This is a genomic window from Corynebacterium pollutisoli (assembly GCF_900177745.1).
Taxonomy (GTDB): Bacteria; Actinomycetota; Actinomycetes; order Mycobacteriales; family Mycobacteriaceae; genus Corynebacterium; species Corynebacterium pollutisoli.
On the sequence record NZ_FXAR01000012.1, the window covers coordinates 1 to 57,671 of the forward strand.

General features: G+C 67.4%; 49 protein-coding genes and 1 pseudogene (1 of these 50 running past the window's edge). 28 read left to right on the top strand and 22 right to left on the bottom strand.

The genetic code is table 11. The features are described 5' to 3' along the window. From B9Y70_RS12185 to B9Y70_RS12200, 4 genes are all read right to left on the bottom strand, one after another. On the bottom strand, nucleotides 1-813 hold an 813-nt coding region (locus B9Y70_RS12185), incomplete at its 3' end, for a hypothetical protein (RefSeq protein ID WP_085550537.1). Nucleotides 814-928: 115 nt separating this feature from the next. Continuing rightward, complete coding sequence (gene dapD, locus B9Y70_RS12190; protein ID WP_085550538.1) at nucleotides 929-1,900, bottom strand: 2,3,4,5-tetrahydropyridine-2,6-dicarboxylate N-succinyltransferase; 972 nt, start codon at nucleotides 1,898-1,900, stop codon at nucleotides 929-931. Further along, nucleotides 1,897-3,285: an amino acid permease gene (locus B9Y70_RS12195; protein ID WP_085550539.1), complete on the bottom strand. Its 1,389-nt coding sequence runs from the start codon at nucleotides 3,283-3,285 to the stop codon at nucleotides 1,897-1,899. Before B9Y70_RS12195 ends, dapD begins: the two co-directional genes overlap by 4 nt. Before the next feature lie 47 nt (nucleotides 3,286-3,332). Then, on the bottom strand, nucleotides 3,333-4,262 hold the full coding sequence (locus tag B9Y70_RS12200) for a DapH/DapD/GlmU-related protein (RefSeq protein WP_085550540.1): 930 nt from the start codon (nucleotides 4,260-4,262) through the stop codon (nucleotides 3,333-3,335). Between the two features lie 66 nt (nucleotides 4,263-4,328). Here B9Y70_RS12200 and dapE point away from each other — a divergent pair, with 66 nt between their 5' ends. From dapE to B9Y70_RS12235, 7 genes are read left to right on the top strand one after another with little or no spacing between them, the layout of a single operon-like run. Further along, nucleotides 4,329-5,417: a succinyl-diaminopimelate desuccinylase gene (gene dapE / locus B9Y70_RS12205; protein WP_085550583.1), complete on the top strand. Its 1,089-nt coding sequence runs from the start codon at nucleotides 4,329-4,331 to the stop codon at nucleotides 5,415-5,417. Nucleotides 5,418-5,428: 11 nt separating this feature from the next. Next, a complete protein-coding gene (locus tag B9Y70_RS12210) occupies nucleotides 5,429-6,268 on the top strand; it encodes an LOG family protein (RefSeq protein WP_085550541.1) in 840 nt (279 codons plus the stop codon). Nucleotides 6,269-6,297: 29 nt separating this feature from the next. Then, nucleotides 6,298-7,110, top strand: coding sequence for a dihydropteroate synthase (folP, locus tag B9Y70_RS12215; protein ID WP_085550542.1), 813 nt, complete (start codon nucleotides 6,298-6,300; stop codon nucleotides 7,108-7,110). After that, on the top strand, nucleotides 7,107-7,832 hold the full coding sequence (locus B9Y70_RS12220; RefSeq protein WP_085550543.1) for a glucosyl-3-phosphoglycerate synthase: 726 nt from the start codon (nucleotides 7,107-7,109) through the stop codon (nucleotides 7,830-7,832). The genes folP and B9Y70_RS12220 overlap by 4 nt, the downstream gene beginning before the upstream one ends. After that, nucleotides 7,829-8,092: a DivIVA domain-containing protein gene (locus B9Y70_RS12225; RefSeq protein ID WP_085550544.1), complete on the top strand. Its 264-nt coding sequence runs from the start codon at nucleotides 7,829-7,831 to the stop codon at nucleotides 8,090-8,092. Before B9Y70_RS12220 ends, B9Y70_RS12225 begins: the two co-directional genes overlap by 4 nt. Nucleotides 8,093-8,135: 43 nt before the next feature. Then, on the top strand, nucleotides 8,136-8,306 hold the full coding sequence (locus B9Y70_RS12230; RefSeq protein ID WP_085550545.1) for a DUF3117 domain-containing protein: 171 nt from the start codon (nucleotides 8,136-8,138) through the stop codon (nucleotides 8,304-8,306). 27 nt (nucleotides 8,307-8,333) lie between these two features. Continuing rightward, the gene (locus B9Y70_RS12235) at nucleotides 8,334-9,200 is read left to right on the top strand and encodes a methyltransferase domain-containing protein (RefSeq protein WP_085550546.1); all 867 of its coding nucleotides are present in this window, start codon (nucleotides 8,334-8,336) and stop codon (nucleotides 9,198-9,200) included. A gap of 8 nt (nucleotides 9,201-9,208) precedes the next feature. Here the strand turns inward: B9Y70_RS12235 and B9Y70_RS12240 are convergent, their stop codons facing one another. Then, nucleotides 9,209-10,618 carry a GH32 C-terminal domain-containing protein gene (locus B9Y70_RS12240; protein ID WP_085550547.1) on the bottom strand — a complete coding sequence of 470 codons (1,410 nt, stop codon included), beginning with the start codon at nucleotides 10,616-10,618 and terminating at the stop codon, nucleotides 9,209-9,211. Between the two features lie 7 nt (nucleotides 10,619-10,625). Further along, entirely contained in the window at nucleotides 10,626-11,798 is a 1,173-nt protein-coding gene (gene glgA, locus B9Y70_RS12245; RefSeq protein WP_085550548.1) for a glycogen synthase, read from the bottom strand. A 135-nt stretch (nucleotides 11,799-11,933) separates the two neighbouring features. On the opposite strand from glgA, the gene glgC reads away from it, so the two are divergent. After that, nucleotides 11,934-13,151 (top strand): glucose-1-phosphate adenylyltransferase, encoded by a 1,218-nt coding sequence (gene glgC / locus B9Y70_RS12250; RefSeq protein ID WP_085550549.1) that lies wholly within the window; start codon nucleotides 11,934-11,936, stop codon nucleotides 13,149-13,151. 59 nt (nucleotides 13,152-13,210) lie between these two features. On the opposite strand, the gene B9Y70_RS12255 is transcribed toward glgC, so the two are convergent. Further along, the gene (locus B9Y70_RS12255) at nucleotides 13,211-13,855 is read right to left on the bottom strand and encodes an O-methyltransferase (RefSeq protein WP_085550550.1); all 645 of its coding nucleotides are present in this window, start codon (nucleotides 13,853-13,855) and stop codon (nucleotides 13,211-13,213) included. A 150-nt stretch (nucleotides 13,856-14,005) separates the two neighbouring features. On the opposite strand from B9Y70_RS12255, the gene sigE reads away from it, so the two are divergent. From sigE to tatB, 3 genes are read left to right on the top strand one after another with little or no spacing between them, the layout of a single operon-like run. Then, nucleotides 14,006-14,638 (top strand): RNA polymerase sigma factor SigE, encoded by a 633-nt coding sequence (gene sigE, locus B9Y70_RS12260; protein WP_085550551.1) that lies wholly within the window; start codon nucleotides 14,006-14,008, stop codon nucleotides 14,636-14,638. A 54-nt stretch (nucleotides 14,639-14,692) separates the two neighbouring features. Beyond that, on the top strand, nucleotides 14,693-15,106 hold the full coding sequence (locus B9Y70_RS12265; RefSeq protein WP_085550552.1) for an anti-sigma factor family protein: 414 nt from the start codon (nucleotides 14,693-14,695) through the stop codon (nucleotides 15,104-15,106). A 37-nt stretch (nucleotides 15,107-15,143) separates the two neighbouring features. Next, complete coding sequence (tatB, locus tag B9Y70_RS12270; protein WP_085550553.1) at nucleotides 15,144-15,602, top strand: Sec-independent protein translocase protein TatB; 459 nt, start codon at nucleotides 15,144-15,146, stop codon at nucleotides 15,600-15,602. A 72-nt stretch (nucleotides 15,603-15,674) separates the two neighbouring features. Here the strand turns inward: tatB and B9Y70_RS12275 are convergent, their stop codons facing one another. Genes B9Y70_RS12275 through B9Y70_RS12285 form a run of 3 tightly spaced genes read right to left on the bottom strand, consistent with a single transcriptional unit; the run spans nucleotide 15,675 to nucleotide 18,678 of the window. Beyond that, nucleotides 15,675-16,802 (bottom strand): Mrp/NBP35 family ATP-binding protein, encoded by a 1,128-nt coding sequence (locus tag B9Y70_RS12275; protein WP_085550584.1) that lies wholly within the window; start codon nucleotides 16,800-16,802, stop codon nucleotides 15,675-15,677. 21 nt (nucleotides 16,803-16,823) lie between these two features. Beyond that, nucleotides 16,824-17,381, bottom strand: a complete 558-nt coding sequence (locus B9Y70_RS12280) for a DUF1003 domain-containing protein (protein ID WP_085550554.1) — start codon at nucleotides 17,379-17,381, stop codon at nucleotides 16,824-16,826. Beyond that, a complete protein-coding gene (locus tag B9Y70_RS12285; RefSeq protein WP_085550555.1) occupies nucleotides 17,374-18,678 on the bottom strand; it encodes a magnesium transporter MgtE N-terminal domain-containing protein in 1,305 nt (434 codons plus the stop codon). The genes B9Y70_RS12280 and B9Y70_RS12285 overlap by 8 nt, the downstream gene beginning before the upstream one ends. 51 nt (nucleotides 18,679-18,729) lie before the next feature. Here B9Y70_RS12285 and B9Y70_RS12290 point away from each other — a divergent pair, with 51 nt between their 5' ends. Both B9Y70_RS12290 and B9Y70_RS12295 read left to right on the top strand, forming a co-directional pair. Continuing rightward, entirely contained in the window at nucleotides 18,730-19,212 is a 483-nt protein-coding gene (locus B9Y70_RS12290) for a YflT domain-containing protein (protein ID WP_085550556.1), read from the top strand. Between the two features lie 11 nt (nucleotides 19,213-19,223). Continuing rightward, a complete protein-coding gene (locus B9Y70_RS12295) occupies nucleotides 19,224-19,889 on the top strand; it encodes a hypothetical protein (RefSeq protein ID WP_085550557.1) in 666 nt (221 codons plus the stop codon). A gap of 82 nt (nucleotides 19,890-19,971) precedes the next feature. On the opposite strand, the gene B9Y70_RS12300 is transcribed toward B9Y70_RS12295, so the two are convergent. The 4 genes from B9Y70_RS12300 to B9Y70_RS12315 form a co-directional block, all read right to left on the bottom strand. Beyond that, complete coding sequence (locus tag B9Y70_RS12300) at nucleotides 19,972-23,727, bottom strand: multifunctional oxoglutarate decarboxylase/oxoglutarate dehydrogenase thiamine pyrophosphate-binding subunit/dihydrolipoyllysine-residue succinyltransferase subunit (RefSeq protein ID WP_085550558.1); 3,756 nt, start codon at nucleotides 23,725-23,727, stop codon at nucleotides 19,972-19,974. Nucleotides 23,728-23,851: 124 nt separating this feature from the next. Further along, entirely contained in the window at nucleotides 23,852-27,562 is a 3,711-nt protein-coding gene (locus tag B9Y70_RS12305; protein WP_085550559.1) for an ABC transporter ATP-binding protein, read from the bottom strand. Further along, nucleotides 27,563-28,327, bottom strand: coding sequence for a hypothetical protein (locus B9Y70_RS12310; protein WP_085550560.1), 765 nt, complete (start codon nucleotides 28,325-28,327; stop codon nucleotides 27,563-27,565). Between the two features lie 111 nt (nucleotides 28,328-28,438). After that, nucleotides 28,439-29,251: a shikimate 5-dehydrogenase gene (locus tag B9Y70_RS12315; protein ID WP_085550561.1), complete on the bottom strand. Its 813-nt coding sequence runs from the start codon at nucleotides 29,249-29,251 to the stop codon at nucleotides 28,439-28,441. 19 nt (nucleotides 29,252-29,270) lie between these two features. Here B9Y70_RS12315 and B9Y70_RS12320 point away from each other — a divergent pair, with 19 nt between their 5' ends. The 3 genes from B9Y70_RS12320 (at nucleotide 29,271) to B9Y70_RS12330 (ending at nucleotide 33,243) form a co-directional block, all read left to right on the top strand. Beyond that, nucleotides 29,271-30,857: a carboxylesterase/lipase family protein gene (locus B9Y70_RS12320; RefSeq protein ID WP_240309261.1), complete on the top strand. Its 1,587-nt coding sequence runs from the start codon at nucleotides 29,271-29,273 to the stop codon at nucleotides 30,855-30,857. Between the two features lie 312 nt (nucleotides 30,858-31,169). Next, the gene (locus tag B9Y70_RS12325; protein ID WP_085550563.1) at nucleotides 31,170-32,027 is read left to right on the top strand and encodes a hypothetical protein; all 858 of its coding nucleotides are present in this window, start codon (nucleotides 31,170-31,172) and stop codon (nucleotides 32,025-32,027) included. A 145-nt stretch (nucleotides 32,028-32,172) separates the two neighbouring features. Next, a complete protein-coding gene (locus B9Y70_RS12330; protein WP_143337649.1) occupies nucleotides 32,173-33,243 on the top strand; it encodes a serine hydrolase domain-containing protein in 1,071 nt (356 codons plus the stop codon). Nucleotides 33,244-33,249: 6 nt separating this feature from the next. Here B9Y70_RS12330 and B9Y70_RS12335 read toward each other — a convergent pair whose 3' ends face one another. Beyond that, on the bottom strand, nucleotides 33,250-33,714 hold the full coding sequence (locus B9Y70_RS12335; RefSeq protein WP_085550565.1) for a hypothetical protein: 465 nt from the start codon (nucleotides 33,712-33,714) through the stop codon (nucleotides 33,250-33,252). A gap of 100 nt (nucleotides 33,715-33,814) precedes the next feature. On the opposite strand from B9Y70_RS12335, the gene B9Y70_RS12340 reads away from it, so the two are divergent. The 8 genes from B9Y70_RS12340 to B9Y70_RS12375 all read left to right on the top strand — a co-directional run bounded on the left by B9Y70_RS12340 (nucleotide 33,815) and on the right by B9Y70_RS12375 (nucleotide 42,046). Then, nucleotides 33,815-35,035 (top strand): MFS transporter, encoded by a 1,221-nt coding sequence (locus tag B9Y70_RS12340; RefSeq protein WP_085550566.1) that lies wholly within the window; start codon nucleotides 33,815-33,817, stop codon nucleotides 35,033-35,035. Further along, nucleotides 35,036-36,409, top strand: coding sequence for a DHA2 family efflux MFS transporter permease subunit (locus B9Y70_RS12345; RefSeq protein ID WP_085550567.1), 1,374 nt, complete (start codon nucleotides 35,036-35,038; stop codon nucleotides 36,407-36,409). Nucleotides 36,410-36,420: 11 nt separating this feature from the next. Next, nucleotides 36,421-37,377: a nucleoside hydrolase gene (locus B9Y70_RS12350; protein WP_085550568.1), complete on the top strand. Its 957-nt coding sequence runs from the start codon at nucleotides 36,421-36,423 to the stop codon at nucleotides 37,375-37,377. A gap of 77 nt (nucleotides 37,378-37,454) precedes the next feature. Further along, entirely contained in the window at nucleotides 37,455-38,240 is a 786-nt protein-coding gene (locus B9Y70_RS12355) for a glycosyl transferase family 9 (protein WP_085550569.1), read from the top strand. Nucleotides 38,241-38,269: 29 nt separating this feature from the next. Next, nucleotides 38,270-38,962, top strand: coding sequence for an energy-coupling factor transporter transmembrane component T family protein (locus B9Y70_RS12360; protein ID WP_240309262.1), 693 nt, complete (start codon nucleotides 38,270-38,272; stop codon nucleotides 38,960-38,962). Continuing rightward, nucleotides 38,947-40,044, top strand: a complete 1,098-nt coding sequence (locus B9Y70_RS12365; protein WP_085550570.1) for an ATP-binding cassette domain-containing protein — start codon at nucleotides 38,947-38,949, stop codon at nucleotides 40,042-40,044. Before B9Y70_RS12360 ends, B9Y70_RS12365 begins: the two co-directional genes overlap by 16 nt. Continuing rightward, complete coding sequence (locus tag B9Y70_RS12370) at nucleotides 40,041-41,063, top strand: DUF418 domain-containing protein (RefSeq protein ID WP_085550571.1); 1,023 nt, start codon at nucleotides 40,041-40,043, stop codon at nucleotides 41,061-41,063. Before B9Y70_RS12365 ends, B9Y70_RS12370 begins: the two co-directional genes overlap by 4 nt. A 98-nt stretch (nucleotides 41,064-41,161) precedes the next feature. Next, the gene (locus B9Y70_RS12375; protein ID WP_085550572.1) at nucleotides 41,162-42,046 is read left to right on the top strand and encodes a hypothetical protein; all 885 of its coding nucleotides are present in this window, start codon (nucleotides 41,162-41,164) and stop codon (nucleotides 42,044-42,046) included. Here the strand turns inward: B9Y70_RS12375 and B9Y70_RS12380 are convergent. After that, nucleotides 42,037-43,144, bottom strand: a pseudogene (locus tag B9Y70_RS12380) (GTP-binding protein). The gene B9Y70_RS12375 and the pseudogene B9Y70_RS12380 sit on opposite strands and share 10 nt — an antisense overlap. A 342-nt stretch (nucleotides 43,145-43,486) precedes the next feature. On the opposite strand from B9Y70_RS12380, the gene B9Y70_RS12385 reads away from it, so the two are divergent. The 4 genes from B9Y70_RS12385 (at nucleotide 43,487) to B9Y70_RS12400 (ending at nucleotide 49,428) form a co-directional block, all read left to right on the top strand. Next, entirely contained in the window at nucleotides 43,487-45,004 is a 1,518-nt protein-coding gene (locus tag B9Y70_RS12385) for an SLC13 family permease (protein ID WP_085550573.1), read from the top strand. Nucleotides 45,005-45,393: 389 nt separating this feature from the next. Continuing rightward, on the top strand, nucleotides 45,394-46,845 hold the full coding sequence (locus B9Y70_RS12390) for an NAD(P)-binding domain-containing protein (RefSeq protein WP_085550574.1): 1,452 nt from the start codon (nucleotides 45,394-45,396) through the stop codon (nucleotides 46,843-46,845). 118 nt (nucleotides 46,846-46,963) lie between these two features. Next, nucleotides 46,964-47,413 carry a very short patch repair endonuclease gene (locus B9Y70_RS12395; RefSeq protein ID WP_205410453.1) on the top strand — a complete coding sequence of 150 codons (450 nt, stop codon included), beginning with the start codon at nucleotides 46,964-46,966 and terminating at the stop codon, nucleotides 47,411-47,413. 53 nt (nucleotides 47,414-47,466) lie between these two features. Then, nucleotides 47,467-49,428, top strand: a complete 1,962-nt coding sequence (locus B9Y70_RS12400; protein WP_143337650.1) for a DNA cytosine methyltransferase — start codon at nucleotides 47,467-47,469, stop codon at nucleotides 49,426-49,428. Here the strand turns inward: B9Y70_RS12400 and B9Y70_RS12405 are convergent. The 6 genes in view from B9Y70_RS12405 to B9Y70_RS12430 are tightly spaced (at most 59 nt apart) and all read right to left on the bottom strand, a layout consistent with a single transcriptional unit that may run on beyond the window. Then, nucleotides 49,425-50,711 carry an ATP-binding protein gene (locus B9Y70_RS12405; protein ID WP_085550575.1) on the bottom strand — a complete coding sequence of 429 codons (1,287 nt, stop codon included), beginning with the start codon at nucleotides 50,709-50,711 and terminating at the stop codon, nucleotides 49,425-49,427. The genes B9Y70_RS12400 and B9Y70_RS12405 overlap by 4 nt on opposite strands. Nucleotides 50,712-50,770: 59 nt before the next feature. Further along, a complete protein-coding gene (locus B9Y70_RS12410) occupies nucleotides 50,771-51,487 on the bottom strand; it encodes a DUF6339 family protein (RefSeq protein WP_143337651.1) in 717 nt (238 codons plus the stop codon). Between the two features lie 44 nt (nucleotides 51,488-51,531). Beyond that, nucleotides 51,532-52,452, bottom strand: a complete 921-nt coding sequence (locus B9Y70_RS12415) for a hypothetical protein (protein ID WP_085550577.1) — start codon at nucleotides 52,450-52,452, stop codon at nucleotides 51,532-51,534. Next, on the bottom strand, nucleotides 52,452-54,422 hold the full coding sequence (locus tag B9Y70_RS12420) for a hypothetical protein (protein WP_085550578.1): 1,971 nt from the start codon (nucleotides 54,420-54,422) through the stop codon (nucleotides 52,452-52,454). Before B9Y70_RS12420 ends, B9Y70_RS12415 begins: the two co-directional genes overlap by 1 nt. Then, a complete protein-coding gene (locus tag B9Y70_RS12425) occupies nucleotides 54,422-55,393 on the bottom strand; it encodes a PD-(D/E)XK motif protein (protein WP_085550579.1) in 972 nt (323 codons plus the stop codon). The genes B9Y70_RS12420 and B9Y70_RS12425 overlap by 1 nt, the downstream gene beginning before the upstream one ends. After that, nucleotides 55,377-57,671, bottom strand: partial view of a Z1 domain-containing protein gene (locus B9Y70_RS12430; protein ID WP_159449819.1) — the 3' portion only. 450 nt of this gene lie beyond the right edge of the window; only the last 2,295 of its 2,745 coding nucleotides appear in the window; its start codon lies beyond the right edge, outside the window — the gene reads right to left on this strand; its stop codon occupies nucleotides 55,377-55,379. Before B9Y70_RS12430 ends, B9Y70_RS12425 begins: the two co-directional genes overlap by 17 nt.

The window sequence follows — 57,671 nt, forward strand, 5'->3', positions numbered from 1 at the left end:
CAGGCTCGCGGTGCGCTGCGACCGGTAGAGATCCACCGGCCCCTCCACCGGGTGATACAACCCCACGTAGTAGTAGTCCGCGGTGACCTGCTCCAACATCTGCGCACCGGTCATCGTCGTGCCGTCGGTCAACCCCAGCACGGTGTCGGAGCCCTCCCCGCGCAGGATCTGCACCCAGTCCGGCAGATGTACGACCACCTGCGGCACCGGGGCGACCGGGCCTCCACCCACCGGGCCGGCCTGCATCAACGCGTCATACAGCGCCTGCTCGTAGCCGAGCTTCGGGTTCTCCCGCCGCAACCTGCTAGCGGTGGGACGCAGCCGGCCGAGGAAACCGGTGATATGGCGTTCCGGGCCGGTGATGGTGATCGTGCGCAACCCTTGTGAGTCGGTGTTCTTCCCGCCCTTGATGGAACGTCGCCCGTAGGCCTGCTGCTCGACATCATCGACCGTGCGGTTGTAGGCGCGCACCCGGGCGGCAGCCGCCCGGTCGATCTCCCCCACCGTGCCCCGCAGGCCACACAACTCGACACGTAGTTCCCATTCGGTGACTGCGGCACCCTTGAGCAGTTTGCGGGTGTGCTTTTCCACCACACCCAACGCATCCAACGACAGCCCGTCGGCTGCCACCCTCGCGGCGGCCTGCAGTCGCTTGTGCCGGGTGGGGCCGAAGTACACCCCCGCCAACCGCTCCCACGCCCCCGCATCCTTGAAACCGAGTGTTTCGATGCGCGACGTCGACAGGCGACCGGAGGAAAGCTCCTCCAGCACCCGCATGCCCCGCAGGGCCTGCAACGCCGCATCGATGTCCATGCCCCGGACGATAAACCGGAATCACGCGGGCGTCGACAAGCAACCAACCCGACCTGTGGACAACCCCCACCTATCCACAGACACCCGACTTCCTGTCGGGCTACCAGTTGACAACCTAGTTGTTGTGCAGTGTGTGATTGAGGTCCACGGGGCGGGAGTCGCTCGGTGTGGCCTCGACGGCGCCGGACAGGGAGTTGCGGCGGTAGAGGACGCCGCTGACGCCGGAGAGCTCGGCGGCCTTGATGCGGTGGCCGTTGTCGGTGCCGGCCTTCTGGGCGACCGTGCCCCAGACGGTGACCTTGGTGCCGGAGGTGACGTAGAGGCCGGCCTCGACGACGCAGTCGTCACCCAGGGAGATGCCGATGCCGGAGTTGGCGCCGAGGAGGCAGCGCTCGCCGATGGAGATGACCTCCTTGCCGCCACCGGACAGGGTGCCCATGACGGAGGCGCCGCCGCCGATGTCGGTGCCGTCGCCGATGACGACGCCGGCGGACAGGCGGCCCTCGACCATCGAGGTGCCCAGGGTGCCGGCGTTGAAGTTGACGAAGCCCTCGTGCATGACGGTGGTGCCCTCCGCGAGGTGGGCACCGAGGCGGACGCGGTCGGCGTCGGCGATGCGCACACCGGAGGGGACGACGTAGTCGACCATGCGCGGGAACTTGTCGACGGAGAACACGGTGACGGGGCCGCGGGCGGTGAGGCGGCCGCGGACCATCTGGAAGTCGGCGACGGCACAGGGCCCGTAGTTGGTCCACACGACGTTGGCCAGCAGGTCGTAGACGCCGTCGAGGTTGAGGTGGTTCGGGACGACGAGGCGGTGGGAGAGGAGGTGGAGACGCAGGTAGACGTCGTAGGCGTCGACGGGGGCGTCCTCGAGGGAGGCGATGGAGGTGGTCACGGCGACGCGGGCGACACCGCGGTCCTCGTCGGGGCCGGCCAGGGCGGCGAACTGCTGCGGGGTGTCCTCCAGGCGCCGGGTGCCGGCCTCGAGGGGATCATCCGTCAACTTCGGGGCAGGGAACCAGACGTCGAGTACGGTTCCGTCGTGCGTGATGGTCGCAAGTCCGCGCGCGGTGGCTGAAGTCATGGCCGAGACGATACCCGACCCTGTCCCCATTTCGTGAGATTGGCGAGGCCCACGAGCACGGCCACGACGACCACGACGGCGATGACCTGAGAGCGGGCGGCGGCGTCGAAAAGCATGAGGGCGACGAGCGACCACAGGGCGATCATGGTCGCCCACCCGAGCCACGGCCACCCCCACATGCGTACCGTGGAGATCTCGCCGAGATCCTCCAGCTGCGGGTGAAGGCGCAGGTAGGAAGCGGTGATCATGATCCAGATGACGATGAGGCAACCGCCGACGGCGTTGAGCAGGAAGGTGAGCAGCCCCTCCGGGTTCCAGTACTGCAGCCCCACCGAGGCGAAGGCGAAGAACATCGACAGCACGACGGCGTTGATGGGCACGGAGTCCCGGTTGGTCACCGCGAAAATGCGAGGAGCATCACGGTCCAGGGCGAGGGAGTGGACGAGGCGGGAGGTGCCGTAGATCTGGGCGTTGAACGCCGACAGCAGGGCCAGGACGATGACGGCCTCCATGAAGCCGACGACGCCCGGCAGGTCGGCCATGCCGAGCACCGCGGTGAAGGGGGATTCGGCGGCGGTCTCCGCGGCACCGAGCTGGTCGTAGGGGAGCAGCAGGGTGATCACCAGGACGGAGCCGATGTAGAAGACGGCGATGCGCCAGATGACGGATCGCACGGCCACGGCGATGGCCTGCGAGGGCTTCTCCGACTCGGCCGCCGCGATGGTCACCAGCTCGATGCCGCCGAAGGCGAAGGCGACGGCCAGCAGGCCGGCGGCCAGACCCGGCCAGCCGTTCGGCATGAAACCGTCCTCACCGAGGAAGTTGGTCAGCCCCACCGGCTCGACGCCGGGCAGCCAGCCGAAGACCAGCGCCACGCCGATCAGGAGGAAACCGATGATGACCGCCACCTTGATGAAGGCGAACCAGAACTCGAATTCGCCGAACCCGCGGACCTGCGCGAAGTTGACCACCGCGAAGAACACCACGCACACGAGGGCCGGGATCCACGGGTCGACGCCGAACCAGCCGCCCATGATGGCGGCGGCGCCGGTCATCTCGGCACCCATCACCATGATGAGCATGAACCAGTACAGCCAGCCCATGGTGAATCCGGCCCAGTGGCCGAACGCCTGCTTGCTGTAGGTGGAGAAGGAGCCGGAGGAGGGGCGGGCCGCGGCCATCTCGCCGAGCATCTCCATGACGAGCACCACGATGATGCCGGCCGCCAGGTAGGCGAGCAGCACGGCGGGTCCGGCCGCCTGGATACCGACACCGGTTCCGAGGAACAGCCCGGCGCCGATCGCGGAGCCGAGGCCCATCATGGTGAGGTGGCGGGTCTTCAGCCCGGTGCCGAGTTCAGTCTGGGGGCGGTGACTTGTGGTCATATCTACCGAGGATAATCCTCGGCCCGGCCGCCCCCGCGACCGCCCCTCTACTGCCAGACGCGGCGCAGGACCGGCTCGGCGTGACCGACCTCGCGGCGCACGGACCAGTTGGACTGGCCGTTGAGGGAGGAGGCGGCGACGTGGTGGTTGGCGTCGGCGTCCCACACCTGGGTGTCGGCCTCGAGGACGATGTTGGAGCCCAGGGTGCAGTTGTCGCCGATGTTGAGGCCGATGACGCCGGAAGAGACGCCGAAGGTGCAGTTCGCGCCGATGGTGATGGGGTCGCGCAGGCCGTCGGAGCGGCGGCGCGCCATGACGGTGGACGACAGGCCGACGTCGGTGCCCTCGCCGATGACGGTGGAGGAGGACAGGCGGCCCTCGATGCGGGCGGCACCCAGGGAGCCCGAGTTGAAGGAGACGTAGCCCTCGCGGAGCACGCGGGTGCCGGGGGCGAGGTAGGCGCCGAGGCGGACGCGTTCGGCCTCGGCGATGTTGACGCCGGAGGGGACGACGTAGTCGACCATGCGGGGCAGCTTCTCGATGCCGTAGACGTGGATGAGGCCGCGGGAGCGCAGGGCGGTGCGGACGAACTCGAAGTTGTCCGGGGTGCACGGGCCCTTGTTGGTCCACACGACGGTGGACAGGCGGCGCAGGGAGCCGTCCATGTTGAGCTCGAGGGGGCGGACGAGGCGGTGGGAGAGCAGGTGGAGGCGCAGGTAGACGTCGTGGGCGTCGATGGGCAGGGCCTGCAGGTCGGCGATGGTGGTGCGGACGGCGACCTGTTCGACCATGCGGTCCTCGTCGAGGAGCACGAGCTTGAGCATGCTGTCGGGGATGTCGGCGGCGCCGAGTCGCTCGGTGCCGGAGACGAGTCCGGTGCCGTCGACGAGGTCGGGCTCGGGGTACCAGGTGTCCAGAATGGTGCCATCCATGGCGATGTTGGCGATCCCGACCGCGGTTGCTCCCTGTGTTGTCATATCTCCAGAGTCTACGGTGCGCTCCGCGCCCACACACCTTCAGTGACCCTGGGTACCCTGGGTCAGGTGAAACCCCTCGATCTGACCTCCGACCCCGTCGCCCTCACCGCCGCGCTGGTGGACATCCCCAGCCCCTCCCACCAGGAGAAACACATCGCTGATCTGGTGGAGCAGGCGCTTATCGACGTCCCCGGTGTCCAGGTCATCCGCCGCGGCAACACCGTCGCCGCGCGCACCGACCGGGGCCGGGCGGAGCGGGTCGTCCTCGCCGGCCACCTGGACACGGTGCCCATCGCCGACAACGTCCCCCACCGGCTCGTCGACGGCGTCATGTACGGCTGCGGCACCGTCGACATGAAGTCGGGCCTGGCGGTGTACCTGCACCTGTTCGCCACCCTGGCCACCTCCCCGGACCTGGCCTTCGACCTGACCGTCATCGCCTACGAGTGCGAGGAGGTCGACAGCCAGTTCAACGGGCTCGGTCACCTGGCGGCCAGCGACCCCGAGTGGCTGCAGGGTGATCTGGCACTGCTGGGTGAGCCCTCCGGGGCGATCGTCGAGGCCGGCTGCCAGGGTACCCTGCGCGTGCGCGTCACCACCCGCGGGAGGCGTGCCCATTCGGCCCGCGGCTGGCTCGGCGACAACGCCGCCCACAAGCTGGCCCCCGCCATCCAGCGGATCGCCGAGTGGGACAACCGCGAGGTGGACATCGACGGCTGCGTCTACCGGGAGGGGCTCAACGTCGTGAAGCTGGAGAGCTACCTGGCCACCAACATCATCCCCGACGAGGCGTACGCCCTGGTCAACTACCGTTTCGCGCCGGATCTCACGGCGGAGGAGGCGCTGGCGCGCGTCGAGAAGCATCTGGAGGGCTACGAGGTCACCCTCGAGGACTCCGTGGCGGGCGCCCACCCGGGGCTGGACAAGCCGGCGGCCGCGGCGCTCATCGCGCAGGTCGGCGAGGTGAAGGCCAAGTACGGCTGGACGGACGTCGCCCGCTTCGCCGAGCTGGGTGTTCCGGCGGTCAACTTCGGCCCCGGCGACCCCTCGTACGCGCACCGCCAGGAGGAGCAGGTCCCGGTCGAGCACATCACGCGGGTGGCGACGCAGCTGCGGGACTTCCTCACCCCGGCGCGACCCGTCGGAAACAGCTAGGTTTGAGGATTATGGCTCCGAACATCACTCCCGATCCCGACAAGGCCCGGATGCTGCGCGGCCCCATGCTGCTGCGCACCGACGGGGAGAAGAAGTCGACCTACGACCAGCGTCTGCTGGAGCTCGGCTCCGACCACGACTGGCTGCACGCCGACCCGTGGCGCATCCTGCGCATCCAGGGTGAGTTCGTCGCCGGTTTCGACGCCCTGGCCTCCATGCCGAAGGCCGTCACCGTCTTCGGTTCGGCCCGCATCCCGGAGGGGCACCCCTGGTACCAGCAGGGCTGTGACCTGGGTAAGGCGCTCGTCGACGCCGAGTACGCCGTCGTCACCGGCGGCGGTCCGGGCCTCATGGAGGCCCCCAACCGCGGCGCCCACGAAGCGGATGGCCTGTCCGTCGGCCTGGGCATCGAGCTCCCGCACGAGCAGCATCTCAACAACTGGGTCGACCTGGGCCTGAACTTCCGCTACTTCTTCGCCCGCAAGACGATGTTCCTCAAGTACTCGCAGGCGTTCGTCTGTCTGCCGGGTGGTTTCGGCACCCTCGACGAGCTCTTCGAGGTGCTGTGCATGGTGCAGACCGGCAAGGTGACCAACTTCCCGATCGTCCTGCTGGGCACCGAGTTCTGGGGTGGGCTCATCGACTGGATCCGGGAGCGCGTCCTTGCCGAGGGGCTCATCTCCCCGGAGGACATGGACCTGTTCCTCGTCACCGACTCCGTGGAGGAGGCCGTCGAGCACATCGTCGAGGCGCACCGCGTCATGTCGGATCAGCGTCTCGCCGAGCCGGAGACCCGCGACCAGTACACCCCGGTGTCCGAGGTCATGGAGAAGCACGACCGCCGCTGCTAGATCCCGTGGACAGTCATCTTCCCGCGGTGATGGCGATCGTCAACCGCACCCCGGACTCCTTCTACGACAAGGGCGCCACCTTCGCCGACGACGCCGCCCTGCGCCGCTGTGACGACGTCATCGCGCAGGGGGCGCGCATCGTCGACATCGGCGGCGTCAAGGCGGGCCCCGGTTCGTCGGTGGACGCGGCGGAGGAGATCGACCGCGTCGTGCCGATCATCGCCGCCGTCGCCGAGCGCCACCCGGACGTGCTCATCTCCGTGGACACGTGGCGGGCATCCGTCGCCGACGCCGCCATCCGGGCGGGTGCCGGCCTGGTCAACGACACGTGGGCGGGCTACGACCCGGAGCTCGTCGAGGTCGCCGGCCAGCACCGGGTCGGCTACGTCTGCTCGCACACGGGTGGCGTGCGGCCGCGGACGCGCCCCCACCGGGTGCATTTCGACGACGTCGTCGCCGACGTCATCGCCGAGACCACCCGCCTCGCCGAGCGCGCCGTGACGCTGGGCGTCCCGGAGGAGTCGATCTTCCTCGACCCGACGCACGACTTCGGCAAGAACACCTTCCACGGGCTGGAGCTGCTGCGGCGTATCGACGAGATCGTCGCCACCGGCTGGCCCGTCCTCATGGCCCTGAGCAACAAGGACTTCGTCGGGGAGACCGTCGACCGCCCGGTGGGGGAGCGCGTCGCCGGGACACTCGCCGCCACCGCCTGGGCCGCCGCCCGCGGGGTCGCCGCCTTCCGCTCCCACGAGGTGGCCGAGACGGTCGACGTCATCCGCATGACGGCCGCCATCGCCGGCGACGCCCCGCCGCTGCACACGATCCGGGGGCTGGCGTGAGGGTCTCCGTCGTCATCCCCGCCCTCAACGAGGCCCCCACCGTGGCCGGGGTGGTCGCGGCGGTGCTGGCCGACGCCCCCCACGAGGTTCTCGTCATCGACGCCGACTCCACCGACCGCACCGCCGAGGAGGCCACCGCCGCCGGAGCGACGGTGCTCAACTGGCGTGCTGTCCTCCCGGGGATCCCCCCGCAGCCGGGCAAGGGGGAGTCGCTGTGGCGTGGGGTGGCGGCCGCCACCGGGGACATCGTCGTGTTCATCGACGCCGACCTCGAGCGCCCCGCCGCGGGCATGGTCACTGCCCTGACCACCCCTTTCGCCGACCCGCGCATCCATCTCGTCAAGGCCGACTACCGCCGCACCTTCCGCGGGCAGCCCACCGGTGGGGGGCGTGTCACGGAGCTCACCGCGAAACCCCTCATCCGGGTCCTGCACCCGCAGCTCGCGCACATCAACCAGCCGCTCGCCGGCGAGTACGCCGTCCGCCGGGCCACCGCTCTGCGCCTGCCGTTCGCCGCCGGTTACGGCGTCGAGGCCGGCCTGCTTCTCGACGTCGCCCGCCTCCACGGCCCCACCGCCGTCACCCAGGTCGACCTCGGGGTGCGCCGGCACCGCAACCGCCCCCTCGCGGAGCTGGCCCCTATGGCCGACGTTGTGGCGGCGACGCTGCTGGGCCGGGGTGTCGGGGCGCGGCCCCCGCTGTCGGATATCCTGCAGCCATGATCTCCTGGCTGCTGCTCATCGTCCTGCTGCTCGCGCTCACCGCCATCGGCACGTGGTTGTGGGGGAGCGTGTTCGGGCGCGGGGAGCTGCTCGAGCCGCTCGACCCGGACGCCACCCGCGAGGCCAACCTGCGGGCCGTCACGGAGGGGGACATCGACGGCATCGAGTTCGAGATCGTCCCCCGCGGTTACCGGCCGGAACAGGTCGACGAGGTCATCGCGGCGCTGGCGGCCCGCCTCCCCGATCCGAAAAAGGACTAAACTGGTCAGGGTAGACGATCACTCAAGAAGGAGCCAACTGACTATGGCAGCTATGAAGCCGCGTACCGGCAACGGACCCATGGAGGCAGTGGAGGAGAGCCGGAAGATCGTGATGCGGATCCCGTCGGACGGTGGCGGACGCCTCGTCGTCGAGATGAGCAAGGAGGAGGCCGCCGAGCTCGGCGCCCTGCTGACCGCAGCGGCTGAAGGCTAGACAATCTCCGGAGGTATGCTGTGAGGCATGCTCTCCGACATCATCGACGTGCTCGCCGATCCCGCCGACGGCACCCCGCTGTCCGGCGCGGACGACTTCACCCGCCTGGTCTCCGAGTCCGGCCACTCCTTCGACGTGGCCCGACAGGGATATGTGACCCTCGCCGCCGGCGCCGGTCTCCGCCACCAGGGTGACAGCATGGAGATGGTTCTCGCCCGCGAGACGTTCCTGTCCCGCGGGCATTTCGCACCCTTCGTGGAGGCGGTCACCGCGGGCGTGCACGATGCACTCGACGACGCCGCGGTCCCCGACACCGCCCGCCCCGTCATCGCCGAGATCGGCGCGGGCACGGGCTACTACCTCTCCCACACCCTCGACGACGTCGAGGGGGCCCGCGGCGTGGGCATGGACATCTCCGTCCACGCGGCGAAGCACCTGGCCCGCTGCCACCCGCGGGTCGGTGCCGTCGTGGCCGACGTGTGGGAGCGCCTGCCGATGCGGGACACCTCCGTCGACGCGATCACGGTCGTGTTCGCCCCGCGCAACGCCGCGGAGTTCGCCCGCGTACTCACCGAGGGTGGGCAGGCGATCTTCCTCACCGCCGACCGCGGTCACCTCGCCGAGCTGCGTGAGCCGCTGGGCATCCTCGACGTGGAGGAGGGCAAGATTGACCGCCTCCTCGAGCAGGCCGCCGGGCATCTCGCCCCCGTGACGGAGCCGGAGCTCATCGAGTTCCCCATGACCCTGGACAAGGAGTCCATCGCCGCGCAGATCGGCATGAGCCCCTCCGCCCGTCACATCGAGGCCGGGGAGCTGGCCCGCCGTATCGCAGACCTGCCGGAGACCATGCAGGTCACGGCCCGCGCCCATGTCACGCGGATGGGCCGGGCCTAGACCTGGACCTAGACGGAGCCGGGGCCGCGGCTCCAGTACTGCTCGACCTCGGCGTCGCCGGTGGTCTCCACGCGGATCTCGGCGCAGCCGCCGTCGATGTAGACGCGGCTGGCCATGGTGACGGCACCACCGTCGGCGAAGACCTCCACCGTGGAGCCGTCGACGAAAATCGACAGCGAGTCGGAGTCGCCCTCCGCCAGCTCGGCCGTGGCGACGGGGTCGCCGCTGTGGTGGGGGTTCATCGACCGGTCGATGACCAGCTGTGCACCGGAATGGGTGACGGTGGCGGCGGGGCGGCCGGCGGCGTCGACAAGCGTCGCGGTGAGGGTCGATCCGGCGGGGATCTCGCACAGTCCGGTCCACGAGCGGGCAGCGTTGGATTGGCTGATCGCGTCGGGCAGCCCGGCCGGCGGGGTCTGGAACACCAGCCCGCCCTGCAGGGTGACCACGCGCGGCAGAGACAGGCAGTTCGCCCAGCCCTCCTCGGTGAGGGACAGGTGCCCGGAGGGGTCGTCCCGGCGGCCGGTGCCGTTGAGCAGGCCGAAGATAACGGACTGCAGGTAGCGCTTCTCCGGCTTCACGGTGCCCGGGGTGACGTTGGTGTTGCGGGGGCGGGTGAAGTCGTGGCCGTGGTCGATGCGGGTGAAGGGGGTCTTCACCTCGAACTCGGCGTCGCGCAGGGTGCCCACGAGGTAGCCGGAGACGTCGACTCCGGAGTCCTCGAGGGTGACGAGCAGGACGTCGTAGATGTGGCCGTCGACCTCGTCGCGGAGTCGGATGATGCGCGGGCCGACGACGATGGCGGAGGCGTCGAAGCCGGGGTCGCCGGCGTAGGACAGCTCGCCGACGAAGTCCCAGGCCCGGCCGTCGGGGCTGGTGAGCACCACGGGGACGGGCGCGTCGCCGCTGCCGGTGACGCACAGCATGAGCCAGCCGTCGTGGCCGGCGTGACGGTCCTCGTCGGACTCCCAGTCGGGGACGACGCAGGGGGAGCGGAAGCGCACGTGGTCGTCGCGGTTGCTGATGATGTCCCCGTTGCGGCGTACCCGGGTGTCCACGGCGAACTCGTCGTCGGAGACGGGGCACTCCTCGTCGAGGTCGTCGAGGTGGGCGACCTGGATGGAGGTGCCGGCGGCGGTGACGGAGGTGAAGTACAGGTCGAGGCCGTCACCGTTGGAGACGACGGCACCGGCGCGCACGGCGGTCTCGCCCCCGGCGGGGACGAGGGCGTCGTCGCAGATCTCCCAGTCGAAGGGTCCGTTGAGCGAGACCGCGTGGGCCCAGCGGGCGGGCTCGGTGGGGGAGGGACGGTACTGGTGGAACAGGTGCCACGTCTCGTCGTCGAGAAGCACACCCGCGGGGGCGTCCAGAACCCCCGACTCCGGCGTGACGTGCAGTTCGGGTCGGTATGAACTCACAGGGCTCCTAACGAAGGGACTCGTAGATGTCGACGGTCTGCTGGGCGATGGTGGCCCAGGAGAACTTGTCGACGGCGCGGTCACGGCCGGCCGCGCCGAACTTCTTCGCGCGCTCGCTGTCTGCGACCATGGCGTTGACCTGCTCGGCGATCTCCCGCTCGAAGGTCTCCACGTCGTTCTCGTCGTAGTGGACGAGGGTGCCGGTCTCGCCGTCGACGACGACCTCCGGGATACCGCCCACATCGGAGGCGACGACCGCGGTGCCGCACGCCATGGCCTCGAGGTTGACGATGCCCAGCGGCTCGTAGATGGACGGGCACACGAAGGTGTCGGCGGCGGTGAGGATCTCCTGGATCCGGTCGCGCTCGAGCATGTTCTGCACCCAGAAGATGCCGTCGCGCTGGGCCTGCAGCTCCTCCACGAGGGCGGTGGTGCGGGCGGCGATCTCCGGGGTGTCCGGGGCGCCGGCACACAGGACCAGCTGGACGCCCTCGTCGAAGTGGGCGGCGGCCTTGACCAGGTGCTCGACACCCTTCTGGCGGGTGATGCGGCCGACGAAGGCGACGATCGGGCGGTTCGGGTCGACGCCCAGCTCGGTGAGCACTGAGTTCTCCGCCTCGTCGAAGGTGGGGCGCGGGGCCCAGAGTTCGGTGTCGATGCCGTTGAGGACGACGTGGACCCGGTCGGCGTCGATGCGCGGGTACGCCTCGAGGATGGAATCCTTCATGCGGGCGGAGACGGCGATGACGGCGTCGGCGTACTCCATGGCGTTCTTCTCCGACCAGGAGGAGACCTCGTAGCCGCCTCCGAGCTGCTCGCGCTTCCAGGGACGGTGCGGCTCGAGGGAGTGGGCGGTGGCGACGTGCGGGATGCCGTGGAGCTTGCCGGCGAGGTGGCCGCCGAGACCGGCGTACCAGGTGTGGGAGTGGACGACGTCGACGTTGTCGGCCGCCTGGGCCATGCGCAGGCCGGTGGACAGGGTCTTGATCGCCGCGTTGGCGTCCTCGAGGGCCGGGTCGACGCCGTGGACGTGGACACCCTCCATGTCGCGGGGTGCGCCCATGCAGTGGACGTCGACCTCCGTGATCTCACGCATGAAGCGGGTCAGCTCGGTGACGTGGACACCGGCACCGCCGTAGATCTCCGGGGGATACTCTCTGGTCATCATTCCGACTCTCATAGGACCCAAGCGTAGCGACGCCCCGCTGCCCGTGCAGGGGGTATCGGGGGTGGTGGGACCCGTAGGGGGGAGGGAATGGGGAGTGAATGTCATCTTCCCCGGCGAAAACCACGGGGACGACCTAGATTGGGGTGTGTGAAGACTCAGCCGAACGTTCTCGCCATTGTCCTTGCCGGCGGTGAAGGCAAGCGCCTTTTCCCGCTCACCGAAGACCGCGCCAAGCCCGCGGTGCCCTTCGGCGGCAGCTACCGACTCATCGACTTCGTCCTGTCGAACCTGGTCAACGCCGGATACCTCAAGATCGCGGTCCTGACCCAGTACAAGTCGCACTCCCTCGACCGCCACATCTCGCAGGCCTGGTCGCTGCACGGCCCGGTGTCCCAGTACATCGCCTCCGTGCCCGCCCAGCAGCGCCGCGGTAAGCGCTGGTTCACCGGTTCCGCCGACGCCATCGTCCAGTCCATCAACCTCATCTACGACGAGAAGCCGGACTACGTCATCGTCTTCGGCGCGGACCACGTCTACCGCATGGACCCGTCGCAGATGGTGGAGGACCACATCGCCTCCGGTAAGGGCTGCTCCGTGGCCGGTATCCGCGTCCCGCGCATGGAGGCCACCGCCTTCGGCTGCATTCAGTCCGACGACGAGGGCAACATCACCGAGTTCCTGGAGAAGCCGGCCGACCCGCCCTCGACCCCGGACGACCCGGACGTCACCTACGCCTCCATGGGCAACTACGTGTTCACCACGGATGCCCTCATCAAGGCGCTGCTCGACGACGAGAAGAACGAGGACTCCGACCACGACATGGGCGGCGACATTATCCCGTACTTCGTCGAGCGCGGTGACGCCCACGTCTACGACTTCATGGGCAACGAGGTCCCGGGTGCCACCGAGCGCGACAAGGGCTACTGGCGTGACGTCGGTACCGTCGACGCGTTCTACGAGGCCCACATGGACCTCATCTCCGTCCACCCGGTGTTCAACCTGTACAACCGCCTGTGGCCGATCCACTCCACCGAGGACGAGAACTTCCCGCCGGCGAAGTTCACCCAGGGCGGCATCGCCCAGTCCTCCATGGTGGCCCCGGGCTCGATCATCTCCGGTGGTACCGTCCGCAACTCGGTCCTGGCCGGTGACGTCCACGTCGCCGAGGGCGCGACCGTCGAGGGCTCCGTGCTCATGCCGGGCGTCCGCATCGGCCGCGGTGCCGTCGTCCGCCACGCGATCCTGGACAAGAACGTCTACGTCCGCGAGGGCGAGATCATCGGCGTCGACCGGGCTCGCGATGAGGCTCGTTTCAAGATCTCCGCCGGTGGCGTCGTCGTCGTCGGCAAGAACGAGGTCGTCTAGACCTCCTGTTCACCGGGCCACGGGCAGTCAGCTGAGTGACTGCCCGTGGCCCGGTGCGGCTATTTCCTGGTGATGAGCGTCAGCCCCGCGCCCAGCGGCAGGCGGGTGACGATGGCCCCCTCGAGGGAGCGGGACAGCTCGTCGGCCTCCCGGGCGGCGACGGTGGCGCGGTCGCGGCGGGAATCGTCGGCGAGGGTGGCGTCGAGAAGCGCATCGGCGAGGACCAGGGTGCCGCCCGGGGTGAGCAACGGCCAACCGGCCTCGACGACCGCCGGCAGCTCGACGGGGGCGACCTCGGCGTAGACGAGCTGGTAGGACTCGGCGGCGAGACGGCCCATGACGTCCAGCGGGCGGGAGGGCAGGAAGCGCACGCGGGAGGGGGCGTATCCGGCGTCGCGGAACGTGGCGCGGGCCTGCGTCTGGTGCTCGACCTCGGGGTCGATGCACGTCAGGGTGCCCTTGTCGCCGAGGCCGCGGAGGATGTACAGGCCGACGACACCGGCGGCCGGGGTGACCGCGACCGCGCCGGTGGACTTCGACGCGCCGGACCCGGCGGCGAGGGTGGCCAGGAGCTGGCCGGTCATCTCGTCGGGCACGGTGAGGCCGAACTCCTCGGCGTCGCGGCGGGCGTCGAGAAGCGCCTCGGGGATGTCCGTCGTGGATTCGATGTAGGAACGCAGTGCGTCGTAAGCCGTGTCAGTCACAGTGACCAGTGTAGGTCCGTCGGCGTGTCCCGTGGCCGGAGACACGGAGGCTGTTAGTAATGTGGCGATTGGGACGCGTGTGTGGTCTTCACAGAACTTTGCCAGACCCCTGTGTAGCGATACGCAGTGGGGTGCGGCACAATGATCTGCATGACGCGCATCAACGACGACGCCCACACCCGGGACGCCGCCCTGCCCGCCGCAGAGGACCTCACCGGAACCGCCGCATTCGACGCCGGCCAGGGGGACATGCCCAGCTGGGGTGAACTCGTCGCCGAACACGCCGACAGCGTCTACCGTCTCGCCTTCCGTCTCTCCGGTAACCCGCACGACGCGGAGGACCTCACCCAGGAGACGTTCATGCGCGTGTTCCGCTCCATCCGGCACTACCAGCCAGGCACCTTCGAGGGCTGGCTGCACCGCATCACCACCAACCTGTTCCTCGACATGGTGCGCCACCGCAACAAGATCCGCATGGAGGCCCTGCCCGAGGACTACGAGCGCGTGCCCGGCACCGACATGACCCCCGAGCAGGCCTACAGCGTCGCCAACCTCGATCCTGCCCTGCAGGACGCCCTCGACCAGCTCAGCCCCGACTTCCGTGTCGCTGTCGTCCTCTGTGACGTCGTCGGCATGTCCTACGACGAGATCGCCGACACCCTCGGCGTGAAGATGGGCACCGTCCGCTCCCGCATCCACCGCGGCCGGACCCAGCTGCGCGCGAGCCTCGAGGCCGCCGCGAAGAAGGACGAGGGCGCGAAGCTTCTCCTGCGGACCCGCTAGACCTTTCGGGGTATTCTGGCGGCAACCATCGCGGAAGGAGGTCGAACGCACGCAATGATCCGCCCCAATCTGCCGCGCATCCCGCGGCCGAGCGCGCCGAAGCGCCGGCCCCGGCGACGTCGGGAATTCGCATCCGTCGAGCACCTCAGCCTCGAGGCGGTCGCGGCGTTCGTCGACGGTGAACTCTCCGACACCGCCTGCCACCGCGCCCGCGTGCACCTCGTGCACTGCGCCGAGTGCCGCGCCGAGATCGAGCGCCAGCGCGGCGCCTCCGAATGGCTCCGCGGCTCCAACATCGGCGAGGACGTCCGCGCCCCGCACGACCTGCTCACCCGTCTGGCCGGCATCGCCAGCACCCCGCCGCGCTCCGGCCCCGACGCCGAGTCGACGCCCACCCCGGTCCCGGAGGGGCTCATGGACAAGATGGAGATGATCCTCCGCGCGGTCAAGCGCAACCAGGGACACTAGCTGCCCGTCGGGGCGGCCGTGGGGCTAAGGTGGACATGTGTTTTCGAGTATTGGTTGGATCGAGATCGTCACGCTGCTCATCGTGGCGCTCATCGTCGTCGGCCCGGAGCGTCTGCCCGGTCTGATCGAGGACATCCGGGCCGCCGTCTTCGCCGCCCGCCGTGCGATCAACAACGCCAAGAAGGAACTGAACGGAGAGTTCGGCTCCGAGTTCGATGAGCTGCGCAAGCCGCTCGAGCAGGTGTCGGAGTACACGCGCCTGGGGCCGCGCGGGGCGATCGCCAAGGCGCTGTTCGACGGCGACGACTCCGCCCTCGACGACTTCGACCCGAAGAAGATCATGCAGGACGATCCCCGGGACACCCCCGACGCGCGGCAGCGTTCCCCGCAGCCGCAGCCCTCGCAGCAGCAGGCGCGCCAGAACCAGAACCAGAACCCCGAGAACAAGGGCGACTACGGCACCGGCGGCGGGTTCTCCTGGGCGGACATCACGTAGGCCGGAAAAGCGTCCCGCGAAGGCCCCCACCGTCATCGGTGAGGGGCCTTCGCGGGACGAAATGCCGCAGGATCAGCGGTTGACGCCCAGGCCGAGCGACTTACCGGCCAGGGAATCGCGACGCGTCATCAACTGCGCGGCGATCTCGCCGACGGCCTTGCCCGCGGGGGAGTCCGGCTCGGAGACGGCGATGGGGGTGCCGTCGTCGCCGTGGACGCGCAGGGCGGGATCCAACGGGATCTGGCCGAGCAGCGGCACCTTGCCGCCGGTGAGGACCGAGAGACGGTCGGCGACGTGCTGCCCGCCGCCGGAGCCGAAGACGTCGAGGGTCGAGCCGTCGGGAAGCACCATGGCGGCCATGTTCTCGATGACGCCGGCCACCCGCTGGCGGGTCTGCTGCGTGATGGAACCGGCGCGCTCGGCCACCTCGGCGGCCGCGGCCTGCGGGGTGGTGACGATGAGCAGCTCCGCGTTCGGCACCAGCTGCGCCACGGAGATGGCGACGTCGCCGGTGCCCGGGGGCAGGTCCATGAACAGGAAGTCGAGGTCGCCCCAGAAGACGTCGGCGAGGAACTGCTGGATCGCGCGGTGCAGCATGGGGCCGCGCCACACGACGGGGGCGTTGCCGTCGACGAAGTGCCCGATGGAGATGAGCTTCACGCCGTGGGCGATCGGCGGCATGATCATGTCGTCGACGGCGGTGGGGTGCTGGTCGGAACCGAGCAGGCCCGGCACGGAGTGGCCGTAGATGTCGGCGTCGAGGACACCGACCTTGAAGCCGCGGGCGGCGAGGGCGACGGCTAGGTTGACGGTCATCGAGGACTTGCCGACGCCGCCCTTGCCCGACGCCACTGCGTAGACGCGGGTGGTGGAGTCGGGCTGGGCGAAGGGGATGGTCGGCTCGTCGACGCCGCCGCGCAGGGACATGCGCAGTTCGCGGCGCTGTTCGTCGCTCATGACGTCGGTGGTGACGGTGACGGCGCCGACGCCCTCGATCTCCTCCACCGCGGCCTGCGCGTTGGAGGTGATGGTGGACTTCATGGGGCATCCGGCGATGGTGAGGTACAGGACGACATCCACATCGGAGCCGGTGATGTCGATGGACTTGACCATCCCCAGCTCGGTGAGGGGCTTGCCGATTTCAGGGTCCTCTACGCGGGACAGCGCGCTGCGGACAGCGGATTCGGTGATAGCAGACATGACAGCGTCCATCGTAGTAAGTCAGCGCTCGGTGTCATCCGCCAGGTCACCCTGGGTGGGCTCGGTGAGGTCCTCGTGGGAGTCGGCGACGTCGGCCGAGACGTCGTCGAGCTTGGCCTCGAGGCGTTCGAGCAGGCCGCGCAGGTCCTCGAGTTCGTGGCGCAGGTAGTCGCGGGAGACCATGTCACCGACGGCCAGGCGCACGCCGGCGAGCTCGCGGGCGAGGAACTCGGTGTCGGCCTTCGTCTGCTCGGAGCGGCGGCGGTCGGCCGACAGGGTCACCTTGTCGCGGTCCTCCTGCCGGTTCTGGGCCAGCAGGATGAGGGGCGCGGCGTAGGCGGCCTGCGTCGAGAAGGCGAGGTTGAGCAGGATGAACGGGTAGGGGTCCCATTTCCAGATGAACCAGCCGCCGGCGTTGAGCGCGATCCACACGATGACGATGACGGTCTGCCACATGAGGTACTGGCCCGTGCCGAAGAAGCGGGCGACCTTTTCGGCGCCGGCGCCGACGGCGTCGTCGTCGATACGCATGAACCTGCGTCGCCGTCCGGCGACGGGGGTGTCCAGGTAATCAGCCATAGGTCACCGTCCTGTGCTTGTCGACGCCGGGTCCGGGCCGCAGCCCCTCCGAGCGCCAGTCCTCCGGGAGCATGTGGTCGAGCAGATCATCGACGGCGACGGCGCCGATGAGGTGGTTGCCCTCGTCGAGCACGGGGCCGCACACGAGGTTGTAGGTGGCGAAGTAGCGGGCGGCGGTCTCCTGGTCGTCGTCCGCGTACAGCGGCGGGAGATCCGGGTCGAGGATGCCCGACACCAGCGTCGAGGGCGGCTCGCGCAGCAGCTTCTGCAGGTGCACGCAGCCGAGGTACTGGCCGGTGGGCGTGGCGGTCGGGGGACGCACGACGAACACCATCGAGGCCAGCGACGTCGGCAGGTCGGGGTCGCGCGCCAGGGCGAGGGCCTCGGCGACCGTGGTCTGCGGGGTGAGCACGAGCGGCTCCGGCGTCATGAGCGCACCGACCGTGTCGAGGGAGAAGCTCATGAGGCGGCGGACGGGGGCGGACTCCTCCGGGTCCATGAGCTCGAGGAGGACCTCCGCCTTGTCGTCGGGAAGCTCCTGGAGGATGTCGGCGGCGTCGTCCGGGTCCATCTCCTCGAGGACATCCGCGGCGCGCTCGATGTCGAGGGTCTCCAGCAGTTCCGCCTGGTGATCCTCCGGCATCTCCTGGAGGATGTCGGCGAGGCGCTCGTCGTCGAGCTCGTTGGCCAGCTGGTGACGCTCCTCGCTGGGCATCTCGTGGAGGATGTTGGCCACGTCCGCCGGACGCATCTGGTCGAAACCGGCCAGCTTCTCCGCCAGGGCATCGGACTCGCCCGCGCCACCGGCGGACAGGCCGTGGACGTGCGAGAACGCCGGGGTGTACAGGCTGGGGGAGCGGCCGAACTTGGGGCGCGCCCCGAACACGGCGACCTTGGAGATCACCCAGTCGCGGGTGCGGGTGCGCTCCAGCTCGACGTCGGCGATCTCCACCGCCTTGCCGTGCAGGTTCGGCAGCTCCGGGTCATCGGTGTGGACCTTCGCGCCCACCAGATCACCCATGACCGTGAGCTCACCGGAGCGCACCTGGAAGGCGCGCATGGACACCGACCCGGTGGCCAGGGTGATGTCACCCGGTTCGATCGCGGCGATACGCAGCATCGGCACGAAGATACGGCGGCGGTTGACCAACTCGACGACCACCCCCAGCGCGCGGGACGTGCCCGCCGAGCGGATCGTGACCACGACATCGCGCACACGGCCGATGGGGTCGAGGTCGGGGCCTCGGACCTGCAGGCCGATCAGACGGCCCGCGTACACACGGGTGACAGCACTCATATGCCCAATTCTAGACTGGAACCAAACGGGCCCCCGATTCGTTGTCCGGGTATGAGCTCTGAGTTGCGTCCCCGCCCGACCGGCTGGCCGGTCGGCAGTTTTGATTCTTACAGTGACGCGCAGGCGGCCGTCGACAAGCTCTCGGACCTGCAGTTCCCCGTCAAGGAACTCACCATCGTCGGGGTCGACCTCATGGAGGTCGAGCGGGTGAGCGGGCGCCTGACGTGGCCGCGCGTGCTGGCCGGTGGTGCGGTGTCCGGTGCCTGGATCGGCCTGTTCTTCGGCCTGCTGTTCACCTTCCTCGGCCAGGGCGTCCTCGCACCGCTCACCCTCGGCCTGGTCATGGGCGTGGTCTTCGGCGTCGTCTCCGCCGCGGTGCCCTACGCCCTGTCCGCCGGGAAGCGCGACTTCACCTCCCGCACCGAGATCGTCGCCGGGCGCTACGACATCCTCTGCGACCCCGCCCGCGCCACCGAGGCCCGCGACATCATCGCCCGCTCGGGCCTGGCACGCCGCCTCCCGCAGGAGGGGTAGAATCCCACGGCATGAGCCGACCCATCCGCCGCACCGCCAGCCTCACCCTCGCCCTGGCCGGGGCGGTGTCGCTCGCCGGCTGCGCTGACGCCGAACCCGGGCGCACGCCTGACCGGGACCACACCCGCCCCGTTGTCATCTCCGTGAGCGCCAACTCCCCCGAGCAGCTCATCCTCGGGGAGATATACCTGCAGACCCTGCAGGCCCAGGAACGGGAGGTCATCCTCGACCTCGAATCGGAGACCGAGGAACGCACCCGCCTGGAACGCCTCCGGGAGGGGGACGCGGACCTCGTCATCGGCTGCACCGGCATGTACCTGAGCAACCTCGACCCGCTGCGCGCCGTCGACCTGTCCGCCGAGATCGAGGCCGGGGACGTCGAGGACCCCGCCGACACCACCTACCGCGAGTACCTCGGTGCCCTCTCGGGCGGGTTCACATCCCCGGACCCCTCCTCCGCGCAGGGCTGCGCCGACATCGTCGCCCGGGAGCAGATGCCCGACCTGCCGCAGAGCATCGTCCCCACCTACAACCGGGAGCTGTTCGACCGGGAGGAGCAGAAGGCGATCACCGACGTCACCCGCTTCCTCACCACCGACGAGATCGCCACCCTCATCGAGGACGCCCGGGAGAAGTCCTCCGCCTCCTCCGTGGTGGAGGCGTGGCTGCCGAGCTGACGGCGGCGTCGACAAGCGCGACAAGCATGACAAACGGGCCCGTCCCCCGGAAGGGGAGCGGGCCCGTGTCAGCCTGACTGAACTACTGGGCGAACGCCTCGTCGATCAGCTGGGCCTGCTCGAGCTGGTGCACCTTGGAGACACCGGTCGAGGTGGAGGACTGCGCACGACGCGAGATGCGACGCATCTCCGGCATGTCCGGGATGAGGTTGCGCAGGTGCTCGTTGTAGAACGGCCACGGGCCCTGGTTGGCCGGCTCGTCCTGGACGAAGCGGATCTCGGTGGCGTTCGGGTAGTTCTTGAACGCATCCGACAGACGGTTGAACGGGATCGGGTGCAGCATCTCGATGCGCACGATCGCGACGTCCTCGCGCTTGTCCTTCTTACGACGCTTCTCCAGCTCGTAGTACACCTTGCCGGAGCACAGCATGATCGTCTTCACCTTGTCGGCGTCGCCGATGACGTTGTTGTCGCGGTCGACCAGGCGCGGATCGTCGATGACGGAGGAGAACGAGGTCACCTCGGTGAAGTCCTCGACGGAGGAGGCGGCGTCCTTGAGGCGCAGCATCGACTTCGGGGTGAAGACCACCAGCGGGCGACGCATGGTTCCCAGTGCGTGACGACGCAGCAGGTGGAAGTGGTTCGCCGGGGTCGACGGCTGGGCGACGGTCATGGAACCCTCGGCGCACAGCTGCAGGAAACGCTCGATGCGGGCGGAGGAGTGGTCCGGGCCCTGGCCCTCGTAGCCGTGCGGCAGGAGGAGGATGAGGCCGGACATCTGGCCCCACTTGGCTTCACCGGAGGAGACGTACTCGTCGATGATGGTCTGCGCGCCGTTGGCGAAGTCACCGAACTGCGCCTCCCAGGCGACGACCGCATCCTGGTTACCGACGGTGTAGCCGTACTCGAAGCCCATACCGGCGAACTCGGTCAGCGCGGAGTTGTACACGAGGAACTTGCCGCCGTTGCCCTTCTCCTGGGCCAGCTCGTTGATCGGGTTGAACTCCTCGCCGTTGCGCGGGTCGATCGGGATGGCGTGACGCTGGGTGAAGGTACCGCGGCGGGAGTCCTCACCGGCCAGGCGCACGAGGCGACCGGAGTTGGCCAGGGAGGAGAAGGCGATGAGCTCACCCCAGCCCCAGTCGATGCCGCCCTCGCGGACGGACTCGGCGCGGCGCTTGGCCACCGGGGCCACACGCGGGTGGAACTGGAAGTCGCCCGGTGCGTTGGCGTAGGCCTGACCGATCTCGACGAGCTCCTCGCGGGTGATGGAGGTGTCCAGACCGCGGGTGAGCTCCTGGGAGCCGGTGATGCCGGTCTGCTCCTGCGGGCCGGCCTTCTCGGCCTCCTTGACCTCGTTGAAGACGGACTCCATCTGGTCGTGGAAGTCGCGTGCCGCGATCTCGGCGTCCTCGGCGGAGAGGTCACCACGGCCGACGAGGTCGTCGGTGTAGCGGGCACGGACCGACTTGCGGTCGGCGATGAGGTCGTACATGAGCGGCTGGGTCATGGACGGGTCGTCGGCCTCGTTGTGACCGCGGCGGCGGTAGCAGATGAGGTCGATGAAGACGTCCTTGCCGAAGCGGCGGCGGTACTCGGTGGCCAGCTGGCCGACCCAGACGACGGCCTCGGGATCGTCACCGTTGACGTGGAAGACCGGGCAGTCGAAGCCCTTGGCGACGTCGGTGGCGTAGTGGGTGGAGCGGGAGGAGTCCGGGGTGGTGGTGAAGCCGATCTGGTTGTTCACCACGATGTGGACGGTGCCACCGACGGTGTAACCGCGCAGGCCGTAGAGGTTGATGGTCTCCTGGACGATGCCCAGGCCGGCGAAGGAGGCGTCACCGTGCAGCATGAGCGGCATGACGGTGTAGCCGTCCTGGCCCTTGTCCAGCAGGTCCTGCTTGGCGCGGGCGATACCCACCATGACCGGATCGACGGCCTCGAGGTGGGACGGGTTGGCGGTGAGGGAGACCTTGATCTCGCCGTCGCCGAACATCTGGATGTGTTTGCCCTCGGAGCCGAGGTGGTACTTCACGTCACCGGAGCCACCGATCTGGCCCTGGGTGATGTTGCCCTCGAACTCGTTGAAGATCGTGGCGAGGGACTTGCCGACGATGTTGAACAGTACGTTGAGGCGACCACGGTGCGGCATGCCGATGACGACCTCGTCGAGGCCCTGACCGGCGGCGGTGTCGATGGCGGCGTCCATGAGCGGGATGAGCGCCTCGGCGCCCTCGAGGGAGAAGCGCTTCTGGCCGACGTACTTGGTCTGCAGGAAGTTCTCGAAGGCCTCGGCGGCGTTGAGCTTCTGCAGGATGTACTTCTGCTCGGCGTTGGTCGGCTTGGGCATGCCGGCCTCGAGGCGGTCCTGCAGCCACTCACGCTCGTCACGGTCGAGGATGTGGGTGTACTCGGAACCGACCTTGAGGGTGTAGGCCGCGCGCAGGCGGGAGAGCACCTCGCGCAGGGTCATGGACTCCTTGCCGCCGAAGCCACCGACGTGGAAGGTGCGGTCGAGGTCCCAGATGGTCAGGCCGTGGGTCTCGATGTCCAGGTCGCGGTGGTCCGGGACGGGCATGCCCGGCTGGATCCAGTTGAGCGGGTTGGTGTCCGCGATGAGGTGGCCGCGGGAGCGGTACGCCTCGATGAGCTGCATGACGCGGGTGTTCTTGTCGATGCCGCGGTTCGGCAGATCCTGCGCCCAACGCATGGGGGCGTAGGGGATGTTCATGCGCTCGAAGATGTGGTCCCAGAACTTGTCGTCGACCAGCAGCTGCGACATGGTGCGCAGGAACTCACCGGACTCCGCGCCCTGGATGACGCGGTGATCGTAGGTGGAGGTGATGGTGACCAGCTTGCCGACGCCCAGCTCGGCGAGGCGGTCCTCGGAGGCACCGGCGAACTCGGCCGGGTAGTCCATGGAGCCGACACCGATGATGGTGCCCTGGCCCTTGGTCAGACGCGGGACGGAGTGGCGGGTACCGATGCCGCCCGGGTTGGTCAGGGAGACGGTGACACCCTGGTAGTCGTCGAGGGTGAGCTTGCCGACGCGGGAACGGTCGACGATGTCCTCGTAGGCGTCGATGAACTCATCGAACGCCATGGTCTCGGTCTCCTTGATGGCGGCGACCACGAGGGCGCGGGAGCCGTCCTTCTGCGGGAGGTCGATGGCCAGACCGATGTTGATGTGCTCCGGGGTGATGACGGAAGGCTTGCCGTCCTTGACCTCGTAGGAGACGTTCATGTCCGGGTGGGCCATGATCGCCTTCACCATGGCGTAGCCGATGATGTGGGTGAAGGAGATCTTGCCGCCGCGGGTACGGGCCAGGTGGTCGTTGACCATGGCGCGGTTCTCGAACATGAGCTTGACCGGCATGTCGCGGACGGAAGTCGCGGTGGGGACCTCGAGCGACTCGTCCATGTTCTTGGCGATGGCCTTGAACAGGCCGCGCAGCGGCTTGGCACCGGCCTCCGGGGCCGGGGTGTTGGCTGCGCGGTCGATCGGGGAGACCGGCTTCTTGCGGGCGGGGCGACCGGCGGCCGGGGCCTCCTTCTTGGTCGTCGCCTGAGCGGCCTTGGCCTGCTCGGTCACGACGGTCTTGCGCTCCTCGGTCTTGTCGGACCCGATCGGGCCGGCGTCCGGCACCGAGATCGGCTCCTTGACGTTTCCGACCTTGCCGGCCTTCTGAGTGGCTGCAGCGTCAGCGGACACCGGGGCGCCGTTCTTCTCAAACAGCTCCCGCCACTCCTTGTCCACGGACTGGGGGTCCTTCTGGAACTGCTGGAACATCTCGTCTACCAGCCACTCGTTCGGGCCGAAAGTACTTGCGCTGCTCACGGCAGGTGCTCGCCTCTTTTCATTGCTTCATGTTGCAGTCGTCTTGCCAACAATAATTGTCCACTACAGGGTAGCGTGATGATACCCCTCAACCAGCACTGCAGGGGGCGTTTCTTCACCCCCGTTAACGGTGTGCCCGCCACAGCCCGGCGTACACACCCTCACGGTCCAGCAGGTGGTTGTGTGATCCGTCCTCGATGATACGTCCCTTGTCCACCACGAGGATTCTGTCGGCCCGTGCGGCGGTCGCCAGACGGTGCGCCACGACGACGGAGGTGCGCCCGCGGGTGACCCGGTCGGACGCGTCCAGGACGGCGGCCTCGGTGGCGGGATCGAGGGTGGCGGTGGCCTCGTCGAGAAGCATGACGTCGGGTTCCAGCAGCTCGGCGCGGGCGAGGGCGATGAGCTGTCGCTGGCCGGAGGACAGGCCGCGGCCGCGTTCGCCGATGGGGTGACGGAAGCCACCCGGGATGCCCGCAATGATATCGAGCGCACCGATGCGGCGGACGGCCTCCTCGACCTCCTGCTCGGTCGCCGACGGTCGTCCGTAGGCGATGTTCTCCGCCACCGTGCCGATGAACAGGTGCGCCTCCTGCGGCACCTGCGCGACGGTGCGTCGCCAGTCGGCGAGCGGGAACTCGCGGATGTCGGTGCCACTCGCCGTCACCTCGCCCCGGACGGGGTCGTAGAAACGCGCCAGCAGCTTGACGACGGTCGACTTGCCCGCCCCCGTCGGGCCGACCAGGGCGACGGTCGTGCCGGGTTCGATCGTGACGTCGAGGTCCTCGGCGACGAGCTGGCCGTCGGGGGAGTAGGCGAAGTCGACGTCGCGGAGGGCCAGCGGCCCACGGGAGGCGTCCTGCGCCCCGGGGCGGGTGCCCGTGTCGGGGACGGAGGGGCGCTCGGCGAGGAGTTCGGTGATGCGGCGGAAGCCGACGGTGGCCTGCTGCCAGGAGTCGAAGATCTGCCCCAGCTGCTGGATCGGGCCGTAGAGCTGGGAGAGATACATGACGAACGCGACGAGCACACCGGCGGTGAGATCGCCCTGCGCGACGCGGGTGGCACCGACCCCGAGGACGAGGGCGGTGGCGATCTGCGAGATCGCGTTGACGCCGGGGAAGTAGATCGCCACGGCGGTCTGTGCGTTGGTGCGCAGGCGGCGGTAGCGGTTCGACTCGGCCTCGAACTCCGCCAGGGCCAGCGGGGTGCGGCCGTGCATCTGGGCGGTGCGCAGGCCGTTGATGTTCTCCTGGAAGGAGGCGTTGACGGCCGAGATCTGCTCGCGCGCCCGGGTGTACAGGCGGGAGGAGATGCGGCGGAACACGAGGGTGACCGCCACGATGAGCGGGATCGCGGCGACGGCGACGAGCGAGAGCCCGGCGTCGGTCCATGCCAGCATGGCGATGATGCCCGCCAGCGTGCCCACCGACACGATCGCCTGCGCCAGGCCGGTCTGCAGGAAGGAGCTGAGGGTGTCGATGTCGGTGGTCATGCGCGTCATGATGCGTCCCGACAGGTTCGACTCGTAGTAGTTCATGCTCAGCCGCTGCAGGTGCGCGTAGGAGCGCAGGCGTAGACCGTAGAGCAGGCGCTCGCCGGTGCGGGAGGTGAGCACGACGAGCATGACGGCCGCGGCCCAGCTGACGGCGACGACGCCGAGACCACCCGCGGCGATCCGCCACAGGGCACCCATGTCGCCGGCGGCCACGCCGTGGTCGACGGCCCAGCGCATGAGCGTCGGGAAGGCGAGGCTCGTGAGCACGCCCACCACCAGCAGCGCGATGACACCGATGATGAGCCAGCGCACCGCGGCGAACAGCTCCCGGACGCGGAAGACCGCGCGGTCGCTGCGCAGGTGGGCGGCGTCGAGGCGGGGTTCCTCGGTGGCCGGGGGCAGCTTGTCGACGCGCGCCAGCAGCTCAGGGGTCGCCGAGATGTTGCCCATGCCACGGCCTCCGCCACCGCCGCCGCCACCCATGCCGCGGCCCATGCCGCCCTGGGTGCTGATGTGCTCCGTGCGTTCGCGGACGACGCCCTCCGGCCACAGGTCGGCGTGGGCGGGCTCGGGGATGGCCGAGCGGTCCGGCAGGGGCTCCGGGGTGGGGTCCATGATGCGGAGGTACCGGGGGTCGTCGATAAGCGTGGCGACGTCGTCGGTGACGACGACGTGGCCGGAGTCGATGATGGCGACCCGCTCGGCGAGGTCGAGCGTCGACTGGCGGTGGGCGACGGCGAGGACGGTGACGTCGCTGAGTTCCGCGCGCAGGCCGGCGAGGATGCGGGCCTCGGTGGTGGCGTCGATGGCGGAGGTGGCGTCGTCGAGAATGAGGACGCGGGGGCGGGAGAAGAGGGCGCGGGCCAGGGCGATGCGCTGGCGCTGCCCACCCGACAGGGTGAGGCCGCGCTCGCCGATGACGGTGTCGAGGCCGTCGGGCAGGCGGTCGATGAACTCGGTGGCCTGGGCCAGATCGGCGGCGTGCCGGATCTCCTCCTCGGTGGCCGGGACCCCCATGGCGATGTTGTCGCGGATGGTGGAGGAGTAGAGGAAGGCCTCGTCGAAGACGACGGTGACGGCGCGGCGCAGCTCGGCGCGCGCCAGGGTGTCGTAGGGCAGGACCCGGTCGCCGGAGGTCAGCGCGAGGTTGCCCGCGTCGGGGCGGTAGAAGCCGCCGGCCAGCTGCACCGCCATCGACTTGCCGGATCCGGCGGGGCCGATGAGCGCCAGGGTCTCACCGGGGGCGACCTCGAGGGAGAGGTCGTCGAGGACGCGGTGGCCGTCGGTGTCGAAGGAGACGGCGTCGAAACGCAGCCCGAGGGGGCCGTCCGGGATCGGCGCGGGCTCGGCCGGGTCGGGGTGCTCGGGCGACATGTCGATGATCTCGGCAATGCGGTCGAGCGAGGCCAGACCCATCTGGAAGGTGACGATCATGCCGGAGAGCATGCCCACCAGGTGCGTCATGGTGGTGAGGTAGACGGAGAAGGCGAAGAAGGTGCCCACCGTGATGCGCCCCTCCATGACGAGCCAGCCGCCGAGGAGGATGTTGATGACCAGCGCCACCTGCGGCAGGTTCTGCAGCAGCGGCTGGAAACGCGCCATGAGCTTCGCGGCGCGCATCTTCGCGGCGAACAGCGTGCGGCCCAGGCGGTCGAGGTGGTCGACCTCGCGCTCCTCCTGGGCGAAGGCCTTGACCACGCGGACACCGGTGACGGTCTGCTCGACGTGGGTGGCCAGGTCGGCGGCCGACTGCTGCGCCACCCATGTCGCGGCGTACATGGAGCGGCGCGAGAGCACGGCGACGCCGACGATAAGCGGCATGAAGGCGAGCGCGATGACGGTGAGCAGGGGAGAGACCCACAGCATGACGCCGGCGGTGATGATCAGCTGGACGACGTTGCCGATGGCCATGGGGCCCATCGCGACGAGGCCCTGCGTGGCGTTGAGGTCGGAGATGGAGCGGGAGACGATCTGGCCGGTGACGATCTGGTCCTGGCCGGGGCCGTCGAGACGCTGGAGGCGGTCGAGGATGCGTACGCGCAGGGTGTGCTGGGTGTCGATGGACAACCGGCCCGCGGTGTAGCGGCGCAGGAACTGGCTCAGGTAGCGGGCGAGAGCCACGACGATGAGGACGGTGATGATGGTCCGCAGCGATGCATCGGTACGGGTCGGGCCTTCGCCTCCGGCACCGGTGGCGACATCGACCGCGGAACCGGTGAGCAGCGGGATGGTGATCTCGAAGAGGACCGCGGCGATGGTCGCGATGATCGTGACGATCGCGATGCCGCGGCGGGCCCGGAGGGCGTCGAGAAGTTCTCTGAATCCGGAGTGGTTCCTCAATTAATCACCTGCTGCCGGGGACGCGAAGGTGGCGGGCACCATGCCCAGGGACTCGCGGGTGTTGGCGATGACCGCGCGCGAGAGCTTGCGGTTGGCCACGACGCCCGCGACGGCGCCGATGCCGAGCGGCATGATCTTGCCCAGCCAGGCGCGGCGCAGGCGCTTGGAGAAGTTCTTCAGCGCCATGCGGATGAGGCGGTTGTTCACCTCGGTGAGGCGCGGGGCGGAGAAACGGGCGACCGTCGACATGGTCGGCAGGCCCTTGGACTTGCCGACGTCCCCGACGAACGCGTCGACCACCGCGGAGCCCTTGGCACCGAGGAGCGAGACGAGGATGAGGGCCTTACGGCGGTCCTTCTCGGAGAAGTCGACGCCGCGCAGGTGGGCGCTGGCCATGGTGTACCAGGCAGCGGCGTCGAGAAAGACGACCGATTCGCCCGCGATGGCGGCCGCGCCGGTGAAGAACCCGATGCCCGGGATCGCGGCGGCGGCACCCGCACCCGCGCCGGTACCGGAGGCGATACGCAGGAAATGCTTGTCGATCATCTCCTGGATCTCGCTCGGCGACGCGTCCGGGTTCTTCCGGCGCAGGCGGTCGACATACCCCTCGATGGCGGAGGACTGGAGGGAGACCGCCTTGTCGAGGGCACGGATAAGAGCCTTACCGGCGGCACCGGCGTTGGCCTCGAGCGCCGACGGATCGGAGCCGATGCCGTCGGTGATGGTCTGCTCCGGGGTCTCGGTGACGGTGGGGGTGGACTTCATGAGAGCCACGGATGCTCCTTAAGGTTGTTATCGTGTTGTTATTGTCCGATTCTAATTAATTCCACACCCTCTAACGCAGGACAGCGCGGTTTTGTTCCCTTATCGGTGTTGCTAATCGGTGTTCGCGAACGCCTCCGCGGCCTCCACCTGCTCCGGAGTGGGCCGCACGCCCGTGTAGAGCGCGAACTGCTCGGCGGCCTGCAGCGCCACCACCTCGCCACCGTTGATGGTGGGCACGCCGAGACGCTCGGCGGCGTCGATGAGCGGGGTGCGCACCGGGTAGGCGACGACGTCGAAGACCACGCGCGCCCCCGCGATCTGCGCGTCGGGGAAGGCCTGGGCGTCGGCGGCGTCGCCGTGCATACCCAGCGGCGTGACGTTGACCAGCAGCTGCGCGCCCTCGGGCACGTCGGTCGACCACCGCCAGCCGTAACGCTCCGCCAGCGCCGGGCCCGTCTCGGAGTTGCGGGCCACGACCGTGCCGGTGTGCCCGTGATCGGCCAGGGCGGCGACGACCGCGTTGGCCATGCCGCCGGAACCACGCACCGCCACCGACAGGGAGGGATCGACGTCGTGGGTGCGCAGCAGGGAGGCCACGGCGACGTAGTCCGTGTTGTATCCCACCAGCTCACCGTCGGTGTTGACGATCGTGTTCACCGCGTTGATGCGCTCGGCGGAGGGGTCGAGGGCGTCGATGAGCGGGATGACGTCCTGCTTGTACGGCATCGACACACCGGCCCCACGGATGTCCAGACCGCGGATGCCGGCGACGGCTGCGGTGATGTCCGTCGGAGCGACCGCCTTGTAGAGGTAATTGAGCCCCAGCTCCGCGTAGAGCCAGTTGTGGAACCGCACGCCGTGGTTGCTCGGGCGGGCGGCCAGGGAGATGCACAGCGTGGTTTCGCGGTCGACGTAGTTCACCATGCTCACTACCGTAGTGATCATGGCCTCCACTGACATCCCCGGTACCGCGGGGCCGCAGGTGCGCACCACCGCCGGTGTGGTGCGCGGGCTCATCGACGAACATCTCGGCATCCGCACCTGGCGCGGCGTGCCCTTCGGCACCACCACCGGCGGCGACAACCGTTTCCGCGCCCCCCGCCGCCCGCGCCGCTGGCAGGGCGTGCGCGACGCCACCCGCTTCGGCCCCGTCGCCCCGCAGCCGACGTACTCCTGGACCGACCGCGTCGTCGGCGCGGAGAACTGCCTCCACCTCGACATCGTCCGCCCCGACACCGACGAGCAGCTGCCCGTCGTCGTCTACCTCCACGGCGGCTCCTTCATCATGGGCTCCTCCCACGAGCCGATGCTGCGCGGCTACCAGTTCGCCCACGCCGTCAACTGCGTCTACGTCTCCGTCAACTTCCGCCTCGGCGCACTGGGGTACCTCGATCTGCGCTCCATCGGCGACGACTGCGTGGCCAACCCCGCCGTCCGCGACCAGCTCCTCGCCCTGCAGTGGGTGCAGGCCAACATCGCCCAGTTCGGCGGCGACCCGGACGCCGTGACCCTCATGGGCGAGTCCGCCGGCGGATCCGCCGTGGCCACCCTCATGGCCGTCCCCGCCGCCGAGGGACTCTTCCACCGCGCCATCGCCCAGTCTCCGCCGCTGGGCATGGTCCACTCCCGCGCCCAGTCGGAGCTGTGGGCCCGTGAACTCGTCTACCGGATGGCGCTGCCCCGCCAGGCCACCCTGCGGGACCTGCGCGCCGAACACCCGCACGACCTGGTGCGCGCCGGGCAGTCGATGATGTGGCGCGGGCAGGGGTTCATGCACCTCAACTCCACGTATGCGCCCACCGTCGACGGCACGCTCCTGCCGGAACACCCGCTGTCGACGTTCACCGCCGGCACACAGATGGCGGTACCGCTGCTGCTGGGCACGAACTCGGATGAGGCGAGCTTCTCCAAGCTGTTCTACATGCGCACCTCCGCCCGCTCCCGCGCAGCGCTGCGCCTGCTCTCCGCCTTCGACTCCGTCGAGGCGCACCGGGTTCTCGAGGCCTACAGCGGTGCCTCCGAGCGCGGCGAGTTCGCCGAACTGCTTGCCGACGCCCTCTTCTGGGCCCCCTCCGTCCGCCTCGCCACCGACCACAACGCCGTCGCCCCGACGTGGATGTACCGCTTCGACTACGCGCCCGCCGCCCTGCGCTGGCTGGGCCTCGGTGCCATGCACTCCCTCGAACTGTCCTCCATCTTCGGGGACCCCGGGGCGTCGCGGACCTCCGGTGTCACCCGCTTCGGCGGTATGGACGGCATGGCCGAACTCACCGACCGCATGCAGTACCACTGGGGCCAGTTCATCCACCACGGCCGCCCCGGCTCCGAGTGGCCGCCCTACGGCCCGCCCACCACCGACTCCCCGGCCCGCGCCACCATGGTCTTCGACGACCCCTCGCACGTGGAGTACGACCCCAAGGCCGCCCAACGCCGCGCCTGGGCCGACTACGACATGACCGAGTGGGGCAACGGCGCGCCCGAGCTCCTCGAGCAGCTGGGTCTGCTGGTGAGCACGGAGCTCGGGCGGTAGGGGCGGGTTCGGGGTGTTGTGCGGCCGGTGGGTGCGGCCAGTCGTCCCGCGAAGCCCCTGTTTCGTTGCGGATGGAGGGCCTTCGCGGTACGTGTTGCCGCTCCCGGGCGTAGGTGGCCGTGGCCAGTGACCTGAGTCGCCGGACCACCACGCAGCCCCATCCATCGACTGCTCCGCATCGTGTTCGATCCCGCGCCGACGGACTGACCCGAATTGCTGGGCACGAGTCTGCGCGCGCGGCTAGGCTGGTTCCGGATTGCCGTTGGCGGTCATCGGGTCACCGAGAGAACTACCGTGAAGGGAACCACCACCATGAGCTTCTTCGAGGACATTGCCGCCGCCCTGGACAATGAGGGCATCGAGTCCCGCGTGCACGACGACACCATGTTCGTGCCGATCACCTCCGACCTGGAGATCCAGTTCGTGGAGATCGACCCCCACATGCCCGCCGCCAACGTCTACATCGCGGCCGCGGACGTCGACGAGGACGACGAGAACTTCGAGGCTGTCCTCGTCTCCGTCGTCTTCTCCATCGAGGACGCTGTGGCGACCGTCGCCCGCCATGTCGCCACCGACCAGGTGGTCACCGTGCTGCGCGACCTGCTCGAGGGCACGGACGAGCGCATCGGCGACCTGGAGTTCTACCAGGACGCCGTCAACGCCAACCTGGTCCGCGCCGAGGTGGGCAACAACTCCGAGCTGCAGGTGCTCGTCGAGGTCATCGACGGCGTGCCGTCTGCGGTGGTGCAGTTCGTGGCCATCGGGGAGTCCTTCGAGGACCTCATCGACCAGGCCATCGACGAGCTGTGGGAGTCCGACGGCGACGCGCAGCTCACCGAGGAGGACCGACAGCGCATGTTCGCCGACCTCACCGCCGAGGTCGAGCTGGCCACCGACGAGGTCCTCGACCTTGGTGTGTTCACCGACTTCGACCGGCTTTTCGACGTCATCTCCCTCGCCGCCGATCAGGCCGAGGACTGGGAGGAGCAGCTCGTCCCCTTCGACGAGGACGAGTTCGACGAGCCGGACGTCTACGACATCTTCGGCGCCGACGACGCCGACGACGCCGATGACCTGGACGACCTGGACGATGATTTCGACGACGACGATGACGAAGAAGATGACGAGGACGACGACGGGGACTTCGACGACGATCACGACGAGGCCTGATCGCCCGGCACCGCATCGGCCTGTGCGCCGCGCGTCGGGCGGCTAAGATGCCCAGGGGTGCGCGGCCCGGAGTGGCCGCGCGCGGGTCCTGTTGGTTGAAGTGAACTGAGAGTGGTGTCTCGTGGCGTTGACCTCGAAGTTTCCGGTGTCCCTGGTTCGTGAGCAGATTGCCCGCGCGCGGAAGCGTCCGCCGGTGGAGGAACGTTTCGCGGCCGTCGACCGGAAGGTCGCGCAGATGCCTAAGCTGGGTGACATCTCCCTGGCGGTGGAGCGCGCGGACTCCTCCTTCCGTCATGTGTTCACCACGGGGCCGCTGGATCCGGATTCGCGTGTCGCCGCCGGTTCGGTGACGAAGCTGTTCACGCACGCCATCATCTTCCGGCTCATCGACGAGCAGAAGCTCACCTACGACACCGCCATCGCGTCCCGCGTCCCGGCCGGGTCGCTCGACGGGCTGCATGTCATCCGCGGGGAGGACTACGGTTCCGAGATCACCGTGCGCCACCTGCTCAACCAGACCTCGGGCCTGGCGAGCTGGGAGGACACCCGTGATCCGGGTGGGCGTGACGTCATCGACCAGATCGTCGACTGGGACCGCGTCGTCGGTGTCGACGAGCAGATGGAGACCGCCGCCCGCAGCGGCGCGAAGTTCCCGCCCGGTCAGGGCATCCGGGCGCACTTCTCGGACCTCAACGCCGAGCTGCTCAGCCAGGTGGCGCAGCACACGACGGGCAAGACCTTCCAGGAGCTGGCGTACCACTACGTGATCACCCCGCTCGAGCTCGAGCACACGACCTTCGTGCGCCCGGGTGTCCACGACTACGCGGAGGTGCACACCCCGAAGCACCCGGTGTGGTCGTCGCGTTACCTGTCGAGTTCCCTGGGGTCGGCGGGCATCCTGTCGACCGCGCTGGATCTGCTCACGTTCATCCGGGCGTTCCACACGGGCAGGCTCTTCGACCTGGGGCACATCCAGAACCCGACGTTGCGGCGGATCCAGCACCGTCCGCTGCGTTACGGCAACGGCATGCTGGCGATGGGCCTGCCGAAGGTGCTGTCCCCGCTGGTGCCGGCACCGCTCATCCTCGGGCACACCGGTGTGCACGGGGCGTTCGCGTTCTACTGCCCCTCGCGGTCGGCGTTCATCGCCGGGTCCGTCAACTCGATCGAGACCAATCCTTTCGAGGTCATCTACCGCTATCTCGACGCCCTGTAGCGGCCGTCAGGCCGCGGCACTGAACCCCGCGAACAGGGAGGCGGGGGAGTGGACGGGGTGGAAGGCGGCGTCGACAAGCCAGACGAAGGTGGCGGCGCGGCCGGAGGGAACCTCATGGACCGCGTCGACCAGCGAGTTCTCCACGAGGGCCCGCACCCAGCCCTCGGCGCGAACCGGATCGACGGCGCCGTGCTGGTCGGTGATGCGGACGGTGATGAGGTAGGCGGGTTCACGCTCCTCGCCGAAGCCGAGGACGCGGGCCTTGACGCGCTCACTGACGCGGTGGCGGGTGAGCGTCATGGTCAGCCCGTCCGGGAGCTGCTTGCCCGGTGGACGCCAGGAGGCCTGCGGGCGGGCGAGGGAGCGGGGGTGGTGGAGGATCGACTGGAGGTCACGGAGGGTGTCCGCGCGGTGGCGGCGCAGGTCGACGGCGATGGAGGCGGGGGTCTGGGGCAGGTGGTTGATCGTCATGGCTCGCACTCTAGAGGCAGGGGACAACACGTATGTTCGACTCTCGAACAACTGTACGACAGGCTTCCGGGTTGACGCAAGGGGTACCCTGAGCGGTGATATGACAGATCAACAAGTGCGCCCGAAGATCCCCGCCGAGATCTGGGTGCTGGTGGCCGCGGCCTTCATCATCGCGCTCGGTTACGGCCTCATCGCGCCGATCATCCCGCAGTTCGCCGTCAGCTTCGACGTGTCCATGGCCGCCGCCGGCGCCGTGGTGTCCATCTTCGCCGCCTCCCGCCTGCTCTTCGCCCCCATGTCGGGCCGGCTCATCGACGCGATCGGCTCGCGGAAGGTGTACCTCACCGGGCTCCTGACGGTGGCGGTGACCACCGCCCTCGTCGCCGCCGCGCAGGAGTACTGGCACATCCTGCTGCTGCGCGGCATCGCGGGCGTCGGGTCGACGATGTTCACGGTGTCGGCGATGGGGCTCATCGTCCGGCTCGCCCCGCCGGAGATCCGCGGCCGGGCCTCCGCCGTCTACGGCACCGCCTTCCTGGTGGGCAACGTCATCGGCCCGGTGGTGGGTGCCGCGTTGTCGATGCTCGGGATGCGCGCGCCGTTCGTCATCTACGGTGTGTCCGTGGCGCTGGCCGCGTTCGTCGTGTGGTGGAGGATGCCGCGCCGCGCGGGCGACGGGGCCGGGCAGAAGAAGGACGTGCAGCCGCCCATGGAGTTCGGGGAGGCGGTGCGCGACAGCGCCTACCGCTCCGCGCTGTTCTCCGGTTTCGCGTTCGGCTGGGTGAACTTCGGTGTCCGCGTGGCCACGCTGCCGCTGTTCGCCGCGGCGGTGTTCGAGCACGGCGGCGCGATCGCGGGTCTGGCGATGGCGGCCTTCGCCTTCGGCAACGCCGTCGTGCTGCAGTTCTCCGGACGCCTGGCCGACACGATCGGCCGGAAGCCCCTGGTCATCGCGGGGCTCATCGTCAATGCCATCTTCACCGGCGCGATCGGCTTCGCGGACAGCTTCTGGCCGTTGCTCATCGTCTCCGCGCTCTCCGGCGCGGGCGCCGGCATGCTCAACCCGGCGCAGCAGGCGGTGCTGGCGGACGTCATTGGCAACCAACGTTCCGGCGGCAAGGTGCTGGCGAACTTTCAGATGGCCCAGGACCTCGGCGCGATCATCGGCCCCATCCTCATCGGCGCCGTCGCGCAGTCCCACGGCTTCGAGGCCGGCTTCCTCATCTGCGGCGTCATCGGCCTGGCGGCGGCCGTCGTGTGGGCCTTCGGCCGCGAGACCCTCGAGGGCGGGCGGGGCGTGAACCTGGAAAGTGCCCGGTAGATGACTGCCCCCGGGTTGTCGCGGCACAGCTCCTGGCAGGCCCTCGCCGCGCTGTGCGTCGGCCTGTTCATGACGCTGCTCGATCAGTCCCTCGTCGCCGTCGCGCTGCCCCGGATCCGGGAGGATCTCGACGCCTCACTCAACCAGGTCGTGTGGGTCTCCGCCGTCTATCTCCTCACCTTCGCCGTCCCGCTGCTGGTCACCGGCCGTCTCGGCGACCGCTTCGGACAGCAGCGCGTCTACCTCGTCGGCATGGCGGTGTTCACCACCGCCGCCTTCGCCTGCGCGTTCGCGCCCACCATCGAGTGGCTCATCGCGTTGCGCGCGCTGCAGGGGCTGGGCGGATCGCTCATCAATCCACAGCCGCTGAGCATCATTACCCGCATCTTCCCGCGCGAACGCCGCGGCACCGCCATGGGCGTGTGGTCGGCGGTGGCCGGGTCGACGGGGCTGTTCGGGCCCGTCATCGGCGGCCTGCTCGTGGGCACCGTCGGGTGGCGCGCGGTGTTCTTCTTCTACGTGCCCCTCGGCCTGATCTCGCTGGTCATGGTCGCCCGCTTCGTCCCGCGTCTGCCGCGGATGGCCGCGCGCATCGACCTCGTCTCCGCGCTCGTCTCGCTCATCGCGGTCCTGGGCGTGGTCTTCGCGCTGCAGCAGGGTCCGGAGTTCGACTGGGCGCCGTGGATCTGGGGTGTCCTCGCTCTCGGCGCGCTGGCCTTCGGGGGGTTCGTGCGGCTGCAGCGCCGCATCGGTGCCGACGCCCTCGTGCCCACCGCCCTGTTCGCCCACCACAACTTCCGCCTCGGCATCATCGCCGTGTCCACCCTCGGGTTCGCGGTGTACTCGGTCAACCTGCCGATCATGCTCTACCTCCAGCAGGGCGCGGGCCTGTCCGCGCAGGTGGCGGGCCTCATGCTTGTGCCCATGGGCGTCCTCTCGGTTGTCCTCGCGCCGTACGCCGGCCGTCTCACGGACCGCCTGGCACCCGGCCTCATCTCCCGGGCGGGATTCCTCCTCCTCATCACGTCCATGACACTGTTCGGCCTTCTCATGCTTATCGACGCCCCCGTCCCCGCCTTCCTCGCCCCCGTCACCCTGCTCGGCGCCGCCAACGCCCTGGCGTGGTCACCGAACTCGGCGATCACCATGCGGGACCTTCCCGCCTCGCTGGCCGGGGCCGGGTCCGGCGTCTACAACACGTCCCGGCAGGTCGGTGCGGTCCTCGGCGCGGCCGCGACCGGCGCCGTCATGCAGATGGGGGAGGGGACCGTCAGCTTCGGGGCGGCGGTGGGGACCGCCATGTTCGTCCCCGCCGCCGTGCTCCTCATCGGCCTGGCCGCGGTCTCGGGTTTCCGCGCCGACCGCCCTGGGTAGTCTCAGTCCCCATGACCCCCGTCCTCATCGACTGCGACCCCGGTATCGACGACACCCTCGCCCTCCTCTACCTCGCCGGCCTCCACCACGTCGGCGGAATCGAGCTCGTCGGCGTCACCACCACCGCCGGCAACACCACCGCCGTGCAGGCGGCGGGCAATGCCCGCTGGGTCCTCGACGAGCTGCTTGTCGACGCCCCCGTCCTCCCCGGTCGGCCCCACCCCGCGCAGACCCCGTTGGTCACCACCCCGGAGACCCACGGGCCCACCGGCCTGGGGTACCTCGACGTCCCGGCGGCCGACGCCGCGGGGGACTGGGCGGAGTTGTGGGCACGGGGCGTCGATAAGCACCCGGACCTGCACCTCATCGTCACCGGGCCGCTGACCAACCTCGCCGCCTTCCGCGACTCGCACCCGGAGCACTACGCCCGCCTCAGGCGCGTCACCGTCATGGGCGGGGCCGTGAACTACCGGGGCAACACGACACCGACCGCGGAATGGAACTTCTGGGTCGACCCGCACGCCGCAGCGGACGTGTTCGCGCACCCGCCGCAGGGGAAGATCACGCTGTGCTCGCTGGAGGTCACGGAGCGGTTCCTCATCGACCCGGAGCGGCTGGAGGAGCTCATCCGGGCGTTGGGCCCGCACCCGGTCGCCGCGCACCTGCCCGAGATCCTGCGATTCTACTTCGAGTTCCACGAGGCCCAGGGCGAGGGGTATCAGGCGCAGATCCACGACCTCCTCACCTGCATGATCGCGTTGCGGACCATCCCGTACGTGGACACCTCCACCACCATCGCCGTCGAGGCGCACAGTGAGCTGATGCGCGGCACCTCCGTCGCCGACCTCCGCGGCCACTGGCACCGCTCCCACAACGCCCGCCTGGTGACCGATGCCGACATCGACGCAGCTCACCGGGAACTCCTCCGGGTGGCCCGCGCATTGGCCGGGCGACCGGGCATCCGTTAAGATCGGCCACGATCTCCGGCCCGAGGTGACATAGGGCCGGCCACTCGTACCCACGCGTACTCGAAGGACCTTCACCCATGTCACAGATCCGCCTCACCCCCGCGCGTCGCGCCATGGCGATCGCCGGTGCCCTCCTCGTCGCCGCCACCTGGCTCTACCTGGTGCTCGTGCGCCCCACGGACTGGGAGTCCGTGGGCGGTTCCACCGAGGCCCTGATCACCCTGGCCGGTTACGTCGGCGGCGCGGCGCTGCTCCTGGCCGCCACCCTCCCGGCCCTTCCGGCCCGCATGATCGGCGTCATCCCCGTCGCGCTGGTGCTCAACATCGTCGTCGGCCAGATCGCCGGTTCGGTGGGCATCCCGCTCTACCTCGACTCGGTGGGCACCATCCTCGTCGCCGCGCTGGCCGGCCCCGTCGCGGGTCTGGCGACCGGCACGCTGAGCTCCGTCGTGTGGGGCCTGCTCAACCCGGCGGCCCTGCCGTTCGCGGCCGTCGCGGCGGCGACCGGTTGGCTGGCGGGCGTGGCGATCGAGAAGGGGGCGTTCGCGAAGCTGTGGAAGCTGGTCGTCTCCGGCCTGCTCATCGGGCTCATCTGCGGTGCGCTGGCGGCCCCGGTCGCGGCTTTCGTCTACGGCGGCACCGCGGGCGTGGGCACCGGCGCGATCGTGTCCCTGTTCCGCGAGCTCGGTAACTCCCTGCTGGCCTCGGTGACCATGCAGTCCTTCGTCTCCGACCCGCTGGACAAGCTCGCCGTCATGGCCGTCGTCTACGCCGCGGTCAAGGCCCTGCCCCAGAAGACCCTGCGCTCCTTCCACCCGGTGGCGCAGGGGACCCGGGTGGCCGAGCAGCCGGTCGCCGCCTGAGCCGCCCGACCCTGCCCGCAGGACGCCCCGTGCCCATCCACAGCCGCATCAACCCCCTGACCGCCCTGGTCACGGGGCTGAGTTCGTGGATTCTGGTGCTGGGCGTCAATGACTGGCGTCTCTCCCTCGCGGTCATCGCCGTCGCCCTGGCCGCGGGCACGTGGCGCACCGGGAACCTCTCGGTCGTGGCCGCCACCGCGGTCCTCGCGCTGCCGACGGGCCTGTCGATGCTGCTCGTCCACGCCCCCTATGGAACCGAGCAGCTGGCACCGCTGCTCACCCGCGACGGTCTGCTCACCGCCGCGGAGCTCACGGCCCGCTTCACCGCGCTCATGGCCTCCCTGCTGGCGGCGGCCGCGTTCATCACCGTCCCGGATCTGGCGAAGGCGCTGCAGGTCAGCCCGCTGGGCCCGAAGGTGGCCTACATCGTGGCCACCGCGCTACAGCTGCTGCCGCAGGGCCGGCGCGTCGTCGACACGGTCACGGACGCCCACCGCCTCGCCGGCCGGCGCATCACCCCGGGCACCGCGATCCGGCGCGGGGCGGTGCCGGTGATGACCACCCTGCTCACCGCGAACGTCGAGAAGTCCCTCGCCCTGGAGACCGCGGGTCTCGATCTGCCCGGCCGGCGCACCATCTACCGGCCCGCCCCCGACGGCCCCGCCCAACGCGTGCTGCGAATCCTCATCCCGCTGGGGGTGATCGCGTGCGTCCTGATCTGATCCCCGGCACCATCACGCAGGTCATCGGGGCCTCCGGGCAGGGGTTGACGCGCTGGGCGCGTTCGCTCGGGCACGCCGTCGTCAGCCAGGATGCCCTGGCGCACGTCACGCACCTGCGCGCGACGGTCGCCGAGGAGATCGCCTTCGGTCTCGAGCAGCGTGCCGTCCCACGCGCGGAGATGCATGAGCGAGTCACCCGGATGCTCCACATCATCGACCTCGACCCGGACGCCGACCCCGCCCACCTGTCCGGCGGGCAGACGCGGCGCCTGGCGATCGCCAACGTCGCGGTCCTGGAGCCGGAGGTCCTCGTCCTCGACGACCCGTTCGCGGGCCTCGACCCGGCGTCGCAACGCCGCCTCATCTCCCTGTGTGAGGCGCTCACCGACACCGCGGTGCTCATCCTCGGCCACGAGGCGCAGCCGGCGCCCGGTGACGTGTTCTCGCTTGTCGACGCCCACCTCACCCCCTACCTCCCACCCTCCCGGGCGGACCTGCCAGCCCCCGTCGCCCCGGGCGGGCTCATCCCCCTCGGCGAGGTCACCGGCCGACGGGGCGGGGCACGGACGTGGTGGCAGTTCCGGTCCGGACCGGGTGAGTTCCGCGTCGGTCCCGTGCCCCTGAGCGTGCAGGCCGGGGGAGTGCTGTGGCTGCGCGGCGCCAACGGCTCCGGCAAGACGACCCTGCTGCGCGCGCTCGCCGGGCTCGACGGTGCGCCCGCCCGCGACGTCTCCCTCCTGCTCCAGCGCTCCGCCGATCAGGTCGTCGAGCCCACCGTCGCCGGGTTCGTCGGCCCGCGCCACGCGGAGCTGGGCCTTGACCCGGACGCGCACCCCCTCGACCTGGGGGCCACGGACCTGCGGCTGGCGCAGTTCCTCGCCGTCGCCTCCCTCGGCCGCCCGGTCATGGCGCTCGACGAACCCGACGTCGGCCTCGACCACCGGGGCCGGGGGATCATGCACCGCCTCATCGCGGAGGAGCTGCGCGCCGGGACCGCCCTCGTGCTCACCTGCCACGACGAGTCGTTTGTGGCGGAGGTCGCGCGGTACGCCGCGGTGTCCTCCCTTAGTCTGGACGAATGACCCGCATCCACGGCCTCGACCTGGCCCGCGCGTCGGCGATCATCGGCATGATGGCCGCCCACATCGGTCCCGCCCACTTCCTCACCGAGGGGTACCCGTCGGTGCTGTACGCGGTGCTCGCGGGTGTGTCGATGGGCATCATCGCCTCCCGTCCGGCCATGCTTGCCGACGCCCGCTTCGTCCTCCTCACCCGCGCCGTCATCCTCATCGGCCTGGGGGTGCTGCTGGATGCGCTGCAGGAGGGCATCGTCGTGGTGCTCGTCGCCATCGGCGTCTCCTGGATCCTCCTGCTGCCCGTCCTCGGGTGGCGTACCCGCTGGCAGGGGGCGCTTGTCGGGGCGCTGGTGCTGCTCGGGCCCCTGGTGGGCGCGCTGCACTCCACCGTCCCCCTCACCTTCAGCAGCGAGTTCTTCACCGACCTGTTCTTCGGGCCGTACCCCCTCACCGCCTGGCTGGCGTACACGCTGCTCGGGTTGCTCATCCACCGGCTGGCGCTGGCCCGCGAGTTGTGGCTGCTGGTGGGCGGCGTCCTCGCGTTCGTCCTCGCGCAGGGCATCATCCAGGTCACCGGTGGCCGCGTCGGCCCCTCCGGCGAGCCGGATGTCGTGGGGGAGTGGCTGCAGGGTGAACCCCACACTGGAGGGCTTCTCGACGTCCTCACCTCCGCCGGCCTGGCCACCGCCGTCATCGGGGCGTGCCTGCTGGCCTGCCGCGTGGCCGCCATCGTGTGGGCCACCTACCCGCTGCGCTCCTTCGGCGCGATGCCGCTGACGATCTACGTCACGCACGTCATCCTCACGACCATCGCCAACGACACTTTCGTGAGTGCCGCCGCCCTCGACGGGGACTACATCGAGTTCGGCTGGACCGAGCACCCGCCACTGTGGCCGGATCTCTTCCTGTGGCAGCTCGTCGGGTTCCTCGTCTTCGCCTCGCTGTGGCGGTGGCGGTTCCGGCGCGGGCCGGCGGAGTGGGCGGTGGCCCTGACCATCGCGGGGACAGTGTCGGACTCGCGGTAAAGCAGACCGCGAAGCCCTCTGTCCTGGCATCGAAAGGAGACTTCGCGGGATGATGTGCCGATCTAATCGCCAACTATTTTCAACTAGGATCGGTGGCCATGTCCCACACCCACGCCCACGACGCCTGCACCCCTGACCGCCATCGCGATGCCCGGGTGGCGGACCTCGTGGCACCCGCCGCCGCCGAGACACCGCCGAAAGATTCCCTGCGGGCTCACCCGGTGGTGACGGTCACCGGTTTCACCCTCGCGGCGGAGGTCATCGAGCGTTCCCGTCAGGTGCCGGTGATCGTGCTCGTCGGCTCCCCGCTGCAGAGTGGTCGGCTGCGCGGCCAGCTGACATCCCTGGCCGAGAGCGCCGGTCTGCGGTGGATCCTGGGCATCCTCGACCCGGACAAGGATCCGCATGCGGCGATGCAGTTCCGCCCGCGGCAGCTGCCCAGCGTGTTCGCCGTGGCCGGCGGCACCACCGTGGCGGTCTTCGAGCCGGGTCTGCCCGGTCGCGACATCGGCGACTGGGTGGAGGAGGTGCTGCGGAGCACCGCCGGTCGGCTCAGTGGTCTGGAGACGGAGCCGGAGCCCCAGTCACCCGCCCCCGGCCACGACCCCCGGCTGCGCACCGCCGCCGAGGCCGTCGACAGGGGAGACTTCGCCGCCGCAGTGGCGATCTACGAACAGATGCTTATCGACGCCCCGCACGACCCCGTCCTGCTCCGGGCCCGGGCGGCGGTCTCCGTCCTCGTGCGCGTGGCCGACATGGACCGCACGCGGGATCCGATCCAGGCGGCCGCGGCCGACCCCACCGACATCGATGCGGCCCTCGACGCCGCCGACGCGCTCGTCATGCTCGACCGGCCCGTCGCGGCCGTCGAGCTGCTCACCGCCCGCCTCCCGCACACCCGGGAGCGGGTCGTCGAGCTGCTCGCGCTCCTGGACCCCGCGCATCCGGTGCGGCAGCAGGTGGTCAGTGCCCTCTACGCCTGAGGCTGGTGGGCGAGGAGGGCGTCGGCCATCTCCCCGCGGGTGAGGGTGGCGTCCTCCAGGCGGCGCAGGACGTCGGCACCGTCGAGATCGATGCCGATGAGCACGATCTCACTGCCCGGGGTGAGGTCCGTCTGGCCCCCACAGGGCGGCAGGGCGGATGCTCAGGTCGGGGCCCGCCTGGTGCCACACCTGCGCGACCTCGATGTTCTCCGCGATCCAGCAGTAGCCCTTGGAGCGCACGAGGCCGACGGTGGAGCGCAGCACCTGCAGCAGGCGCTCCCGGTGGAAGGGGCGGTCGGAGCGGAAGGTGACGGAGCTGATGCCGTACTCCTCCGTCTCGGGGGTGTGCGGGTTCTCCAGCTCCTCCGTGTAGCCCTCGTAAGTGCGGGCCGTGTGTTCGTCGTAGAGGTGGGCGCCGAGAATCTCGTCGACGACGGGCCGGCCGTCGGCGAGGCCGTCGATAAGCACGCCGACCCGGGCGCGCGGATTCATGGCCGTGACCAGCGACATGGTCTGCTCGAGGCGCTGCCTGTCGACGAGATCCGCCTTCGTCACGTAGATGCGGTCCGCGAACTCCACCTGGTCGGTGAGGAGGTCCGCAACGGTGCGCTCGTCCTCGGGGGCGGCGGCCCGGTCGGCCTCCGCGAGGGTGGTGCGGCGGCGGATCTGGTCGAGGAACTGGTGGGCGTCGACAAGCGTGACCATGGTGTCGATCGGGGCCTGGTCCGCCAGCCGCGTGCCGTCCTCCCACTCCCATTCGAAGGTCGCGGCGACCGGCGTCGGCTCGGAGATGCCGGTCGACTCGATGAGGATGTGGTCGAACCGGCCGGCCGTGGCGAGCGCGCTGACGGACTCGACGAGGTCCTCGCGCAGCGTGCAGCAGATGCAGCCGTTGGTGAGCCCGACGAAGCGGTCCTCGCCGCGCACGAGATGGCCCTCCTCGGCGATGAAGGCGGCGTCGATGTTGACCTCGGAGAAGTCGTTGACGATCACCGCGATCCTCTTGTCGCCGCGGTGGTTGAGCACCTGGTTGAGGAGCGTGGTCTTGCCGGATCCGAGGAATCCGGAGAGGACGGTGACGGGGGTGGGTGCGGGCATGCGGGGCCTTCCTGTCGGGCGTTCACGAGGAACCCGCGCAGTGTACAGGAATTAATGGAAACGGTTAACAATAAGAGGGGGGCGAGTGATGCTCCGAGGTCTGGGCAGGATCGTCGGAGCGGGGGCGGGGCAGACGTCGGCCCCACGACACGGGATTGTGCCTGCGTGCAAATGGAACCGGAGGTCAACTCCATGTGGTGCCCGTATGCCCCGGATAACAACTCCGGGAAATCCCCGAGGTGGTCCGAAAGTAGGGAAGTTGTTCAGATATAGGTGGAACCCGCGGTGATTCGTAGCATGTTCGAATCGCCGGAAAGTCCGGCGCCGTCTGGAGTTCTCATAATGTCCACACCTGCTGTCGTCGACGACACGAAGAACGTACAGTCCACATCGAGACGAAATCTCGTTGCACTGGTTCTCGGACCGGCCCTGGGCCTGCTTGTTGCACTCATCCTCCCTGACTCGCTCTCCTTCGAGGGGCGTGCCGTCGCCGGCTGCGCACTCTGGATGGCGCTGTGGTGGATGACGGAAGCGGCCCCGATTCCGGTGACCTCCATGCTGCCGCTGGTGCTGTTCCCGCTGTTCGGTATGGCACCCATGAGCGAAGTGGCCGCGCCCTACGCCAGTACCGTGATTTTCCTGGTCATGGGTGGCGTCATGCTGGGTCTGGCCACGGAGAAATCCGGGTTGCACATCCGCATCGCCCTTCTCACGGTTCGCGCTGTCGGTACGAAGCCATCACAGATCGTGCTCGGGCTCATGGTGGCATCCGCATTCATCTCCGCGTGGGTGTCCAACACGGCGACCGCCGTCATCATGGTTCCCATCGCCACGTCGATCGTGAAGCTGGTCAGGCAGGTCGATGAGAAGGCCGCCGGAACCAAGTTCGCCGCCTCCATGCTGCTGGGTGTCGCCTACGGCGTCACGATCGGCTCCACGGCCACCCTTATCGGGCAGCCGCCGATGGCTCTGATGAAGGCCTATGTCGATGAGTCGCTCGGCATCGACATCTCTTTCGTCCAGTGGATGATGGTGGGCGTGCCGTGGGCAGTGGTCATGGTCGCGTCGGCGTGGGTGGTTCTGACCAAGTTCGTCTACCGTCCGGAGGTCGACTCCATCACCGGCGGCAAGCAGCTGATCCAGGACGAGATCGCCAAGCTCGGCCCCATGTCGACTGCCGAGCGCCGCATCGGGGTGATCTTCCTGACGGCGATCTTCTTCTGGGTCTTCGTGCCCTTCATCGCCGACATTTCGTTCGTGGCGGACAACCTGCCGTTCCTCGGGATCATCAACGACTCGCAGGTCGCCGTGGCCGCCGCAATCGCCTGTTTCCTGACCCCTGCCGCCCGGCGCGGTCAGCACAGCGAACGGCGTCATCTTCTGGTGTGGGAGGACTCCAAGGAGGTTCCGTGGGGACTGCTCCTGCTCTTCGGTGGTGGACTCTCGCTGTCGGCGATGTTCACTGCCACCGGCCTCAGCGAGTGGATCGGCGGCCAGGTTGAGGGGTTGGCATCCATGCCGACGTGGGTCATCATCGTGGCCGTCATGGTGGTCTCCCTCGGCCTGACCGAGCTCACCTCGAACACGGCCACTGCCGCCGCCTTCTTCCCGATCTTCGGGGCGGTGGCAGTCGGAGCCGGTGTCGATCCTCTGCTCATGACCTTCGTTGTGACACTGGCGGTCTGCTCGGCCTTCATGCTTCCGGTGGCCACCCCGTCGAATGCCGTCGCCTTCGGTTCCGGTCAGATCACCATCAAGCAGATGGTCCGGGCGGGCGTCTGGCTGAACTTCGTCGCTCTCGGTCTCATTCTGGTCGTTCTCTACACCCTGATCCCGCTCGTGTTCGGAGTGTCTCCCTAGGCGCCTGCTGCGTTCCCGGAAGCGCTCAAGACAGCCCCGTCGTCGCCGGCACCTCAACAGGTGTCGGCGACTGCTGTCATGTCACCGTCTTCCCAGTGGAAAGCGGGTTTCGGCAACACTTTTCCGGACCTAATAACCGCCTCGGCATGCATAACGCCGCAGGTTGTGATAGCCTTTCCCCTCGGGTGTGGCCCAGTTCAGAGTTTTCCATTATGAACGGCGGCCGCTGCAGACCCGCGACCACGGCGGCCGACCAGGCCACGGACGGTCCCGGGTGCGGTGGCTCCCTCTGGATCTCCCCGGCCGGCGCGGTTCACGCTGCGCCGCCGAATGGCCGCCGACTGAAGGAACGACACAAGCGCGTGCAGCGCGGACCGGCCCGACCAGGGATGGCTCCTGCACGTCACGGATCAGGGCCCACCAGGGCCGGAAAGGCATGCTTGACTCAGCAGCGCATTGCAATCATCGGAGCCGGCCCGAGCGGAATCGCCCAGCTCAGGGCCTTTGAGTCCGCCAAGGAGAAGGGTGCACAGATCCCGGAGATAGTCTGCTTCGAGAAGCAGGACGACTGGGGTGGCCAGTGGAACTACAGCTGGCGTACCGGCACCGACAAGTACGGTGAGCCGGTCCACTCCAGCATGTACCGCAACCTGTGGTCGAACGGCCCGAAGGAGGTCCTGGAGTTCGCGGACTACACCTTCGACGAGCACTTCGGTAAGCCGATCTCCTCGTACCCGCCCCGCGAGGTGCTGTGGGACTACATCGATGGTCGAGTGAAGCAGTCCGACGTGAAGAAGCTCGTGCGCTTCGCCACCGTCGTGCGGTGGGTGGAGTACAGCGAGGACACCGGGATGTTCTCGGTCACCGTCGAGGATCTCCGCACGGGAGAGACGGAGACCTCCGAGTTCACCCACGTCATCGTGGGCTCCGGCCACTTCTCCTTCCCGAACTACCCCGAGTTCGACGGCATCGAGACCTTCCCCGGCGTGGTCAACCACGCCCACGACTTCCGTGGCGCGGAGAGCTTCGCCAACCAGGACGTCCTCATGATCGGCGCGAGCTACTCCGCCGAGGACATCGGCTCCCAGGCCTACAAGATGGGCGCCCGCTCCGTCACCATGAGCTACCGCTCCGCACCCATGGGCTACGACTGGCCCGAGGGCATCGAGGAGCAGCCGGCCATCCGCACCATCGACGGCAACACCGTGCACTTCACCAACGGCGTGTCCAAGGACTTCCACGCCATCATCCTGTGCACAGGCTACTTGCACCACTACCCGTTCCTGCCGTCCGAGCTGGCCCTGCACTCCTCGAACAACATCTACCCGGAGCACCTCTACCAGGGTGTCGTCTCCGAGGTGAACAACAAGCTGTTCTGGCTCGGCGCCCAGGACCAGTGGCTGACCTTCAACATGTTCGACGCCCAGGCCTGGTTCGTCCGCGACGTCATCCTCGGCCGCATCGAGCTGCCGTCGGCTGAGGAGCAGCGCGAGCACATGGCCACCTGGCGCAAGCGTTTCGACGCGATGGAGACCGCCGACGACCAGATCGACTTCCAGACCGACTACGTCCGCGACCTCATCTCCCAGACCGACTACCCGATGTTCGACCTGTACGAGGTCGCCGACATCCTCAAGGGCTGGGTCCAGGACAAGAAGCGCGACATCATGGGCTACCGCAACGCCACCTACCGCTCCGTCATGACGGGCACCATGGCCGCGAAGCACCACACCGAGTGGATCAACGAGCTCGACTCCTCCCTCGAGCGCTACCTCAACATCCCCGAGTCCGATGAGGTCCGTGACATCTGGGAAGGCCGCGAGGCCGTGCAGCGTCGATAAGACGCTTATCGACGCCGCCGACGGGTGGTTTCATCAATCATTGGCCGGCAGCATGGGGGTGCTGCCGGCCACCGGTGTCTGTGGAGACCAGACCGGCGAGCCTGCCAGAATGGGTTTCATGACCGAGCCTGTCCACGAACTGGGGTCGGGGGAGCGCCCACGCCCCCTGAACATTCACGTTCGAAATCAGATGCGGAGAATGCCGAGGGCGGGGTCGGCGATCGAGAGGGCCGTGCGCTCAGAGCTGCACCGTCGCGGTTTACGCTTCCGGGTGAATCTCAGGGGAATGCCCGGGACGCCCGACATCGCGTTCACGAGGGCGAGGATCGCGGTGTTCATCGACGGTTGCTTCTGGCATGCCTGCCCGGTACATGGTGGTATCCCCAAGAACAACGGTGATTGGTGGGAGGCTAAGCTTCTTAGGAATCAGGAACGGGATCGTGAGAAGGACGCCGCCCTGGAGATCATGGGCTGGTTGCCGCTTCATTACTGGGAGCACGACGATCCGGAGGAAATAGCCGATGAAGTCGAATGGGTGTGGCGCGACCTCACCTTTCGTCGTCGCTGAAGTGTTCGAGTTGGAAGGGTGGTTGTATCGGCTGAGTCCGATACGCTGTGCGAGTGAAAAAGGTAGATGAGTTCGCCGTCAAGCAGATCCGCGGTCCCTACGTGAAGCTGCCCCTGCATCCCGATCATTGTGGATCTGTTGAGGAACTCATCGAGTACGCCGAACAGCGACGGGAAGCCGGAGCGATCCTCGGAGCGGATCTCTTCGCCGGTGCCGGGGGACTGAGCCAGGGGCTCGTAGACGCCGGGATTGAGGTTGTCTTCGGAGTCGACCACTACGATTACGCCGTTGAAACTCACGGTGCCCGCTTTCCTGGGATGTCGGTCGACTGGGATCTGGCGACCAAGGAGAATGTCGAGCGAGTGGCCGCGGTCATGAAAGCCGCCGGTATCGAGGTCCTGGCAGGTGGACCGCCCTGTCAACCCTTCTCGAAGGCCGGCCGTTCCGGTATCCGCCATCTCGTCGAAAGAGGGGAGCGGGATCCCGAGGACAAACGTCGCGATCTCTGGCGCGCCTACCTTGAAGTCGTCCAGCTGGCCAGGCCGAAGATCGTCATCATGGAAAACGTTCCGGACATGGCGCTCGACAACGAGATGTTCATCCTCCGCAGCATGATGGAGGAACTCGAGCAGATCGGGTACAGCGTCGCAGAGCGGGTCATCGACACCTGGCGGTATGGGGTTCCCCAGTTCCGTCAGCGACTCATTCTTGTTGCGCTGCGGGACAACGTCCAGTTCACCTGGCCGGAGGAGACCACGAAGAAGGTCACCGTGTGGAACGCCATCGGTGACATGCCGGAGGTGGAGGGAGGATGGCGGCCTCCCGGTGGGGCCGACGGGTGGGCCGAGTACAAGGGGCCGATCACGGACTTCCAGAAGTACATCCGTCGGAACGTCCCCCGGGGAGAGTCGAACAGGCTCTACGACCACATCACTCGACCGGTCCGGGAGGATGATCGCGAGGCCTTCGAACTCATGACCGCTGAGACGAAGTACTCCGAATTGCCGGATCACCTCCGGCGGTACCGTTCGGACATCTTCGACGACAAGTACAAGCGTCTGGATGAGAACGATCTGTCCCGGACGATCACGGCACACATTGCCAAGGACGGCTACGGGTTCATCCACCCGCGCCAGTCGCGGACCCTCACCGTCCGCGAAGCTGCGCGGTTGCAGACGTTCCCTGACGATTTCCGATTCAGTGGCCCTCCCAGCGCCGCTTTCCGCCAGATCGGTAACGCAGTTCCGGTTCGGCTCGGAGCTGAGATCGGCCGCGCCGCTCTCGCCGCCCTCGAAGCTGGAGACAAGAAGTCTGTTCAGGCGAGGGAGATCGCAGTCGTTCTCGCTGGCTGGTACCGCGACCTCCCTGAGGATGCACTACTGCAGCCGTGGCTGCGCACCGGGAACCGGTGGAAGATACTGATCTGTGAGATCTTCCTGGAGAGGGCCTCGCGTGAGGAACTACGGATGATCTGGCCCCTCATCAAGGATCTACCTGGACCGGTACCGGGGCAGCCGGTTCCGGAGGAGACGATTCGGGTTCTAAAGTCGGTTTTCACCGGGCAGCGTTTCGAAAAGCGCATCGAGCGTCTGAACAGTCTCGCAGAGGAGATCCGCAGGGACCCCGAAGCACTCTGGGAACCACGGATCAGCAGGGACAGGCTTCCATCCGTCAACCCGGCACTCATCGATGTCCTGGAGCTCTCTGCTCCAACCGCAGATGCGGAAGGGAACAAGAGTGAGGAACCGGTGATCGTGGCGAAGGGCATTCTCCGGATCACCACACGATTCCAGGGAACGGATACGGAAAGCCGGAACAAGCTCTCGGAGGGGCGCCTGAGTATCGCGCGCATGCTCGGAATGAACGAGAATGCGGGGTCCGCCCATCTCGCCCTCTTCGAACTCAGCAGGACCGTATGCACCATCGAGAATCCGGCTTGCGACATCTGCCCGTTGCGCCGCAAGTGCCGGAGATTCGGCGTTCCGACTTCCGACGGGCAGGAGGAACTCTTCTAGTCGAAGCCGAGATGCCTGGCCAGGTCCGGCATTTCGTCCTTGATGAGTGTTGAGATGGCTTCCAGGGCAGCGAAATTACCGGTCCGTGCCGCCGCGGTGCGCAGCGCCAACCCGATGGCTGCCCCAGACTCGTCGCCACCGAGAACAAAAGACTTCTTGGGAGCTGCGGCATCCTCCTTCGGGGCCTGTTGGTTATTCCGTCGGTAGGCCGCATCCGCCGCGATACAAAGTTCGTTCACCGGACGGGACATCATTTTTCGGAGCTGGCCCGGCAGATTCACCCGCATCTTCGCCACGTTGATATTGAAGGCTTCATCGAGGGTCGTCCCGAAGTCCAGCGAGGCACGTGCAGATTTGGTGTGCTCGTCGATCGTCCGGATACCGGCCCAGCCACCCCACTGAACCAGGCGATTGGCCCGGTAGATGTAGAGTCCCTGCTGGCGATTCCACTTCTCCGGACCGGAGGCTGCCTCGAATGCCTCCCGAGAGGAGAATTCCTCCCGGGAGGGCAGGAGATACCGTCGAAGGGTCACAGTGTCAGACACATCACCGTGCTCGATCTCAAACTCGTCCACATCAAGGGTTTCCGTCGCGGCTTCGTCCCTCCCGAAGGGATCCCAGGCATCAAGGCCGACACCGTTGACGATGATGCTGATGCGCTTACCTGCTTCTCCGGATAGGAAGCGGTGGAAAACCATGGACAGGTGAGCCTCCAGTTTCGGGGCGAGCCCTTCGATGCGTCGACGGGCCCATCCTCCCTCCGGGGACTTCGCGGGAAGCAACCTGTCCAGCTTGCGCCACACCACGACTGAACCTCTGTCCCCGTTGATCAGGGAGGCGGATTCGAGTGCTTCAGGTTCCTCCGAGATATCGAGGGTCACCCAGTCGTCGACCGTCTGAATGAAATCGAGGTCGATTGCACGGGCTACGGGGGATGAGAGTCGGTTTCCCCTGCTCACCACCTCCAGTCGTCTGCACTGGGAGAGCGATGCGGTCTTGAGTCCGAGACCGTAGCGTCCCAGATCGCCGTCCTCGTACTCTCGGCGGCTTCCGAAACGCATGGCCTCGTTGATCTGGTCCTCGTGCATGCCGGCACCGTTGTCTGCGATGGTCAGGTAGGACCCACGGCCGGCAAAATGAATGTCGATCACGACCTGATCGGCACCGGCTGCCACGCTGTTGTCCACGAGATCCGCGACGGCGGATTCAAAGCTGTATCCGATGTCGCGGAGTGAGTTCGTGAGGCGGCGTGCCGAAGGTGCGACAGAGAGACGGTTGGGCATGTCCCTTCTTCCTGATGAGAAAACCGGCTGGGCAGTTCTGATGGTTGAGAGCGGGCTGGTCAGCTGTTGAGCGTCGCCTCGAACTTGTCTGCGGTAGCACGGTAAGTGGTGTTGACAAGCTTAATGATCTCGCGTTCCGGCAAGGCATCGAGATTGACGATCGAAGAGATCTTACCGAGCTGCACCATCACCAACCGCAGTAGCTCCGACCTTGCGAGACTGTACCCTCCGCTGAATTCATTGTGCGCACGGGCAATGGCGCGTGCGAGCAGGGGGTTGAGTCCGAAGGTCGGCCGTTCCATGATGTTGACTCCCTCGTCCTCACCCAGTGTCGCATTCAGGTCGGGGCCGAGACAGTACGCACGCCACCAGGCTTTCCGGAACACGTTGCGCGGACGCCCCAGCCAACGGTCATACTCGGGATTCTTTGACTTGTTCTGGAAACGCCAAGCTGCGACATCCGGCATCAGCACCAGAGTCAGGAAGTTCCACGTCTCCTCCATTCCGGCATCGGCAGGGGAAATGGACAAGGAGTTCAGAAGGAAATTGCCGACTTTCACGTCGAATTCGGAAAGAGACGGATCCTTGGCCTTCATCCTGTGGGGAAAGCCATGTTCTTCGGCGATGGCGAGTACACCGCCCCGTATGTTCCGTAAAGCACCGGCCGTGGGCAATTGGGTGACAACGGGAGGGGGGTACGCTTTCGGATGGGTGACAGTGGCAAGCGAAGAACACTGCTCGACGTCGAGTTGCACCATCTCGGAGATGATGCGCACAGCGTCACTTCTCTCCAGACGATAATGGGAGAGGTATTTTGAGATCACTTGCCCATCCTCCGATTCGGATTGAAGATGCTTGCCTGCACTGTGGCGGTGACGAAACTCGGATCCGCCAGATAGAGCTCACGTGTCGAGTGGATAGAGATATTCGGGAAATACACATCGTGCATCTGTCTGAGTGTCTCGGCCAGGGTGCCCTCCTCTGCCGAGTCTTCCTCGAGCTGGGCGAGGTCCGTGTTGAGTGCAAAGACGATCATCTGCACAACGGTGTCGGCTCGCAGAAACTGCTGAAACTCTTCCTGGGACTTCCCGTTCGGATCAGCCAGATACTCCGCAACCCGCGGGTGTCCGGAATTCAATTTGAGACGGACCGCGGAGGAGATGTGGGATTCGAGGGCGGAGTCGATGTCGAGCTTCCACATGGCGTGAATCGGATCAAAACCGGCCTTCTCAAAATCGAACGCGCTAGTCGGGAACTGTGATCCTGCGCCCTCCAGGCGTACGCGAACTGAGTTCTCCCAGAGCCGGGACCCGATCATGGTCGGACCGAGGTCCTCGGGTGTCGCGCCCGGGTTCTCAAGGAGAATGACACTGACACGGAGGTTGAGATCCCCTCCCAGGATGGAGCCGTCGAGGCTGAGACTCACGGTGTTGATTCCGTTCACCAGCGTGACCGGTGTCGAGGCACCGTGTAGACCGGTGCGGGACGACTTCCAGTTGATGACTGCTCCCAGGACTGCGCTGCCTCGGCTGGAGGATACGCGGAACACCTGACGGAGTGCCTCGTCGAGGCTCACCTCGATCTCGAAGTAGGAGGTGACGGTGGACTGGTCGGACCAGGTGGCGGACGCCGCACCGGAGTCCTCGGTCATTATCGAAACGTCGTCGACCAACACGTCGTAGGCCAGGACTGAAATCGTGTCCTCTGCGGGGACGTTGTAACCCAGACTCGTCGTCGCCACTACTGGTCACCTTCCTCCGTATTGATCTTCACCACGACATCAGCGGAAATGGCCGAATTGGCGGGTTGGATCACCGCGTAGTAACTCTCCCAGGAGGGAGAACGCATCATTCGATGAAGGTCCTGCTCGCTGGCTTTTCGGCCGGCAATGGTCTCCAGATTGTCCTCGATCTCATGAGGCGCAACCCATCCGATGTGGGTCGGCATGGTCAGTCCGTCCTTGGCCTCGAGCTGGCGTTTGCCATCGACGAGCACGGCCGATTCGACCTCGACGCGTACCTCGTTCTCGAGTGCCTTGGCACTCGAGTCAACGCCGACCTTGAACAGCGCGAGGGTGCCGCGCGACGTCGCATGCAGTGATGCCAGGGAAATGGACGAGCGTACACCGTTGTGGCTCTTCCCCGGCTGGGGCGGGGTGAGTCGTCCTGTTCTTGGTGGGGAAACGCGACGACTGGTCCCTGCTGCATTGGGCATGACGGTTCCCAGCGAATTGGAGATGGTGCTCAGTGCAGACGTGTCGCCTGTGGAGTCGTTCTCCACTTTCGACAGTGACGCGTTCTTCAGGGAGTCCCGGAGACGATTCATGGCGATACGCACAGGGTTCGAACTCCTGGCCTTACCGTTCCGGTGGAATCGGGAATCCTTGAGGTTCACCGTTGTCGGATTCCATTCGTCGTGAGCAGGTGGTTCACTCGCGGCAAACAAGGGGTCAAGGTGTTCCGCTGCCAGAAAGATGCCGGCATAGCAGTCCTCGGCGGAGGCACGGGGTCCCTGCCAGTAGTTGACGATCATTCTGGGCCCGCGCATCAGTGCCACGTGGTGGTTCGTCCCGTCAGCGAGAACGGATGCCTGGGGGTTACTTTCCGCGTGGGTGGATTGAACGGCCAGACGGCCCAGATACTCCACGGGGCGCCCCGAGACGATGTCCATCCATTTGCGGGGTCCGGAGGTCTCGAACTCGGAGACGAACGTCTCCGGATCCAGGTGTTCCGGTTCCTTGATAGCCAGTCGATAGGCCCGGACAAACGGCCGCAGGAGGGGGTCCTTCATCGGGTCAGGAATTGGGATTTCGCGGCCGTCAACCGTAACTGAGAAGTCGATCGGATCCATGTCTTCCGACTGAGAAACCATGTGGGGCCATGCCCACTTTGTGAGAGCCTTGGAGATGGTCTCCATGACAGCATCCACCTCGTCCGAATCGATGCGTGGATCGACCACAGCAATGGTGGTTCCGGTCGGCCGTTCGTCAGTGAAGTGTGCGTCCATCTGGAACGTACGGGCCAACGCGTCGGCATCCGACCCGGTGAACGGGTTGGCATAGATATTTTCTCTTACGCCGGTCGCCTTCAAACCCCACCAATGCCGACCCGTGTACTCGTAACTGTCCCTCGTATAACCGTTTCCGTTGGCCATGGCGATGAACCGTCGGACCGGTTCTCCATTTTCGTCTCTGGTTCGGGTGTATATGAGCACCGTCTGCGAGTCGCTCATGTTGAAGAAGACGCCTTTTCCGAATCCGTAGGTGCCACCACGCAGTTCCTTCTCTGCACGGCGCCCGATGTTCCGGACGAATGAGACGAAGTCATCCCGCCCTTCACAGTGCTGGGCGGCGGAGGTGGGCCCCTGCAGGCCGGAAGTGCCCGTGTCACTGACCAGAAGCACCGGCAACGGAACTTCCCGGGATTCGGCGAGGAAATTCTCCAACGCCGGCAGCCCCTCAGTTCCTGATCCGAAGAAAGTCCTGAGCGCCTCGGACCTGTGTCCCGACAGCCGACGGTAATCAATCGAGAAAGTGACCCCGTCCTCATTGCTGGACCGGTCTCTCGCGTCCCAACTGTTCTGGAGGGTTTCTCGGGTGAACAGATCCCAACTCTCCAGACTCGGACGTCCGATGGCCGAGGTCGCGGAGTTTCCGTGCATGTTTCCCGAGTCGAGGAAGAACTCCTCGTGGTGAAAAGCTGTGTGGGACATCAGGTCAGTGAACCGTCCTTTCGGTAACCTGGAATGCTCTCGGGAGAGGTGAGATCGATGTTGTAGCGGAGCGCCGAGATTCTCTCTTCGGTGTCGTCGACGATGAGTTTGGGGAATCCCTCCCCAACTTCGAACACGTATCTGCCCACGAGCCGGTAGCTGTTCTCGGTCTTGGGATCAACCCCCGCCATAGAGAACCTCATTTCCTCCAGGCGGCTGAGCAGCTCGTCTGACGGGACCAAGTCACTCTCGAGAAGCCGTCGCACAACACCACTGAGCGTGATCTCGCCGTTCGGACTGCTCTCGTACTTACGCACCGCGAGAAGCAGTCGGGTGTCAGGCTCGGGAAGCAGCTGCTGTGCACCGTTGATAGTCACGTGGAGACCATTGGAAATCCGGGTGGCTTTACACTCGATCCCCCGGTCCTCCAGTCGAAAATCGTGCGCCTGCTGATCCGGTCCGGTCCACCGGTAGAAGCCGAGTGCTCCATCGGTGGCAAGCAGGATCTCCATCTCCTGGAGTTCGCAGATGAGACCGATCTCCTCCGCGTCGCTGAGAGAGTTCGGGGGAACCGGGGTGAACAGTGAGCGCCAGCGCTTGAGCTGAGCCTGAGCGATGGTCGCGGCACGCTCTCGGTCAGCGCGGAAGTGCTTGAAGAAGGTATCCACGAAGACGTGAAAGACGTTCTCCAGCGCCGGATTCTCAAGCTGGAGCTGAATGAGATCGCGTCCGTCCCGTTGCACGGTACGCAAAGTGATGTACCGACTGCGGATATCCGGTGGGATGCTCCTGGGGTCATCTTTACCGAGTGGGATGAAGATTCCCATCCGTCCGTCGAGTTCCCGAAAGATACGCACAGCGCCGGAGCTGTTCGCGAGTCTGGTGACCAGATCGTTTCCGTGACGCGACGATTCCGGCGACGCTTCCATCGCCGCACGCAGTTCGTTGAACAACTCAATCGATGGCGTCATCGGTCTCACTCCTCATTGCAGCTTCATCCATTTCATTGAGGGCCCGCACCTCTTCCGCTGCAGCGCGGTACTCGTCAATGATCTCCTGATCAGGCTCCGGGGCAGTCACGTAGTCGACCGCGGAGTCAGGTGCTGAAGACGTGGGGAAAAACAGTCCGAGACCGAGCACATCGGTGGCAGCATCCAGACTCGTGCGGTGCTGCCCCTTCGTCTCTCCGGATGTGCTTCCGGCGGAGCTGGTTGCACTTGCCACAGATCGGGGATCGGACTTGGCCTGGATCGGATAGATTGCGAGATGCCCGACTCCGGGACCAACGTGCTTGTCGTGGAGCTCTCGGACGGGATTCTCCTTACTGCCCGCCTCCTTGATCTCCTCCTCGACTTCGAGACGGAATGCCGCGCGGTCCTCCTCGGTGGAGCGGAGCACGTCATTGAGTCGGTCCTGGGTGGTCACCAGCGCCTTGATGTTCGCCTCACCTTCTTTACTGGTCACCAGTTTGGAGCGTTTGAGGAGTGGGATCTCGGCTTTGAGCCCCAGATCGATGGTGCCGAGCTCGTCATTGTTCTGGGTCATGAAAGAGACATTCCAGCTGCGCAACCTTCGGTTCTCCGACTCCTTTCTGATGTACTTCTTCAGCAATTTGGCATTGTCTTTGCCCAGCCTGGTCTCGGGGTGAATCGAGTACTCGTCGAGAAAGTCCATGATGAGTTGTGAGGGCACACCGACAAAAACAGGGGAGCCGTAAGCACCGGTCTGTTCGTCAATGCCACGAGTCTGCATCTCCCGCACTAGTTTCTTGACGGCCCTCTCGTTTGCGGTCAGCCAGCTGCGATCCTTCTCCTTGAACTTGATCGTCTGTTCCTTCTTGCCCTGGAAGCTGACCTGAGCCGCGACGGCGTCCTGCATCTTGGCTCGGCTGGTGATCATCATGTCGGGATGCATCCGGATGCGCGCTTGAATCTCAATCGGGGAGGCCTGTTCCTGAACGTAGACGTCGAGTTCCTCACGCAGTTCCGCTTCCACGGTGGACAGGTCGTGAAACCACCGGTTGAGCTCTTCCGGCATCCAGATCCTCGGCAGGTCCTGGTAGCCGTTCCGGAATCCGAACCACCGCCCCATTTGGAGCAGAGTGTCGTATGCGGAGGCACGCCGAACGAAATAGGAGGAGACCAGCCCCTCGAGGGTCAGGCCGCGTGAGAGGGTGTTTCCGCCGATGGCGATGACCGACACCGGCCCCTTCGTGTAATCGAGTCGCTGGGTGGATGTCCCGTTATCGACGATCAGACGGGTCTCACGGAGCACCTCGGGAATGATCCCGGCAATATCATCGAACGTCACCGGTGGTAGACCGAAGGTTTCAGCAGGCACCCGTCCGCGTTCCTCCTCCCATTGTTCACGCCATGCCGAGGGAAGATCGGTGTGGGACCTGACGACCGAACGCAGGCCCGAGAGCTCGTGATCGACCTGGATACGCAGATCCTCGTGGTCCGCAGTAAGCATGGAGGTGTGGATCAGCATGGATGAGTGTTTATTGCCTTGGCCTCGGAATCGTCGAGCAGCTGTGGCCATGATGAACCACCTGATCGCGGCACTGAGACCCTCACCTCCGACGACCGCCTTGTCAGGATCGTTCTTACCGCCGGGGCGGATTCCCTCGACCTCCTCCTCCGAGATGATGCGGATCATGTCGTAACCGTCGGGATCCACATCGCTCCGGTCCTCACCATTGAGCGGTGCGCGGCCGAACAGCGCTCGGGATCCGAAGTATCCCTTGGGCTCCGGAAGAGTCACGATGAAGTCCGACGGATAGAGGTCGTCGGTCTTGCTGGGGTCGATCAGGATATTCGCGAACGGAGTGGCCGAGTAGGCCACGTAGGCTGTGATGTCGTGGTCGAGCAGGTGATTGATCTGCCGGTTGATCGCTGAGCGTTCTGACTTGGTGTGCGGAGAGACGTCGATGGAAGCCTGATCGGACTCGTCGTCGATGACGAGGATCGGGCACTGGTGCACGATGTCGGCGGCGCTGTTCAACCACTCGTTGAGCCTTCTGAGACGTGCAGAATTCTTCTTGACGACTGCGATGAATCTCTCGTTATGGTTGGCGAGCTTGGCAGCGTTGTCGTCAATACCGGAGAAGTCGTGTTCAACGCTCGTCAATCGGTGCCAACGCTGCCGCTGAGGATTGATCAGCTGCTCATCGATCCTCTCCTGGGTCTGCTGCCGGAGGTTCTCGGTGATTCCGGTGAGGACGATCACGAGACGGAAACCCGCGTCTGC

Bases quoted from the DNA above. Each gene is read 5' to 3' on its own strand.
- dapD (WP_085550538.1), bottom strand. From the start codon at position 1,900: ATGACTTCAGCCACCGCGCGCGGACTTGCGACCATCACGCACGACGGA.
- B9Y70_RS12195 (WP_085550539.1), bottom strand. From the start codon at position 3,285: ATGACCACAAGTCACCGCCCCCAGACTGAACTCGGCACCGGGCTGAAG.
- B9Y70_RS12200 (WP_085550540.1), bottom strand. From the start codon at position 4,262: ATGACAACACAGGGAGCAACCGCGGTCGGGATCGCCAACATCGCCATG.
- B9Y70_RS12210 (WP_085550541.1), top strand. From the start codon at position 5,429: ATGGCTCCGAACATCACTCCCGATCCCGACAAGGCCCGGATGCTGCGC.
- folP (WP_085550542.1), top strand. From the start codon at position 6,298: ATGGCGATCGTCAACCGCACCCCGGACTCCTTCTACGACAAGGGCGCC.
- B9Y70_RS12225 (WP_085550544.1), top strand. From the start codon at position 7,829: ATGATCTCCTGGCTGCTGCTCATCGTCCTGCTGCTCGCGCTCACCGCC.
- B9Y70_RS12230 (WP_085550545.1), top strand. From the start codon at position 8,136: ATGGCAGCTATGAAGCCGCGTACCGGCAACGGACCCATGGAGGCAGTG.
- B9Y70_RS12235 (WP_085550546.1), top strand. From the start codon at position 8,334: ATGCTCTCCGACATCATCGACGTGCTCGCCGATCCCGCCGACGGCACC.
- glgA (WP_085550548.1), bottom strand. From the start codon at position 11,798: ATGAGAGTCGGAATGATGACCAGAGAGTATCCCCCGGAGATCTACGGC.
- sigE (WP_085550551.1), top strand. From the start codon at position 14,006: ATGACGCGCATCAACGACGACGCCCACACCCGGGACGCCGCCCTGCCC.
- B9Y70_RS12265 (WP_085550552.1), top strand. From the start codon at position 14,693: ATGATCCGCCCCAATCTGCCGCGCATCCCGCGGCCGAGCGCGCCGAAG.
- B9Y70_RS12275 (WP_085550584.1), bottom strand. From the start codon at position 16,802: ATGTCTGCTATCACCGAATCCGCTGTCCGCAGCGCGCTGTCCCGCGTA.
- B9Y70_RS12280 (WP_085550554.1), bottom strand. From the start codon at position 17,381: ATGGCTGATTACCTGGACACCCCCGTCGCCGGACGGCGACGCAGGTTC.
- B9Y70_RS12285 (WP_085550555.1), bottom strand. From the start codon at position 18,678: ATGAGTGCTGTCACCCGTGTGTACGCGGGCCGTCTGATCGGCCTGCAG.
- B9Y70_RS12290 (WP_085550556.1), top strand. From the start codon at position 18,730: ATGAGCTCTGAGTTGCGTCCCCGCCCGACCGGCTGGCCGGTCGGCAGT.
- B9Y70_RS12295 (WP_085550557.1), top strand. From the start codon at position 19,224: ATGAGCCGACCCATCCGCCGCACCGCCAGCCTCACCCTCGCCCTGGCC.
- B9Y70_RS12310 (WP_085550560.1), bottom strand. From the start codon at position 28,327: ATGAAGTCCACCCCCACCGTCACCGAGACCCCGGAGCAGACCATCACC.
- B9Y70_RS12315 (WP_085550561.1), bottom strand. From the start codon at position 29,251: ATGGTGAACTACGTCGACCGCGAAACCACGCTGTGCATCTCCCTGGCC.
- B9Y70_RS12320 (WP_240309261.1), top strand. From the start codon at position 29,271: ATGGCCTCCACTGACATCCCCGGTACCGCGGGGCCGCAGGTGCGCACC.
- B9Y70_RS12325 (WP_085550563.1), top strand. From the start codon at position 31,170: ATGAGCTTCTTCGAGGACATTGCCGCCGCCCTGGACAATGAGGGCATC.
- B9Y70_RS12335 (WP_085550565.1), bottom strand. From the start codon at position 33,714: ATGACGATCAACCACCTGCCCCAGACCCCCGCCTCCATCGCCGTCGAC.
- B9Y70_RS12340 (WP_085550566.1), top strand. From the start codon at position 33,815: ATGACAGATCAACAAGTGCGCCCGAAGATCCCCGCCGAGATCTGGGTG.
- B9Y70_RS12345 (WP_085550567.1), top strand. From the start codon at position 35,036: ATGACTGCCCCCGGGTTGTCGCGGCACAGCTCCTGGCAGGCCCTCGCC.
- B9Y70_RS12350 (WP_085550568.1), top strand. From the start codon at position 36,421: ATGACCCCCGTCCTCATCGACTGCGACCCCGGTATCGACGACACCCTC.
- B9Y70_RS12355 (WP_085550569.1), top strand. From the start codon at position 37,455: ATGTCACAGATCCGCCTCACCCCCGCGCGTCGCGCCATGGCGATCGCC.
- B9Y70_RS12370 (WP_085550571.1), top strand. From the start codon at position 40,041: ATGACCCGCATCCACGGCCTCGACCTGGCCCGCGCGTCGGCGATCATC.
- B9Y70_RS12375 (WP_085550572.1), top strand. From the start codon at position 41,162: ATGTCCCACACCCACGCCCACGACGCCTGCACCCCTGACCGCCATCGC.
- B9Y70_RS12385 (WP_085550573.1), top strand. From the start codon at position 43,487: ATGTCCACACCTGCTGTCGTCGACGACACGAAGAACGTACAGTCCACA.
- B9Y70_RS12390 (WP_085550574.1), top strand. From the start codon at position 45,394: ATGGCTCCTGCACGTCACGGATCAGGGCCCACCAGGGCCGGAAAGGCA.
- B9Y70_RS12395 (WP_205410453.1), top strand. From the start codon at position 46,964: ATGACCGAGCCTGTCCACGAACTGGGGTCGGGGGAGCGCCCACGCCCC.
- B9Y70_RS12405 (WP_085550575.1), bottom strand. From the start codon at position 50,711: ATGCCCAACCGTCTCTCTGTCGCACCTTCGGCACGCCGCCTCACGAAC.
- B9Y70_RS12420 (WP_085550578.1), bottom strand. From the start codon at position 54,422: ATGTCCCACACAGCTTTTCACCACGAGGAGTTCTTCCTCGACTCGGGA.
- B9Y70_RS12425 (WP_085550579.1), bottom strand. From the start codon at position 55,393: ATGACGCCATCGATTGAGTTGTTCAACGAACTGCGTGCGGCGATGGAA.